The organism is Mesorhizobium sp. M0139 (genome assembly GCF_040322455.1).
Classification (GTDB): domain Bacteria; phylum Pseudomonadota; class Alphaproteobacteria; order Rhizobiales; family Rhizobiaceae; genus Mesorhizobium.
In genome coordinates, this window is record NZ_JAMYTN010000021.1 from 1 (window position 1) to 57,671 (window position 57,671).

The window sequence follows — 57,671 nt, forward strand, 5'->3', positions numbered from 1 at the left end:
CGACACGCCCTGGACATACATCTCCGCCAGCGTCGCACCAAGGCCCGCTCGGAACGCTGGTAGCGCTCGAACAGCGCGGTGGAGAAGCGCCCGGCACGGTCCTGCGGAACCCGCAGCTCGAGCTTGCCGACCCGCGTCACAAGGGTGCGGCCGTAATAGCCCGAGCGATAGCCAAGCCGTTCGGGCGTGCGCTCGCTCTTCGAGGCACCCAGCGCCTCGTCCATCTCGGCCTCAAGCACCTCCTGCATCACCGCACGGAGCACTTCGTGAAGGCCGTCCGGGTTCGAAAGCAAGATGTCTTTGACGGCAGCGCTGGGGGTCTTAACTTCAGTCTTGGTCATGGTGGCTTCCTTCGCGGGAATCAGGTGACGTGAACAATCACCAGCCTGCCATGACCGCCCCCTCTCAGCGAATTTGCAGAACTCTCAGCACACTACCGAGCCAACACCGAGGCTGCGGAAGGTGTGCGGGATGAGCCCAACCGATTTCGCGGTGCGGTAGGCGTCACGAGTCATTGGCGTCTCTTGCCTAAGCCGGTTCGTTGGATTCTGCGCTCTCGACGAATCCACAATTCGAAGGCAGCAGGCAAGGAATCACTGTGTCTGTTGACGGGCTACCCAATGCGTATGTTCTCTCGAAAAGGCTTGTTCGGCTTCGTTCACAAAGTCCGAGAAAGCAGCCTCTGATGCGACTTCCATAACGCGTCCCTGTATGATCCCAATCTCGTGGGCCGTTAAAGTGTATGAAGACGAAAGCTCGTTGAATTTTTTTACTTGGGTCCAACCCACCATACTCGAAGCTAAGACGATTAACGGCTCTATAGGCCAAATCGCCAGGACAGGGTTGGCTATCCGTAGCAAAACAAGTCCGATGGCAATGACGTATGCAGTTATACCAGCGAACATCCAAGCTCGACTCGCTTTTTTGTTTTTGCTCGCCTTAACTGCATACCAAGAGCGTTGCTCACGAATCCGATGGGTATCGTAGTACGATTTTCGATCATCCAGCGACAGAGCACGCGTCGCCTCCATCGAGACCGTAATCTGGTCGTTGGCGGCTTCGTCTGGCGGGATTCGACTTCCAATATGGTGGTTGGCATCAAGGATCGCGAGCAAATAATTTCGGAACTCCGCCCTTCGAACCGCAACTTTGTCGGCATCGCCGAACGGTTCCGCCCGCATGCAGTAGCGCCAGCATGAGGTCTTAATGGACTCTGCAAGTGCTCGGCCTTTGTACCAGTCTTGCTCAGGCTTCTTTAAACTGCGAGTGATTAAAACTCCCAGCGAAATCAAGAAAACAAAGGCGTATCCAGCAAAGTAAAGGGGCGTTTGACTCAAGTCGAGAGAAAGGATTGCCGCGACCAGGAGCAACATGTACTCAGCTCGAATGAGCCATAGGAACTCACTTTGCGAGCCAGCGGAGAGCTGGCTCGCAGCACGATATAGCGCAGGGTAATCGAACTTTATTGTCAAGGTACAAGACGACGAATTGCTGCGACAATGGAGGCCGAATTCCAAGCGACCATCTCATCAGCATAGTCAATTACGGACTGCGGCGTTCTCTGCTCCCCCCACCGTTTGATTCCTAAAATCGGCTTGCCGAGGCACCTTGCAAACTCCATCTCGAACTGAATCCAGTCACTGTGGTTAACATACATCCCGGAGACAATCACCACGCACTGCACGGGTCGGATTTGGCGCCTCATCGCTTCGGCGAGTTCGGCTTTGCTCATACGTGGGAACGCGTCGTCCACGGGAACGGAGTAATTTGTCCACTCGAAGTTCGACGCATCGTTCAAAAACCTTACCGCACGTTCGTACCGCTCGCTGTAGCTCCACGCGTGGCTGATAAAGAGCCGATGGTTGTGTAGATATGGCACGACAGCATCCTTTGAAAAGCGCAAGAAATATTAGGTATCGGTCAAATAGCCGCATAAGTCCCGTTTAGCACGTGCCGCGCAGCGGTCAATGCTCCTGGCCTTTTCTTGCCCCCTGAAGTATCTTTTGCGGTGGAAATCGATCCCTAGCAGCCGCACCTGACGCCGAGGCGGTTTTGAAAATGGTTCGAGCGCTCCTAAAGACGTGCTACGAAAAAACCGGAACCATGAAGGACGTGGTCAACACTGGGGACTTTTTGTTGACAGCCTACGGTGCCGCATCTCTGTTATTACGGCGCGGGAATTGCCGGGCTGTTGACGTATGCCGGAATCACTCGATAGCGATCAGGGGTATCATTGCGCGTGCGGAGTGACGGTGTCGCCCTTAACTGCGGTTTGCAAAATCAACTTAGTTCCCGCCACTCGACCCTCTGCAGCGACTTGAAGAACGGGTTAGCCCTTGGATTCTTTCGGGACGGCCGTAACAACTACCGGCGGGGTACTATCAACCACCCTAGCGTGTTCAGTTTCTCACGCACACCTTCATCGAAAAAACAGGTCTCAAGCCCTTTGGTCCCGCTAAAATTCACAAATTCGAGACCCTTGGCATATCTGAAATCGGCATTTAGTAAATTGGCGTTGCGGAAGCTTGCACCTGCTAGCTCGGCATCTTCGAATGGCGGAGCGTACACCTGGGCCCGGTTCTGCGGATCGTCATCTATCACCTCAAACCAATCATCCTCATTCGGCTTGAAGTCCGTCCATTCAAGCGTAGCGCCGTCGAAAGTCGCGTTAACGAGATTTGTTTGAAGAAATCGCAAGTTGGTACCCTTTATCCCGAATAAGGTGCCACCCAGCATGCCTTTTGAGAAAACCACTCCAACGCAATCAGTTGCAGAGAAGTCTACATTGTCGAGTACGGTTCCGAAGTTTGCTAGTCCGCTGATCGAATTCGTATTGAACACCGTGCCGCGCAACTTCGTGATTCTGTTCTGGAAAAACGAGAAGTCACGAAGGGTTATCCCGCGCAGATCAAAGGCGGTCACTCCCAGCTTGGAGAGCCGCCGCAGATTTCCAGCAATTCGCACACGTGCCTCTTCAGTGTCCCAGCGTTTGTAGTCGTCTATCTCCTCGCTGTAGCGCTCTATGTGCTGCTTTCGTTCGCGCCGAAGCTCAAACCAGCCGATCAGCAGGACGACAAAGATGATGTCGAATAGCGTTCCCCAAGCTTCGACGTAGACCCCTTGTTCGATGTCACCGACGGAGCCCCCGATAGGACGCAGGTACAGAAGCAGTGCCACCCATGCGACCGCGATACCGATAGGAGGCGCATATGGCCCAATTGCATTTCGGAACGAAATCCATCTGCGCCTCCACTTGTTGCGGCGCAGTCGCCAACGGAACTTCTGTCGGTCCCACCAACTCACAGCTTAACCCCGTCGTCGTGCCCCAGACACCATATCGATCAACAATACGCCAGGATAGTCACAGGGTCGGTATCTTGGCACCCATATAATCGGGGGACACTAAAAGGAACCTTGACGGGCCGCACTCCACCGGATCTCCGCCATCGGCGACAACCATCTGGTCGAGTTATAATCCGCAGATGATGCCGTTGCTTCATTTCGTACCTTTTGGTACCTTCGACAACAAGACCGGCGCAATAACATCAATAGCTTAGAACACGGCGGTGCGTTTCCGAGAGGGCGGGGTAGTCCCTTTCCGCCCGTCAGGGATCGTTTTTGTCGCACTCCCTTCCTCGTTGCCCTCGACGATCCCAAAATCGTGGAAGCCAGACCGCGATGCGGATGTGTGAAATACCAGCTAGGCGAGCACTTCCTAATATCCGCGAATGCCGGGTTTCACATCCGGCGCCTCGTCGAGATTGACGAAGATGAAGCCCTGCTGCCAATTCCGCTGGTCCAGACCAATGGCGAACCAGTCTGCCCGCATTCGGCATCGTGGGACGTGATCGCAAGTCAAGTGCTCCGACGGACGCCGCGAGTTCTCCGTTACCTCAGGAACGTTACTGGCCTTCCCCAAGCTGAGCTTCTGGAAAATGCCGGTGGCGATCTCGATGACGGTGAATGCCGTCAAGGCAAGCCCGCCTTGCACCGCTCTTCCAGCGAGCTTCACGGCAGCAGAATCGGTCAGTTCTCCGAAGCGAATGGCTGTCGCTATCAGCGAGCTTTGACACAGTTCCGCCACTGCGATGATCGCGTCAGTAGGGCGGCTGGTTAGTTGCCCGCGCATCTACAGCAACCCAGCCCGTTCCGCCTCGCGGCGCAAATTCTGCCTTGGCCTTGGGCCGATCTGCTGGATCACCAGGCCGGCCGCCAGCGAGCCAAGGTCGCCGCAGGTCTTGAGGTCGCGGCCCTGCGTGTAGCCATGCAGGAAACCGGCGGCGTAGAGATCGCCGGCGCCCGTCGTGTCGACCAGCTCCTTGATGGCGGTCGCATGGATGACCACGGTCTCGTCGCCGCGCACGATAACCGAGCCTTTTTCCGAGCGTGTGACGGCGGCGATCTTGCAGTCCTTGCGGATCTGCGCCACCGCTTCGTCGAAGGACGAGGTCTGGTAGAGCGACTTGATCTCGTCGCTGTTGGCAAAGACGATGTCGACCGTGCCCGAGCGCATCAGATCGAGGAACTCGTCGCGGTAGCGGTCAACGCAAAACGAATCCGACAGTGTCATCGAGACTTCGCGCCCGGCCTCGTGCGCGAGCTTCGCCGTCTGCCGGATCGCCTCCTTGGCGCGCGGCGGGTCCCACAGATAGCCCTCGAAATAGGTGACCTTGGCGCCAGACGCCTTGTCGGCCTCGACATCCTCCGGCCCAAGCTCGACGCAGGCGCCGAGATAGGTGTTCATCGAGCGCTCGCCGTCCGGGGTGACGAAGATCATCGAGCGCGCCGTCGGCGGCTCGCCCTCGAGCGGCCTGGTGTCGAAGGCAACGCCCTGCGCATGGATGTCGTGCGCATAGATTTCGCCCAGCGCATCGTTGGACACCTTGCCGAAGAAGGCGGCGCGGCCGCCGAAGCTGGCGACGCCGGCCGCCGTGTTGCCGGCGCTGCCACCGGAGGCCTCGATCGCCGGCCCCATGTGGCTGTAGAGCAGCTCGGCGCGCTTGGTATCGATGAGGTTCATGGCACCCTTGATGATGCCGTTGGTCACCAGAAAAGCGTCGTCGCACTGGGCGATGATGTCGACAATGGCATTGCCGATGCAAAGCACGTCATAATCCGGCATCAATGTCTCCGCTTGGGCTTTCCGCTTGCCAATTCGCTCGCCGGCGGCTTCACGGGGCGGCTAGTCCTGCCTCGCGACGCAATTCGTCCGCCCTGTCTGTCTTCTCCCAGGTGAAATCAGGCTCTTCACGGCCGAAATGGCCATAGGTGGCTGTATTGCGGTATATAGGGCGCAAGAGATCAAGCATCTTGATAATGCCTTTCGGTCTGAGATCGAACAACTCAAGAATGAGGCGCTCGATCCTGCTTTCCTCAACCCTGGCTGTCCCGAACGTGTTGACCATGACGGAAACCGGACTGGCCACGCCGATTGCGTAAGCAAGCTGCACCTCGCACACGTCCGCAAGTCCGCTGGCGACGATGTTCTTTGCGACATAGCGGGCCGCATAGGCAGCCGAGCGGTCAACCTTGGACGGGTCCTTGCCCGAGAAGGCGCCGCCGCCATGACGACCCATCCCGCCATAGGAATCGACGATGATCTTGCGTCCAGTGAGACCGCAGTCGCCGCGCGGCCCGCCGACTACGAACCGCCCCGTCGGGTTGACCAGAATTCTGATGCCTTCCGTCTCCAGGTGGGTCGGCAGGACAGGCTTTATGATTTCCTCAATGACGCCCTCGCGGACAGTCTCTTGCGAGACCTGCTCGTCATGTTGCGTCGACACGACGATGGTATCCAGGGCGACCGGGCGCAACCCCTCATAGCGCACTGAGACTTGGGATTTCATGTCAGGACGCAACCAGCCAAGCTGTGCCTTCCGGACATACGCCTGCCGTTTCGTCAAGCGATGAGCGAGCTGGATCGGCAAAGGCATCAGGGTATCGGTTTCGCGGCATGCGTAGCCGAACATGAGGCCCTGATCTCCCGCTCCCTGCTGGAGGTCTTGCCCTCTTCCCTCGTCAACGCCTTGGCTGATGTCGGGCGACTGCTCGGTGAGGGCATGGACGACGGAGCAACGCCGGCCGTCGAAGCCGACGGCCTCGTCGTCGTACCCAATGTCGAGAATCGTATCGCGCGCAACTTGGCTGTAATCCACCTGGGCATCGCTGGTAATCTCGCCAGCCAGAACGACTATCCCTGATTTTACCAACGCTTCACAGGCGACGCGCGCCTTGGGATCTGTGCGGAGGACGGCATCGAGGATGGCATCCGAGATGTTGTCGGCCAACTTATCCGGGTGCCCCGCGCCAACCGATTCGGAAGAGAACACGAACTGCCTAGCCATGAATACCTCGCTTCGGGTGTTGGATGGGGTATGGGCATTTTGCTTGGCCCACCTTACTTGTCGGAGATGCCCGGGACCTCGAACGCAGCGCACAAGTCGGCAACGTCTCTTCGCACGCAGGCATGGAGATCTTCGTCGTCTGGCCGCTGGAGGACGGAGTCAATGAAGCCAGCAATTTGCTCCATTTCCAAATCGCGCATGCCCATTGACGTCACTGCTGGTGCCCCCAGGCGAATTCCGCTTGTGACCGCCGGATCCCGCGGGTCGCCAGGCACCATATTAAAGTTTGTGATGATTCCTGCCTTTGCTAGTCGCTCGGCATAGGCCTTGCCCGATAGTGGCCGATTGCGAAGATCAAGGATCAGCATGTGATTGTCCGTCCCCCCGGTCACCAGGTCATGACCTCGCTCAAGCAGTGCATGTGCCAGAGCCTTGGCATTCTTGACCGTCTGTTGGCCGTAGCTTCGGAAGGACGGGTTCGCGGCTTCGTGCAAGGCAACCGCTAGCGCAGCGATGGCATTCATGTGGGGCCCGCCTTGCAGGTGAGGGAAGACCGCCCGGTCTATTCGTCTGGCGAGATTGTATTTGCTCTTTGTATGATACAGGGCCTGATAGCGATCTTCGTTCCTTGACAAAATGAAGCCACCGCGGGGACCGCGGATCGACTTGTGGGACGTGCTGCTGACCACGTCGCAATGGCCCACCGGATTCGGGTGCGCTCCCGCGGCAATCAGGCCGCTGATGTGCGCAATGTCGGCTACGAGATAGGAGTTCGCTTCCAGGGCGATTTCTGCCATTGCCGCGTAGTCAAAGACACGCGGGTAAGCAGTTCCGCCGACCCAAATGAGCCGCGGCCGTTCCCGCTTGGCTGTCTCGCGTAAGCGGTCATAGTCAATCTGCTGTGTCTTTTCATCTAGTCCATAGGGCACGCGTTGATAGTCAGTTCCGGAAAAGTTGATGGCCCAACCATGAGTCAGATGGCCCCCTTCCGGAAGGGGCAAGCCCATGACTTTGTCACCGGGACTCAAAAGCGCACGATAGACAGCCTGGTTGGCCGGCGAGCCGGAATAAGGCTGGACGTTGGCATGCTCGCTGCCAAATAGTGTTTTCAGGCGCTCAATGGCCAGATTCTCAAGCTCATCAACGATCTCGTTTCCAGCGTAGTAGCGCGCACCGGGGTACCCCTCGGCGTACTTGTTCGTGAAAATCGAGCCGTTCGCTTCCAGCACGGCCGAGGACGCAAAGTTCTCTGAGGCGATGAGCTTGAGGGTCGTCCGCTCCTGCCGCTCCTGTCTCAGAAGCAGCTCGTGAACGCGGCAATCAACCGCGGCCAAGGAAGACCGCCCGTGGGTGTCGGGCTGTGCGATCGCGCCGTCTGCGGAGTTGTCCATGGTAGCTTCGCGCTCCAATTGAATTGACCTATTTCACGATCAAGCACGCGGTCCCCTTCGGCCGCGTGTCTCGCACCGCTTCGAGCCGCTGCAGGTCCTGTTTATGATAGCCGTCGCGATGGGGCAGGAGATCGACCAATAATTGAACCAGCCCGCCGTCGTTGGATCCTGCGTTGAGATGGTACGAGCGCCACGGAGGCTGTTCGTTGCAGCAGAGAAAGTCGGCTCTGGCGAGCAGCCGGACGTGTCGCGCAACCCGCTCTCGACACACGCCCAGAATCTCCGCTAGCTCGCAGACAGTTAGGTCCGCATGCGCACAAAGGCCCAGGATTCGAAGGCGGTCAGGATGCGCTGCCATGCGTAGGCGACTAACCAGTGTCATCATGGCTCAGGACCAAGTCCTGCCGAATTTCTCATTTCGCGTTCTCCACAGAAGTTGCAGATTTCGAAGGATGTCCAACGAGCGGGCAAATCTCGGTGGCCGTGACGACCGTCGATATCCTGTGTCGAACAAACAAATGTGCGCTCTTCTTGCCTTTAGCCGAAATTGCAGGCAGGTCGGCGAGTCGAAGACAAGCGGGGCCACGGTTTGGAACCACTGACCTCAGACGTTGCAATAAGCCTACCATTCACAGCGAGCCGGAGTTGCTAAGAGTCTATGAATTTCCTTGAAGGATCTGTTGCAACGTTTGCCCAGCCGGGCCTGCTCCCGGTTTGCAGCGGTCATGGTCAGGCGATCCATCGCCTCTGCGAGCACGATCAGGAATTTGCCCTGCATCGCATCGCTGATCAGCTCCTGAAGGCCGGGACGCAACAGCGACGCGCCGCAGATCGCGCGGTGGGTATTGCTGTGGACGACTGTCCAGCCTTGCTTTTTCAGCACGCAAGCAGCAGAGCCGCAACTGATGCTCGATCGAGGCGTCTCGGTGATTGTCAGTTGAGTAGCGAGCGCCAAGCGCGACCTTCATGAGGCGGCCCCTTACTCCGGGACGCGGTCTCGCGTCTGGCTAGCCGTTTCGGCTTGAACGAAATCCCGTGCGGCCTGTCGCGCCAGCGGCCGGACCAGATTGACGAAGCGTCGATCGGGCTTCGGCGACGCAGGCACAGCCGATTCGCGGGCCGCGCCGGCGACCACACGAAGCTTTTCGGCTGTTGCACGTTTCGGCGCGCTATGATCGCGTTCCTGTCCTGACGCGAAATACTCCTTTTCGCGACAAGGATGCCAAGTCACAGTGCTTCGACAAGATGGAAATTCTTTGTGATCAATAACGCGCGTCGCGCAGGAGCCAGTGCTGGCCGATGACGGGGCACCTTGTGCTCCGAAAAAGCCATGGCTATATATCCGGATAGAGAACGGAGGCACGCGATGGGCAACACTGCACAGAAGAGAGCCATCGAGAATTATCGCTCTCGCCTGGCTGAGCGCGGCATCGCGCGGTTCGAGATCCAGGCGTTCGACGCAGACCGCGATCTACTGCGAACTCTTGCCCGAAAATTAACGGAGAGCGGGCCGGATGCCCGACAGCTTCGTCGGACCATACAGCAAGCCGTGGCGGGTGAGCCACCGAAAGTGGGCAGCATTCTCGCCGCGTTGCGTCGCTCGCCTCTGGTTGGCTCCAATCTCGACCTCCGCCGGCCGCGCGAAGAGGGGCGCAAGATCGACCTGTGACGCGCTACCTTCTTGATACCAATATCATCAGCAACGTCATAAAGCCGGAGCCTACGGGCTGGTTGCTGGCCTGGATGGGCGCGCAGAAGGACGAAGACCTCTTCATTGCTTCGCTTACTGTCGCCGAAATTCGCCGAGGCATCCTAGAGAAGCCGAAGGGGAAAAAGCGCCGCAGCCTTGAAACTTGGTTCGAGGGCTCCGAAGGCCCGCAAGCGCTGTTCGCTGGCCGAGTGCTATCGTTCGACGAGAAAGCCGGCCTCGTGTGGGCGCGGCTGATGGCCAACGGCAAAGCCAGAGGCCGTTCGCGGAGCGCCCTAGACACAATCATTGCCGCTATAGCTGAAGCCAACGAGTGTGTCGTAGTGACCGACAATGAAAAGGACTTCGAGGACGTTCAGATAATCAACCCGCTCCGTAGCTCTGGAAGCCAAGCGGGTGATGATAGCTCCAACGGTCCGGCCGATTTAATTTGAGGATTTCAGCGGCACGGAGTCCGAACGTCTCGTGTTCGCCTACCTCTAGCGATGGCTGGATTGATCTTGCTTAGTTCGGCCAGGACGTCTCTTCCAGTTCCGCTTTAATGCCATCCCGGTTCATCTAGTCAGCTCGATCTACCAACAGTTCGCACGCACGAGCGCCGCGGACAAGGCGCGATCGCAGGGACTGCGCGATACGCGTGTCGAGCTCGTCCATCTTACACTCGATCTCGTCTTCGAAGGCTCCTCGCCAAACGCCACTGTAGTCGATCCCGCGTGCGGCTCGGGGGCCTTCTATCGAGGCTTTCTCGCGACTGGTCTGGCGCGCTACCAATGGCAAGTTCGCCCGCCGGGAACTCGTCGGTCTGTACTTCCAGCTCTGGGCGTCCACATCAACTGCGGAGCTCTTGGCATCGCCGTGTTCTGCCTTTAGCTGGCAGCTCTCGAGCTCGACGAGCAGCCGATCAGCGACACCCGCGACCTCAAGTTCGACCCGGTTGACTCGATAACACCCTATTGGCAGATTCAGTCGGGGAGGATCTGCCCACTCCGATCACAAGCCGATCTTTCGACCCGTGGTCGGGAATTCTCCATGGACCTTCGTGAAAAAGGAATGCAGCGCCGAAAGCCGAAGCGCTTCCGATACATCGACGCCCCTTCCGAGAAGGAGCCCCGATTAGGCATTCCTGCCACTCTATCTAGCCGACCCCCGTGGCAGCGTTGCCGATCGGTGCGCACTGGTCGCCTACATCGCCCCGGCACGTGAAGATCGTCTCTGCTGACGCTCGTTGAGCAATTCAGGCCGCCTCCGGCTGGCGTTTGATCAGCGTCAGCGTCAACCAGCGCGCGGTCAGCGCCGGCTTTTTCGAGCCCTCGATCTCAATCGTCACGCCCAGCGCCGTCTGCACCCAGCCCGACGGCCTGACCTTGACGTCGGCCAGTACGAAACGGGTGCGGATGCGCGATCCGGTTTTCACCGGCGCCAGGAAGCGCAGCGATTCGAAGCCATAGTTGACACCCATCTTGCAGTTTTCGAGCGGCCGCATGGTCTCGAAAGTCATCGCCGACAAAAGCGAAAGCGACAGGAAGCCATGTGCGATGGTGCCGCCGAACGGCGTCTCGCGCTTGGCGCGCTCCGGATCGCAGTGGATGAACTGGTGGTCATCGGTGGCCTCGGCGAACTGGTCGATCATCCGCTGCGAGACCACCCGCCACGGCGACACGCCGACTTCCTTGCCGACGCTGGCCAGAAGTTCGTCGAGACTGATCGGTTCCACGCATGTCCTCCATTTCAACCGTCCGAAGCGCGAGCGGCTTCATTCCGTGAACAGTGTCAGCCCATGCTGCACCGACTGCCGGCCCATCGGCAGGATGGCGCCGGTGAGATAGCTGCCTGCACGGCTGCACGAATAGAACGTTCCGCCGGCAGTCTCATTCGGCGCACCGATGCGGCCGATCCGAACATGGCCGCAGACGGGCTGGCTTGTACCTCGGTCGCGGTGCGCGTCCTGCAGGCCACTGAAAACAGCTCGTCTTGCTACCGGTGATCATTCCGCCGGCGCCGCTATGCGGTATTGTCGCAGATTGATAAAATCAATTGTCTGGATAGGAACCATCCGTGTCTCGAATTTGGAGGAGTCCAGCAGACGGCGTGGCTTGTGGTCCTTGTTGAAGCGCGCCGACCTCATTGGCCGCTAGCTCTGAGCCGGCAAGAAGCGCCAGTTCAATGACATTGGGTGTCGACACGGCAAAGCGGCATCAGATGCTAATTTATTATGCGGGATAGCGCTTGCTTCAAGAAGCGCTCGGCCTGACGTGGAAGCAGCACTGGATCTGGATTGTCGGTATGCGCGGATATTCGCGCAGCACAGCGGCAACCGCAGCGACGATCGATCTCAGCCGTTGCGAGCATGCCGATGTTGGTGGCGGCCACTCTGTTAGGCTGAAGCGTAGCGCGCATCTGATCCGCCACCAGACCGGGTTGCGTAACTTGGATTTCCAAGGCGTCTTCATGGGTTTGCACCGTCAGCGCGCTGACAGCAAGGCAGGTGCGCACGCCAAGGCAAGCGATCGTCTCGATCTCGCGGGCAATTCCAGCCCCACCGCGGGAATCTGACCCGACAACGACGAGCAGATGCGGTTCTCGCCCCAGCGCCATTGCTCTGTCTTTCGATCCATTCTCGCGTGCGCGCTTCTGGGGCGTCGTTCAGCGCAAAGTCGGTGACCACGGCTGCGCTTCCCGCGCCAGCTTCGAAAAACGCCTTCGAGCCGGTCAGGTTGAGGCTGCCGATGGAGACCAATGGGATCGGCGCGACCTGGTGCTTCCACTCGCTGATCCGCTCGAGCCCTTGCGGCGCCGATTTCATCTGCTTCAGGCTAGTTGGATAGATGGGCCGAGCGCCACATACTCCGGCTCGGCCACTGGCGCCGTTTCCAGTTCGGTGTGATCGTGGATCGAAAGGCCGAGCTTCAATCCGGCGTATTTAATCGTCAGCATCGGCGGCAGCCAAATCCTTTTGACCAAGATGGACGAAGTCGCAGCCTTCCTCGATTGCCGTGCGCCAATTGTCGTTGACGCTCACTTGGCAACCATGGACCGCGCAGGCGTCGTTCGCGCGGCGGATTTCCGTCTGCAGTCCTTTCTCGTCCATATCCTTTATCCGGAGCTGCAGCAGACTCACGCCGAGCGGCGCCAGCCGGTCAACCCAGCCGGCACGTCGAAATTCAGATAGAAGGGATCGAGCTTCATGAGAAGACAGCCCTGCCGACCGTCGGTGAGTAGCGCGGTTCGAGCATTCCCGAGTTGAAAGCTTCACGACCGGCATCGACCGCTTTGCCGAACGCACGCGCCATGCCGACCGGATCGGCCGCCCTCGGGACCGCCGTGTTCAGGAGCACGGCGTCAAACCTGAGCTCCATGACGGTCGCCGCGCACGACGGCCGTCCGAGCCGTGCATCCACAATCAACGGAATGTAGGGGAAATGTCCGCGCATCAACTGGACCTCGGAGCTCAACGCTTCATCGCATTAGAATGAGCGTTCGAAACGCAGGATACCGCCGACACTGCTCTTCTTGTTGGCATTGGTCCAGTTCACTTCGGAAGCTTTCACCTTTCCGACGGCGGAGCCTCCGTAGCGGTCAAAGTCGAGTTCAGCCGTAACTGTGAAATCTGGAAGAAGCGCGTAGGCGACGTTCGCAGCGACACCATAGTTCTTGAGCTGATCACCCGAGAGCTGAAGGTTCAACGAAGTTGTCTCGTTGAGCTCGTAAGCGGCGCCAGCCCAGAAAGCCCAGTTCCCGCCCCAAATCTTATAGAAGCCGCGACCATGAGCGTCGATCGCGTTCATGGGGTCGTCGTTGAGCTTGCCATTGGAACCGTAGCCGAACATTCCGAACAGCAACAGTTCGTTGGTGACATTGATGTCGACACGGACCTTGGCGGCCACCGATTCGTAGTTGCTATCATAACCAGCAACGCCGGTGATCGCTCCCCAGCCATGTGTGTATTTCAAGCCGCCGACTATCTGCGGAGCGTAGTTGTCGATTGTGCCGACCACGCCTGAGCCTTCTTCGAGCGAAACCACGGCCGAAAAGCCGTTCCCGGCGTCGAAGTAGTACTGGACCACATTGGTATCCAAAGCGCCGTACGGAACCGGCGTCTGGTTGAGTACGTCACCCGCGCCGCCAATAAACATGTCGAAGGCCGACCAGTCCTTACCAACTCGGAGGCCACCAAGCTGAATCCAGGCGAAAGTCAAGATGCTGTCTCCGTTGAAGGCATAGGACCGAGAACTGTCCGAAACCGAAGTGTGGCGGTTACCGAAATTCACGCGGGTTTCGGTGTAGGTCTTCAACGTGCCGAGTTCGGTCTCCTGGCCGGTCCAAGCTTTCAGTGTGAAGCGCGTGTTGTTTTGCCATGTACCCTGATCCTCACCAGTCCTCACATCTGAGGTTCTTGCGTGGTAAAACAATCCGACATCGCCCAAGCCCACGTAGTAGCTAAGATAGCCGCCGATGCGCAGGCAGGTCTCGGTGCCTGAAATATAGACGTAGCTGGAGCCGTAGACGTCGCAGATCTTGAGGTACTCAGTGGGATCAGGCTCGGGGACGATGATCACGGCGCGAGCGTCGGAAGCGGCGATCAGTGCCGCAGTTGAGCCGAGGAGGAGGCTCCCAATGGTCATTGTTGATCTCCGTCTAAATAGTAAAAGGAATCGAGACCGATGAATGATTTTTGCTAAGCGAACGATTGACAGCGAACCAAGCTTAATTCTAGGAGTGTTGCTGCATCGACCGTGCTAATGCTTAGGAGAATTTAGAATGTGACTGAGACTTGTTGTCACATATATTAAGCAGTTATCACTCCCGGACGGTCATACAACATTTTTATACAATCACCCCTTTTCACCTCCGCGGTGGGCCTTACAAAGGGTACTACTGCAAATAACGTACCATCCTGACGACCCAGCTGCGGCTTGAAGCTCAAATGTGCGGGCGGACCTTGGTTCCCGCTTCCGTTCTTTTTGCCTTGCGGATCCACCCAAGCAGGAACGGCAAATCTTTCGGCTACGGCTCGTCTGTTCGCTTCGCGACAGTTTGGCTTAATGGCGACGGCATTGTTTGCTGTGAGCCCCGCCGTTGAGGCATCATGCGGCGGCCACCGCCCGGTACGACGCCGTCACTTTGGCGAGCTGATGGTCGATAACCACGCGCCGCAGCCTTGCACCACTGAATCAGTAGGCGCTAGCCTTGGCAGTGCGGCGGACCTGACGGTCGCGTCGAGCAGGTTCTCGTCCTGAAAGCGGCGCGCCACAGCTAATGCTTCTTGCCAGCAATTCACACAACGAGCTCATCGAGATGGCAGAGATCACTATGGGGCGGCGCTAGCTGGCGAGCAAAGTCTGGTCCCAACACCGTATTGTCTCATCGGATGCGGCATCTGCGCTCAGAAGAATCTCCCACGCGCAGATGAAGGGAAGGTACGGTGGAACAAAACGGTGCGCGTGAGGGTTGCGGCGGGAACACCACGCTGACCGAGTGCGCTCAGACCATCGCTGTCCAGCCAAGACTGAACGGCGCCCATTGCTAAAAAATTTCGAGCCCAAAGCGGAACGGACTGACATAGCGCAAAGACGCAGGCGAGCGCAGCGGTAAGGTTGGATGTTATCAGCATGGGACGGTGACCGTTGCAGACCACGAAATTTCGAGAGGCCCGGCTGCCTTGGTACACTATCTATCCGGCTGTGTCGGAGTTCTCTGGGGCGGTCGGCGCCGAGGCTTATGAGGAATGGCTCAGGAACCTGCCGGCTGATGATCCGGTGTCACTCTATCTGCACGTTCCGTTCTGCCGATCAGCCTGCTGGTATTGCGGCTTCCCAACCACCATCACCCGCCGTGATGCGCCCATCCTCAACTATCTGGCGGCGCTGCGTGACGAGATCCGTCTGGTTTCGGTGCGAGTGCCGAAGACGTTGCCCGTGAGCGACATACATTTCGGCGGCGGAACGCCGTCTCTCATCGGACCAGCCGAGTTCCTCGCTCTGATGGAGTTCCTGCGATGCCGCTTCGCCATCTCGAAAACAGCTACGGTCGCCATCGAGATCGATCCACGCACACTCACGCCCGAGATGGCGGAAGGCTTGGGAGCGGCCGGCGTGAACCGCGCGAGCCTGGGCGTACAGAGCTTCGATCCCATTGTTCAAAAAGCGATCAACCGAATCCAGAGCGAGGCCCAGACGTCGGCTGCCGTGGAAGTGCTGCGCCGGCATGGAGTAAGCCGCATCAACTTCGACCTCATCTACGGCCTGCCGCGTCAAACGGTGGAGTCGTGCGTCGAAACAGTGAGGGCGGCGGTCGCCATGCGCCCCGACCGGCTTGCCTTGTTCGGCTACTCGCATATCCCATCCCAAATAAAGAATCAGCGCCTCATCGAGGCGGAATTTCTTCCCGACAGCGCTGCCCGCGCTGAACAGCATGCGGCTGTCGCCGTGACGCTGGTTGCCGCCGGCTACCGGGAGATCGGGCTCGACCATTTCGCCTTGCCGCACGACGAGCTCGCGCTGGCACAGGAAACAGGTCGCCTGCGACGTAACTCGTTGGGCTACTCTGCCGATACCTGCAGAACCCTGATCGGTTTCGGCGCGTCGGCTATCGGCCGCATCGGCCAGGGATACGTTCAAAACGAAGTTACACGGGATTCCTACATCCAGCACATCGCAGCTGGCCGACTGGCGACATCGAAGGGCCATCGCCTCACAGACGACGACCGCGTGCGAGCCGCAATTATCGAGCGATTAATGTGCGATTTCGAGGCTGACGTGCCGGCAATCTGTGTCGCCCACGGATCTGATCCGATCCGTCTTCGCGATTCGGCTGAGCGCTTGGCGATGCTGGCCAAGGACGGGATAGTGGACTTCGAAAACGGCTTTGTTCGGGTACGGCGGGAGCATCGCTTTGGGATTCGCGCTGTCGCTGCCGCATTCGATGTTTTTAGGGATGGCGTTACGTATATCCCGCAGCAGCTTAATGCGATGCAAAGCACGACATAGTCCGGCATCAATGTCTCCGCTTGGAACCGCCGGCCTACTTGCCACGCCGGCCGGGCGCTGGTCTGGCAAGTGGGCTTTCCGTTTGCCAATGCGTTCGTTCCCGGCCCTCACGGGGCGGCGAGTCCCTGCCGTGAGCGCCTCACCCGCGAGGCTACATGGCGGCCGTGGAGATTACCTCAGCAGCGGCGCCCGATCGGAAACCTTAGCACCTCAGCGCTTTGGCGTGGCTGCTTGAACTCTTCGACGGCAACGGCCTCAATTAGCAGGTCCAAGGCTTCGCGGCCCCTTTGACTCATCGGGTCATCCCCACAAAGGTAGTCATACGCTCGATCTAAATGCACTCGGGCGGCGGAAAAATCGCTTATCATATCATAGAACCCTCTCTACCCGCCCGCATTGCCGTCTACGAGGTGAAGGTAGTGCAATCGTCAATATATACAGACAAATTTGAATTAAATCGGAGATGATCATGGAGGTCGAGTTCCCTGACCTGATGCCGCCATTGAGCCCGCCGACGACCACTCGCTGGCGCTCGGTCGGTTCATAAATGCCGAGCACCCCGTCCCGAGACCACCTCTGACCTCCCTCCTTCGATGCTATACGCGTGGAAGACATGGCTGCGCCGCCGCTGCGAGAAAGGCGTGTCCCATCGCGCGGCGGCTGCTTAGTGGGTAGCCAGCGCCGGGAGCTAATCGGCAAAGCCGCGTGTGGCGATTTTGCATAGCGGGCGCAGGCGAATCGCCACGCCCGTCCAGCATGTCCGATGTCGCGTAGGCCGCCAGGATCCCTGAGCGGAGTGCATGCACGATCCCGCGTGATGACAGTGGATCGGCACAGAACAGGCAGTCGCCCGCCGCGACCCAGCGGTCACCGGCGGCGGGATCGATCGTTGCGGTTCCCGCCGCCTTGATCATGCTGGCGGTCTCGATTGCGTTGGGCGGCACGAGCGGCGCGATGGACTGCGTTGCGGCTAAAGCGCGGTACCAATGTCCGGCTTTGCGCAGTTCGCTGCCCAGATCCGGATCGGTGAGGCACGCGCAAGTCGGCGCTGTACCACCAGCCTTCGGGACGCGCCTCGACGACCATGCTGCAATCGCCCGGTGCGCGGTCGAAAAAGCGTGTGTAGGCGGCAAGATGTCCGTGCATGGTGAGCTTGGCGCCGAAACATCGCGCCGGCCTCCAACTGCGACCGGTCGCCCAAACCACGTGCGCGGGCAACGATAGCTTCATCGGCCAGCTTGAGCAGCCAGCCTTGATCGTCGCGCACTGCCGAACCCACGGCCGAGCCAAACCGCGTGTCCACACCTGCCGCCTTAGCCGCCTGCACCATCAGCCGGTCGAATCGCGTCCGGTCGAGCTGCCAGCCGGCACCTTGAGCGGAAAACATGCCGTGCCGCTCGCTGGGAACTACATTGGCCCACACCGAAACAAGCGCACGATTTTCAACGAAGCCGGCCTCGGCGAACGGCGTCCAGACACCAAGCTGACGCAGCAGCCCATTCGCTACTGCCGGCAGCACCTCTCCCGGCTTTGGCCGATCATGCCTTCCTGCTTCCAGCAACAGCACGCTGCGCGCGGGTGCATCGTTGCCAACGCCAGTCCGGATGTGGTCGCCGCCGAACGTGATCGTCTCAGCGAGCTGGCGGGACAAAATGCCAACCTCAAGATAGCGTTGGCCCGGATCAGCGAGGCGGACTGAGGAAGACTTTAAATTCAAAAGGTGACACGCGGCAATAGTCGCGTGCCGCTGTAGCCCCAGGCTCCGCTTCACCGTGGGGACCGATCGGTCGCACTCTCAGCCTGGGGTTCTTCTCTGCCACCCATCATCGAATTTTGGTGGATTGTCCGTCTCCCGCACCGGTTTGAGCGCGATAGACAAGAATCGCGTTTTCTGTGCCGGCCGGGCTTCAATGACGGGGATGGCGAAAAGCTGAGTGCTCGGGCTTGCGGGCCGAGCTTGTCGGTCGCTCGATGGAAAGTGTCATCTGAGGCGCTTCCTCTCCCGCGTGCAACTGGAAGACACGCTCGTCCAGTTCCTTGTCCACTTCCGTCAGACGATGATTGAGGCGAAGGTAGTCCGTCCAGGTCGGCGTGCGGAACGTTTCCGTCCAATGCATAGGCTTCTGCAAGTTCCGCTGGAGCGTCCAATTCCGAGCACCGACCCGGCTGTGTACATGACGCCGCTGCCGCATGAGGTCGAGGAAAGCCTCGAGATTTCTCTCGGCTATCAGATATTCGATCTTGACCACGATCGGGCCGCTTCTCGGCTTCAGATTGAGAGCGACAGCCGGGGCATCGAATTCCTCCAGAGGATCGGGCTCGGAGTCGCGGCGCTCGCGAAGAGGAAACAGAACCCAGCTGCCGAGCGCGATGCCACCATCTATCAAAGCATAGTAGATCGAGATGGTGCGCCCCACGACCCAGCGCGGGCTTGCCAGCTGCACGCTCACACCGACCCCTGACCAGGCGGTGACCCAACCCGCGCCGCCCAAAGCGAGTGCAATTGCCGCCACCCCGATCGAAGTTGTCAGTGCCAGGGAAAGTGAGCACGCCGCGCAGGCGACGCAGGAGAGCCTCATCAGCCGCTCCTGCGACAAGCTCCGTCTGAACAGGCTGTTGGAGAGGCCAGCGAAGACGGCTCCGGTCCCGAAGCCGGCCATGAGCGCGCCATAGGCGAGCGGGCCTCCTCCCAGTTGATCGCGGACAACCACCGGCAGCAGCGCGAGTATGGCGATGCTCGCCAAGCCAAAGAGGGTTCCGCGCGCGATCGCGGCCTTGATTTCCGATGACATCGCCGTGAAGCGCAGCCCGTCATAGATCGCCGTCCTCATCGACTCGCGTGGAAGAGGGGAAGAACGAACCTTCCACTTGCAGCGCCAAATAGTGGCCAGGGGTACGAAATAGGTGAGCGTGGTCACCGCGAATGCCGCCATAAGGCCAAACGAGGCAACTACAATGCCGCCGAGCGCCGGGCCCACAGTCCGGACGGTATTGAATCCAACAGAAAGCAGGGTGACGGCAGCGGGAACATCTCGTCGATCCACAATATCGCCAACCGACGCTTGCCAGGCCGGATCATTGAGAGCACCGCCGCTTGCGATCAAGAAGCTGAAGCCGAGGATCATCCACGGACTGACAAAGCCCAGCGCCACCGATGCGGTCAGCATCGCGGAGGCAGTCACCATAAGGCACCGACCGGCGAACATGACCCGGCGCCGGCTGAAATTGTCAGCGAGAGCCCCGGCGAAGACAGACAAGACGAAGGCGGGCAGGTTCGATGAAGCCTGAACCAACGCAACCATCAGATCGGAAGTCGAGATCGTTGCCATCAGCCAGCTGATGGCGACAGTCTGCATCAACCAGCCGAGGCTTGAAACCTGCGTGGCGAGCCAGATCGAGCGAAAGGTGGGCTGCAGAAGTGGCCCAAAGGTCGTTGGTGCAGCCAAATCTTCGTTTGATCCAGCCACCCTACTCATTTTGCGATCCTTTGCTTTCCGTTATTGTCGCTTCCCATGTAATCTAGGCTGAACCGTGGCGGCTGGAAGAATAGATGGACCCATTTGTCTCCGACGATGTGGCCACAGTTCCTCCTGACCAGTGGTCTGGCGGCCGAGACGCAGAAATGGGCCGGCTCACTCGCCTTCGGCGACATGTTGCTGAGCCGGAATTCACATGTCATTTGAGGCATCATGCTCGTTCGACGCGCTGCCGAGCGATTTTTCGCCAAACGTTACCCTGTTCTTTTGTTGGAAACTCACTCATCAGCGGCGTTCGATGCTGAGTGTGGCTTCCGAAAAGTGAGGACGCTTGCAGATCTTTGACAGGATCAATTCCCTGCTTGACGCAGACGATTGCCACGCCGCGATCGAAGACGCCCGCGCCCTGCTCCTTCAGTTCGGACAAAAGTCTGATGCGCTCACACATGCGATTGACGAGTTTCTGCTCGACCTGATGACATTGGCTTTCATTGTCGAATGTTACGGACGCGGCTTTGAACTCCTGGCGCGAACGCTTGCCCGTAGAAGGCTGGTGAAGATCAGACTTTTGTCGGGAGGGATTGGCCGGGCAGAAATGGTTCCAAAGTCTGATGGCTGAACCGGCGATCGCGCCGCGTTGCAATTGACGACGTGGCGACCGCCAAAAAAAAGGGCCATCGGAAAACCGAGGCCCTTTAGGTTAAAGTCAAAACCTTCAGAGGGGAACAGCTGGTACGATGGAACGGGAGGAAACCATCGCGTGCATCAGCTGTAAGCTTAATCGTTAAAATTTGCGCAATGCGCAAACACATATTGTGCAATGCAGCTATGCAGTAACGCAAAGCCTCAAGTTATAAGATCGAGTTTGGAAATGTTTGCTGCTCGTACGGTGATGGGCGAGATCCTTAAGCATGTACGGCGGCATGATGGACGCTTGCAAGCATCCAGACAAGATTACCGCGAAGCTAAAATAAGAGGTTCGGTCCAATCGGCGATGCTCAATAGCCGCGCCATTCTGGTTCCGCCGGGCGTTACATCGCCTCGCCAAGTTGAGGATGTATTGGTCGCGAGCAGCCGCGCGCCAATTTGGAACCCACGACCATATGCAACGATTGGGCACTGTCCGAAGAAGGCCGAGAACTGTTGAAAGTGCGCTAGATGGAGATATTCTGAATTGGAACGGGGGCCTGGTTCATCGCCAAAGCGAGACATGGATGAAAAGCAGATCGCGCCCAACGCCTGATCCAACCATTGCAACGGAAGTCCCCTGGTCGGAAAGCCTAACCGCATATGATGACAAGCATTTCGAGCTCTATTTGAAGCTCATGGACGCTTGCGCCGACAGTGCCAGCGAAGAGGAGATGGCGCTGGATGTACTGGGTATCGATCCGGTCAAAGAGCCCATCCGCGCCCGTAAGGCCCTTCGCAGTCATCTCAAACGGGTGCTCTGGTTTATGCATGAGGGCCATAAGGAACTGCTTCCAAGCCGGCCGCCTCAATAACTGCGGCGCCGAACAAGGTTGCCCGAGAGATCAGGTGGCGCCCTCGGGGGATGCGAGGACACTTGAGCCGCAATCGGGTTATCATCTCCATACTGCGTGTGTTCGGCTCCGCTCGGCAAGTGCCCTTGAGTCGAGGAGGAATGCACATGAAGAAAGTTCATCTGGAAGCCTGCTGACCGATCCCTTGGGGCCCATAATCGGGTCCCAAGTTGTTCCCGACGAGCGTTGCGAGGGGCGGATGCAGGACCAGCCGGAAATCGAGCCCGGGCGTGAAACGAAGGCAACAGGTGCGAGGTTCGGCCTGCTGGGTGTGGCTGTGTTGGCCGTAGGCGCCTTCATCTGGACCGGCTTCGGCGAAGGCATCCAGCAGGGCACGTCCAACGTCGTTCGGACTGTCATCGACAAGAGCATGCAGCGCCTTGGGCTCGGGCAAGCCCCCAACGCTCTTACAGAGGGCGAGTGGTATCTCTCGGTGTACTACGGTCCCGACTTTACGGATGTCACCCCCGTCGGCCTGGGGCACCCCTTCAAGGTGACATTCACGTCGGCCCCGGATTTGTCTGGCACCTACGAGAACGTTGCAGGGAGCGGCTCGGTAAGCGGCTTTGAACGACCCGGTCAACTCGTAATGACCTACTCCGGAGCAGATGGGATGTCCCATGGAGTTGCCATTCTCCAAGACATTCAGACCCACCTGTCTTCCAACAACGTCGAGCATGATTACGTGGGAGCCGTTTTGGTCCACGCTTGCTATAAGGCGGACACCCAGCAGTGCGATGCCGCCAAATCGCAATATAAATTCTGCAGGGCGATTTTGTCGAAAAACAGGGAACCCGACAAGGATCCTTCCCTCAAGGGTTACCTCGACGAACCAGGTTTGGCTTTTCAGAACGATCTGAAGCTGAAGCTTAGCCCGACGGCACAGCTTTAGGCACGAAGGCGCTCACCAGGGTCGCAGCTCAAAGAGAACGGCGCCCTTCGCCGGGGGCCATCCGTTCCGCATCCCGCCTGACGGCGGCGCGTTGCTGATGCTCCTACGGCCGCCCTGTTGAGCCGGTCTCAGGGCCACGGTCTTTCTCCTGCACCGATCTGACTTGGTCCCGCTGGCGGGCATTTCGGTGCTTCCGTTTTGTACGCTCTTCTTTCTTGGGCCGCTTCGCGGCACGGCTGCGCCGACATGGATGTGCCTAGCGGCACCTTTCCTATGTAGCGGGAGAGAGGCGCGCGGCCCTCTCTCCCCACCAAGCCGCCGCGGGCGGGTTCCCCCATCTTCCTCCGCTTCGCTAGGTGCAGACCGGGGAGACCCCTCCGCCCCCGGGACTTGCCCCCCCTCGCTCCCCGCTACTCGCCGCGAGGCAGGGGTTCAGGGGACCTGAACCCTTCAGGTCAATCCCTGAAATCAACACGAGCAAGTCCATGAATACCGCTGAAATCACTATCCCGCTCGCAGGTAGGGCCGAACTGGCCGCCAGCATCGAGGCCCATGGCCTCATCCATAACCTTTTGACCCGCAAGGCCCCGAAGGGAGCCAAGTTCGAAGTCGTCGCCGGAGGGCGGCGACTGGGGGCGTTGCGGTTGCTGCTAGACGAGGGCCGCACCGTACAGGGCTGTGACCAAGGATTATCCGGTCAGGCGCCCAATGATGAAGCGAGGGAAAGCGAAAAAGATATCTGACGCGATAAGGTCGCGAGCGGGGACTGGTCGGTGCTCTAAAATGGGTTCATGTGAAATGTGATCAGGTAGCAAAATAGCCAATTGACCCGAATTCGTTATTTTTCAGTGGCTAAGAGGTGTCAGGATTCACGTTGAAAAATTATAGTCTGTATGCTATAACGCAAATCGAATGAAAGTCAAAAGCCCGCGGTATGGATAGGATCGTCGAAGGATGATCTGCGCGAGTTTCCGGTCGATGTTCGCCGCGTGATGGGTGTTGCAATCAACGATGCCCAGAATGGCGAGGAGCATCCAGCAGTCAAAGCTCTCAAGGGACTTGGCGGTCGCAGCATCCTTGAGGTGGTCGACGACTTCGACGGAGATACCTACCGCGCCGTCTACACCGTCCGCTTCGCTGGTATGATCTACGTCCTTCATTGCTTCCAGAAAAAGTCGAAGAAGGGCAGGGAGACGCCCAAGCACGAAATCGATCTCGTGACAGTGCGATTGAAGGCGGCCGAGGCGCACTATCGCGAAAACTATGAGAAAGGAACAAAGTCATGACAGAAGATATTACCGCCGAAGTGAGCAGCGGCAACGTGTTTGCGGACCTCGGCTTTGACAATCCCGAAGAGGAATTGCTCAAGGCCAAGCTGGCCCGCGAGATCCGCGCCATTATCAAGCGCCGGCGCCTGACCCAGGCGAAGTCGGCTGAACTGCTCGGAATGAAGCAGCCCGACGTCTCGGCGATCGTCACCGGGCGAACCGGTAAGTTTTCGATAGACCGCTTGGTGCGCTGCCTCGATCGGCTCGACTACAAGGTTGACGTCGTGGTGCGCCACAAGCCGCGTAAATCTGGACGCGCGGCAGCGGAAGCGGCCTAAACTCTCCGAAGGCAGAGGTCACAGGTTCGAATCCTGTCGGGTGCGCCACTTTTATACTGTGAAAACAGGTGGTTAGCAAGGCCTCTTTTCTGCGAGAAGAGGGCGGGAAACACGTCGCGGAAGCACCACGGAAGCAGTCGGACGTCTGTTCGGGGTACCCTTAAGACCGATCACTGTGAAGTCATCGCCCGTTCCCCGCCAACTTACCAGTGTTTGCGGCCGGTTCAGCCTGGGGATTAGGCGTTTGGGCCATGGGTCAGAGTGGCGGCCTGGCTGCTGTCGCGTTTATTTCGCGCGGGCTGAGGTATAGATAAGATTGCTATAGCTCATCTTTTTCGCTATCATGAGTTATAGAAAGGCGTTCTATAGCTCATGGCATGGAATTGGGAGCAGGTCGACTGGCCGCATTTTACCTACGACAAGATGGCATTGAACTCGCTGGAAAGCGAGTTCCTATTGCGATCTGGCGAGTTCCTCGGCGTCTTTCGTCACGTCGATTCCGAGGACCGCGATCAGATCCGCATCGAGCTTATCAGCGAAGAGGCCTTGAAAACATCTGCCATCGAAGGGGAATACCTCAACCGCGAGAGCCTGCAATCGTCCTTACGGCAGCAACTTGGGCTTGGAGATGAAAACAGGCGCATTCCTCCAGCGGAGCGAGGCGTCTCCGAAATGATGGCCGACGTGTACCTGCATTTTGCAGAGCCGCTTTCGCATCGCACCCTCTACGCCTGGCACAAGATGGTGATGTCGGGTGAACGGCGCATCGAGACTATCGGCAGTTATCGCCAGCATGCCGATGCGATGCAGATCGTCTCCAATCGGCTGGACAAGCCCAAAGTGCATTTCGAAGCGCCGCCCTCATCGCGCGTGAAGGCCGAAATGGATGCCTTCACGATCTGGTTCGATGACACCGCCCCCAAAGGCAAGACGCCGCTTCCCGCACTGACGCGCGCCGGCATCGCGCACCTCTATTTTGAAAGCATCCACCCGTTCGAAGACGGTAACGGCCGCATAGGACGTGCCCTTTGCGAAAAGGCGCTGGCGCAAAATCTTGGCGAGCCTAGCCTGATCGCACTGGCCTATACGATCGAACGTCATCGTAAGGCCTACTACGACAGCTTGGAAGCCAGTAACAAGAGCAATGCGATTACCGGCTGGCTGCTCTACTTCGCCGCCACGATCCTCGAAGCGCAGCGCGTAACGCTCGCCCGCGTCGAGTTCTCCGTCGCCAAGGCCAAGTTTTACGAGCACCATCGAGGTCAGTTCAACGAGCGCCAGGAAAAAGTCGTCGCCCGAATGTTCCGGGAAGGTGTCGACGGCTTCAAAGGTGGCCTCAGCGCGGAAAACTACATCGCTATCACTCAGACATCGCGCGCGACGGCAACTAGGGACTTACAGGACTTAGTCGCCAAGGGTGCGCTAGCAAAAACCGGTGAACTCCGACACACACGTTACACGCTGAATATTCGTGACGATCGCGCGTAAATCCCATCAGCGAAAGAAGAGGCAGGCTGTCAAAGAGCCTGCTTGCCTCAACATCGGTGAATGGCGGGCAGCTACCCGGCAGGAAGTGGTGGAATGGGTTACGCGCGACAGGAAACCTAAGAAGAAGAAAGGTGGCGCCATTCTCGCGGTCAGGTCACGGCTTAGGCCGGTGGACATCTACTGTTATCTGAAAGCTCGCTTTGGCGAACCGAACGGTTTTCAAAACTTCCTGCGCAAGGATGACAGCGATAACTGGATACACTGGGACTACAGCCTCAAGGCCGGCGAGACCGACGTGTATATCTTGGGCATGTCGCGCGAGATTCATATCATGGTCGGCGAAGCGCTAACGCACCAGCAGTGGCGGGACCTAATTGTCGGTATCAGAACGGACTATGCGAGGATTGGTCCGCAGAAATCTGCCGTACTACAGAGCCTGGAAAAATTCGTTGTCTTCCAGAACAAGTTTGTCAGTATCGCGGGTCTGTGCGCCGACTTGCACGCAGCTATTATCGATGCCCCGGCAAAGACGGCTTTTCCAAAAAGATCGCAAGCATCGCGGCTGAAAACCTTAGAAAAAGCCATGCAAGGAGTATCCACACGTGCGAACGATCTCTTCGGCAACTGTCTAAAGCTTCACCTTCTGATGCCGGTTATGGCCGAGGCCTTCATCAATATGGTGATCCTCATGTTCACCCGCGATGAAATCCGAAATGCCCCTGAGGCCTATCAGGCCTTCATCCGGGCCAAGATTCCCGACCGCCTCGCGCTGCTCAGCCAGCATTGCGATGGCTTTGCACGCGATATCGACAAAAGCACCAACGCCTATGGGCATTTCATGCGAGTCATCGATAAGAGAAATTTCGCATTGCACGGCAATGTCGACCCTATCCGAGAGCAGATCGAGGTGGTTTATTTCGATGGCAGACGCCCGCTCTTCAATACGCCTGGAAACCATGTCGAACGGTTCTTCGAGCATCTCGAAGCGATTCATCGACCCGAAGAGGTCGTGTCCGATTACGAAGCCGTCCATGCATTTCTGTGGGAAATTACGGAATGCCTGAAGCCTCGCACGCAGGCGTTCTTCAAGCAGGTCATTGGGGATGCATATCCCGGATTCGAAGTCCATAAGAAACGGGCTACCCGCATCCTGCCCGACCATGTGATGATGGGTATGTTGCCAAGCATGCTCTACGACGACGACCTAGATGTTAAGTGGTGAGCGAGAGAGTCGTTCTTTGGCCCAATAGCTCTACCCGACATAAGAATTAGCGCGACATGACAAACATGGAATTGGAACACCCAGGGCGACCTGAGGCGCGTTCTCTCGAAGAAATATTCCACGACTTGCGTGTTCTTGCGCAGAGCGCCGGTGCCTTGCATGATATTTCTGCCATCATGTATCGCGATTGGATCGTTGCTATCGATTTGCGAGAAGGTAAGGTCGCCGACGATCCAGAAAAGCGCTGGTCTACCACAAAGCTAAACAGCAATGAGTTCATGCTCTTGCTCGGGCTGATGGTTCAGTCCGCGTCTGATTGCACTTACTCCATCGTCAATCCTGAGAGCGATTTTGCAGACAAAGCTGACAGACTTCTCAGGGAATTCCACGACCGGCTCACACTGGATTCGATGCCGGATTTCGGCGATCTTGCAAAGGTCGAGAGGACACTCGGTGCCGCGGCTCGGGAAGCCATCTATTATGGTGCCGACAGCTTCTTTCTCCATCAGCTAGAGCGTTTTTCCCGAGACCGGTATCGCGGTGATTTTGAATGGCTGATCCGCAATGCCGGACTTTCAGCGCGTCCAATGGTCGAAATCGCGCGGTTCATCATGGAATATACATCGCGCCAGATGTCGGCGATCAACGCGATGAAAGAGGACGGAGCTATTCCGACCAAGGCAGACCTAACGGACAGCCTCTTGATCGCCAAGGCCGAATTGATCAAGAAATTCGGCGCTAGGAAAGCGAACGCCTTTATCGGCAAATTCGCAACGCCTGCCACAAACGCCAATGCGAACTTCACGTCCGCGTTTGTCGCGAACCAGGCCAATCTTGCGCCGCTGATCGACATTGGGGAGCATTTCTATGCACCAAACGCATATAGGCTAGCTGAGAGCGTCTACGAAAGTCCGACTTATTGGATGATCACCGATAAGACATATGTCGATAAAGCAGCCAAGCATCGGGGCGCCTTTCTGGAGAAAGCAGCAGCTGACCTCTTTCGATCGGTGTTCGGCGCGGCGAACGTCTATGAGAACGTCACGATCCAACCAAGCAAAAAGAAGACAGCCGGTGAAGCCGACGCGCTTATAGTTTTCGGCGAGTTCGTAATCGTCGTGCAAGCGAAATCCAAGCGTGTGACGCTATTGGCAAGAGCCGGTGACGAAGAGGCTTTGACGAAAGACTTCGAAGGCGCCATTCAAGCCCCATACCGTCAAGCCTACGAGTTTGCCGAGCTGATCCAGGCAGGAGCGGAATGCAAAACGAAAGAGGGCAAAACACTGACGTTCCCGCCAACAGTGCGGACGTTCCCGGCCGTCATACTGAGCGACGCTTTTCCTGCCGCGACGCTTCTTTCAAACATTATGCTGAAGCGAAGCGACAGGATCGCGCCTGTCATTTGGGACCTCGGCGTTCTCGATTGTGTGGCGCGCATGCTGCCGACGCCCATCGAGTTTCTTTACTACCTGAAGTGCCGCTCGGACGTGTTCGATAAGGTGCATTCGGATAGTGAATACAATTTTCTCGGCTATCATTTGAAATACAAGCTGGCGATGGATCCTGAATATGACTTCATGAATCTTGAGAAGGATTTTGCCGAAATCGTCGAGGATTTCATGATGCCGCAGGATGTAGGGGTGAAGACGGTTCGACCAGTTAGCATCCTTGAGCGGTTGGACATTCCGGTTATCTCCGAATTGTTCAAGAGCCTGAAGACGGCACCTCCCGAACTGATATCGGTAGTCATCGATCTCTACGATTTTTCCTATGGCTCACTGACGGACTTATCTAAGACCGTGCTGGCAATCCGAGAAGAAGTTGCGGCGGGCAAGGAGATGAAATCGTTCTCGATTTTAACAGAAACGGGTGGCCTTACCTATTTGGTTTGCCGGAATCTGAACGACAAAATATGGCTGGCCGCTGAGGCAATCGGGCAAAAACACAAGTATGATTCGAAGCGCGATCGATGGTACGTCATCGTGGACGATATCAGCACATCAGCGCCTATCGATGCGGCCCTCCCGCTGGTGGAGAAGTGGCATGAGGATGCTAATCTAGCCGAAAATTCCCGCAAGGTAGACGAACTATTCAAGACCAAATGGCAGCCACGTACCATTCCCCCTAGGCATCAGAAGAATGGGCCGAAGTTGACATGACTTGGCATTCATTTGGAGATTGAATGACGCGGGAGGGGTGCACGGAAAACCCCAAATAAGGTGGCGGCCCGGTTTTCCCAGACCGACCAGGTTGGCCGCGATCGCTTGATATTGCCTGCAGTCCGCCTGAACGACGGATCGCTCAGGCCGTCCACGCGGTAGGCTCCCGACGATTTTCTTCAAGTCGTCAAGGATCGAAGCAATATGCGGCCAGGGAAAGTCTGTCGGATCGTCGATATCGCGATCTGCACCAGCGATAATTTCGAGCTTGGCGACGATGCCAAGAAGCGAGCGCGCCTGTATGTGGGGGAGTTTGTCCTGAAGCTTTAAAACCGCAGTTGTGGCCTCGACCTCTGCTTGGCAGGCTATCGAATACGGCCGCACCTTCTCGAAAGCGCTACGGGCATCCCTCAATTCGCGCATCTGCTCGGGACTGCCCTGTCCGTCCGCATTTCCAGTGCTCAGGATCGCGTCGAGTGCACGGGCGTGACGCACGAGCGCCTTGGTGCGAGCGCTGCGCAATGCCGCTTCCGGGTCCGCCGGAACATCCGTGTGGCGCGACACTCCGGTGGCGGGAGTTTTTCTTCCAGGCGTAGGGCCGCCATCTCCGGTCTGCGCTCCGCCATTTTCTCTTCCCGGACTGCGCTCACGGTCCTGACCGGGCTCGGCGTCCGCGGGTGAAGGCGAGCAAGTGCGCAACCTATGGCATGCGAAGGGGAAGCAGGCGTTCGATGCGGAACGGCATGAAGAGCAGATGGGCGGGTGGACGTAGCGAGGGTTGGTGCGAGTGGCGGGCGGGGCGAAGCCGCAAACAGCGTAGCCCCGCCCTCGGTGCGCCAGGGGCCGACGCTGCGTGTAAAGATGTGGAATGTCTCTATTGGGGCCCGACACCGGTGTGACAGGTTTCGAAAGGCAGAGTGATAAACTGCCCCTTGAGGCCGCGAACGGCATCCTTGGTCGGCTCCGTTATTGCGGTAACACTCATTGTACGTGATACTTGCCGCAAGGGGAAATCGGGCAACGTTTCTAACTCAATGTTCGACAGCAACAGGGGTCCGCTCTTTGGGGTAGTGACAGCGATATGTTTCGCTGTCCTTTGCTGCCTGATTTTTGCCATGGGCTGTTCAATTGGATCGCTAGACACCAATTACTCCCAGCGTGCCGATCAGAACTCCCAGCAATATATTGCCGACACCAAGCAGCGCATAGAACATGAATGCGTCAAAGTCGAGCCAGCCCGCGTTCTTGAATGCGTACAGGAAATAGTAGAGGCCTCCCGCGAGTCACAACGCGGCGAGTATGACCTTTCCTCGCAACAGGAAATGGCCACTTGGGCTCGGTGGACTTTCATAACCACCCTAGCCGGCCTGTTCGTAAGCATCGCGGCTCTTGCCGGTCTCTTTTGGTCCCTCGCTCAAACGCGTACCGCGATTTGGGACAATCGGCATTTCGGGGAGGCCCAAGTGCGCACGGTCGCATCAAATACGACATTGTCGTCGGAAGCATGGAACGCTTCGTGGACATCAATATCTCCTCACGCCCGGCGATGGCGGCGGACCCGCCCCAGGTGCACATTGAGCGCAGCAAGACAGGCAACGCATCCGACTAGCAGAGAGATCGCCATGAAGGCTCCAATCTTGGCACTGTTCATAGTGCTAACCACTCACGCAAGCGCGCAAGAAACCCAAGGAGTGACCGGTGAAGGCCCATCCGTAGCAAAGCAACAGGCCCAGCAATCCAATGACGGAAGCAGCGGCATTGCCAAGACGGGGCTGCCGGTGACCATTGTGGAGACCCCAGGACAGTCCTCCCACGCAACTGAACGCGAAGAAAAGGCCGATCAGCACGATGCTGCCGATCTGGACGCCCAGGTACGCGCTGCCAATGCTGCCGAGAGAGGAGCTGCAACCGCTGAAAGGCAGGAAGTACCGGCATGGGCCCAAATCATCGTCGGGGCCGCTAGCACGCTCATTGCCGTGATCGCTTTGATTATCAGCGTTTGGACGGCTATCACCAGTATTCGAACCACGAGAGCGCAGTTGCGTGCTTATGTCTGCTTGGAGGGTGTCACGGCCCCAACCGGGTTCGAGGCCGAACAGATCACCGCCGTAGCCCACGTCAAGAATTTCGGCGCGACCCCGGCTTCTAAAATGTCCCAGTGGACGCTCATCAAACTTCGCGAGTATCCGTTGGTCGGGGACTTGGAACCCTTTGACTCCGCCGGCCATCCCAACCAACTGGTTTTGCCGCCCAGCGCTATTACACTTTCAATGCCGACACACCGCGCTTTGGAAGCGTGGGAGATCACTGCCATAAAAAAAGAAGAACTGGCGCTCTACGTCTACGGGCAAATTGACTACTTGGACGCTTTTGGCTCGAAGCGGTCGACCAAGTTCCGCATGAGAAGCACCGGGGAGCAAGCCTTTAAGCTCGGTGTGTTCAAGGCCACTAAGGAGGACAATAGCTACACCTAGGATTGCCGCAACCGCGAGGGCGCAGACGCAAGCAGCCGAATAGCCGGCGCATCGTTCAACCTCTTTTGATTCGGATTAGGCTATGGGCGCGGAAATGGCGCTTCGGCTGCTACATGTTCAACGGGGATACATCCCAAAAAAGCAATCCTCACCGTCTGACGCCAGTGGTTGCCTGTTCGGTTTCGATCCGCATTTCAATTTCATGCGCCTCGACACTCCCAGGCTGACTAGTCGGCCGAGCGTGACGTCGATCCGTGCCCGTTCTGGATGATCGCGGCCGAGCAGAGATGGATCTGCCACCGCCACCATCTCAAACCATTCCGCAACCTTTCGTCCGATGCCGAGGGAGTGCCACATCGAAGGGTCGTCTCGTGTGGCATGGAGCCATGTCTCGACCGCGAACAGGAGGAAATCCAGGTGCCGCGCCGTGGGTGCGACCGACAGGCTGTTCATCGTGCAAAGCGCAACGAACGCAGTCGGGCCACCGGGCAGCAGCGGTCGTAGCGTGTCGAGAATTGGATCTACCCGATCGAATACTGCTGGGACCAGATAGCTCTGGGTGCCGGCGAATGGGTTGTAGAGATTCATTAGCAACTTCGCGATAACCGGCCCTGTGTTGTGATCGATCCGTAAATCTCCAGGCCGGTTGTCCCATGACCAGCGTACAAGTGCCTTCGTGCGCGTAACCAGGCGACCGCGAAGCTGGCGTGCGCGATCGGCATGGCGGCTCCTGTCGTTAAAATAGCAGACGTCGGCGGCGTGGATGAGCGTGTCGGCAACATCGCAGAACGACCGGTCGGGAAGCTCAAGAAGAGGCAGCAGAAGCTGCTCGAAACGGTCATGATCCGCATCCAGCAGCGCAGATGCGACCAGGATATAGAATTGGCGATTCCAACCGTCCGGCGCCCGGTTCAAATCCGCGTCCGCCGGATAGCCATGGGCATTCGCGCGTGCAGACCAAGGTGCATAAGCGTCGATCACCTCATCGTACCAATCCGGCGTCGCACTCCCCTCGGCGTTCAGGAGGCCCAGCCATTCAGCGATGCCCTGTGTGTCGACGTGGATCGACGCCTTCTTCGACTGCGGCTCGACACCATCCTCATTGCATTCAAGCTTGTGCGCTGGGTTGGCGGAGACCCTCACCCGCGGCCTGTTTCGCAAAGACGGCTTCTCTTCCGGAAGGACAGGCCAAGACGGTTCGGGTCCGCCGTCGAGCCAGGCGATCTCCGCTGCGACCGCGTCTCGATCAAGGCGCGTCTTCTCGACATCATAAATTTCGCGGTCCGCTGGATCCTCATCATAAGGTTGCCAACGCCAGCGGCGGCACTCGAAAGCGATCCGGATGGTCGATTTGAGAAGTCGCGGATCAGTCTCATTGATGCGCACCAGCGCGGCGATGAAGGCTGGCACGGCGGCGCGATCGCAGCGGGCAGCTGCTTTCATAAGAAGATTGCGATCTGCTGGGAGCCTGCGCCGATGCCAGAGGTGGATCAGCGCGCAGATTCCCATCCCAGGCCGGTTGAACTGCAGCATCTCTCTGGAGCCATAGGGATCTTTCTCTTCTTCGAGCGCCTTGGCAATGACAGCCCGGACCCACCCTTCATTCTGGTCCAGAAGGGTATCATCACCATCGCGTGCGACTAGCATGGCCGTCGCGATCAGACGTGTCGATCGCGACTTGAGATGGTCGGTGTCGCTGTCGTCGGGCAGATCGCCGGCGGCATAGTCCACCGCCTCGCGCGCGACCTCCGCCGAACCCTTGGCGGGATCATTCGTCGCCAGGTGAACCTTCGCTTCGACCGTACTCGAATGGACGAGCTTCAGCCGGCTCTCTTCGAGCTTCGCCAGATGTTCGGCTTCAGATGGCGGGGACTGGTATCCGCGTCCGCCATCGACCTCGACCCAATTGGCCTGGTCGAGCATGTTGAGGGCATAGGCCCCCATGAACGCGGCGTCTCCAAAGCTGGCATGATCGGCATAGGGTCCGATCTCGTCGACAGCCCTCCCAAGCAATGCACGAAGGCCGCGTCCAGCATCGTCATCGGCCAGATAGTACGGAACGAGTTGTTCGAGCATCAACCGGCGCGATGGACGCTTCGCGAGATCGGCCAGCTTCACCCGGCCGTTCGGCTCCTTCTGTCTCAACATCATATGTCCGAACGCCTCATGGGTGGCCCGCGCGCGATCGTTGGCGAGCAAATCCGGGTTGGCCATGAAAGGGACGAGCGCGTCCCTCGTGCCAGGCCAATGGGATACGAGTGCATCAATCGCGATCAGAAGATAAGCCGCACAGCTGCCCTCCGGCCCGAGGATATCGCTGAGAACGGCCCGAACGTCTTCGCCCTTGTCGAGCCGCTCTTGCGACCATGCTTCAAGCGCCATGAGTCCCGAGGCCGCGGAATATTCCTGTGCTTGATCGCGGGCCCAGAAATAGGTCTGAACCCAGGGAAAGAAGCGCGGCTTGCCGTCGACGACGACCGTGTAGCCGTTCGTTTCCCTTGTCTTCCCGTCGGCATGGAAGGCCACGGCCGCCTCGACGAGCTTTCGAATGAGCGCCAGCCCGATGTCCGGCGCCACATCGAGCAGATCGAGGAAAGGTGGCTGTGCCGGCGAGGGCGGCATATAGTCGGTATCGGCGAAACTCAGCGCGCGGTCCATGGAATCGCGTCTCGATTTGCCGCGGCGCGGCGGTTCGATCAGGCTGGCCTCGACGAGCGCGGCAAGCTCAGCGGGCGCGACGCTCGCCAGCGTTCGGCTGAATGGCCGGATCTCCTTGACCTTGTAGCGATCGTTTTCGGCCGCCACCGCCGTGAGATAGGCTCTTGCCTCGTCCGGCGCGTTCGCCGCCAGCAATAGCGCCATGGTGCGAAGATCCTCGATCATCCGCTGGCGTGCTTGCCCTTCAAGTTCCACGCCATCTGATGGAGATGGGATACTGATCTGGGTCATGTACAAGTCGAGCTGCATCAGCCATTTGAACAGCATCTTAGCCGCTGCCTGCCCGTATTCGGAGACACTCAGCGCGAGGAAGAACTGAATCTCGATGAGTTTGACGACGACCCCGATCGCCTGGATCGGTATCTCGGCGGCATGGGCGAAGCACCACATCAGCACGGTCGGTGCCGATGGGGTCGCTGCCGCTCGCAACGAACTTGGCGGCATGGCCGGAAGCTCGGCGCCCTTTGCGGCGGCTCGCGAAAATAGCTCGGCGGCCGAGACCGTCTCCACTGCGGTGATCGCCGTGCAAAGCTCGATCAGCAGGGCGCCGCCCTGAGCAAGCAACGCCGCGCTGCAGCGGTTCAGAAGCTCCGGGGAAAGCTCGGATCTAACGATCGCCATGAGCGCCTGGCGCCGCCACGCACCGTGCGCGCCTGGAGGCGACAGTGCGGCCAGGAGAGCCTGCCAGGCCGAGCCGTCTTGCTCCTTTTCGAGCGCGAACCGGCCCGCGAACTCGATACCTCGCGCCAAGCGCGGCGAGGGCGGAACCGTGAGGTCCAGACCGGCAAGGAGCGCCAAGTCTTCGTGCAAGCGTGCGCCGATCGCCCAGTCGCGTAGCACGTCATGATAGAAGCCGAGGCGGTCGCGCTTCGGTTCGCTCATCGTCAGGCTGCGTAGCAAATAGTCACGGGCCGGTGAATCGATGGACGCCTCGATCGTATCGAGGCCGGCAAGCGTTGCCGCAGCAAGCTCGGTGCGAATCTCAACTGTGCTCGGCACCTTGAGCAACTGGGTCAGGCGATAGAGATTGCGGGCAATGCTGGCGGCTGGATGGCCCCGTGAGAGGAGCGCGCTTAGTTCCGGTGCGGCCGCGCTCAGAGCCGCAACCTCCTCGTCGTCGAGTTCGCCCACGAACACCAGATGTGGCGCGCCCAGCACAGCGAGCGCGTCTTCGGCGAGCCAGTTACTCCCCTCGACACCGAGAGTGGGCCGGGTAGACACTACGATCGAGAAACCGTCTATCCCGGCGATCTCGCGAAGGACGTCATTGACAGTGCGGCGCCGCTCCTCCGAGGCGAACATTTCGAGCCCGTCGATGAAAAGGGTTCCGCCGCCGCCGGCGGCAAGGTCGCCGAGGAAATCCTTGGCAGTTCCTGGGACGTCGAGCCGTTGCGCGAGCGCCGCCCAGCCGCCATCGGGCGTTCCGATCGGATCAAGGACAATGACATGCGCCTCCCGTCCTTGCCGCTCGGCAAGATGGCGCAGCACATAGGATTTGCCGGCACCAGGTTTGCCCGTGATCTCGACGAAGCGGTGCTTGTCACGGGCCGCTTCGAATGCCGCCAGCGCGCTCAGGCGCGGCAGATTTATGCCGCCGACCGACGTGCCGATGTCCATCAGCGCGAAGCGGGACATTTCCGCCAGCCGGGCGCGCGCCAAGGTATAGTTGCGTGCGCCGGCCAGGCGGAAACCACGCGCCGCCAGCGCTGCGGGCAGTTCATCGCGGGTGATTGAACCTCCGGTCTTGCCGGTCAGGATGACCAATTCGATGAGATTGCTCCAAAGCGCCTTGGCTCGCGACGCGTCCTCAGGCGCGAGCACCTGCCCCGCGACCGTGAGCGCATGCGTCCGGGCCTGCGGGGCGCCGGACTCGAAGTCGAACTCCAGGATTAGAAATCGCCGGATAACGTTCCAAACGCCTTCGGCGTCGTCCGGCACGCCTTGGGCGACAAGATTGATGCGAAAGGTCTGCGCGAAGCCGCGCATTGCATCGCTGCCGACGCCCTTGAGGGCTAGCCGCGCGAAGAACTGTGCCCCCGTCTTTGCCGTGCGCGCCATTCGAGCACGTCCTGATAAGGACCGGAAATTGCAAAGCTGGTGCGCTGGGTTGCGACTGCGAATAGATGGCGGTCGGCCGGCTGGCTTTCGGGAGCGCTCCGCGCGATCTGGCCGCAGACGCTCTGGAAAACGCTGTCCTTCGGCGCAAAACTGATCGTGCGCTTCGACTGGATCTCAAGCAGCGAGTCGCCTTTACCCGATGCCCCATGAACGATCAGATCGTCCAGTGCGTAACCTTCGTCGACCCCCTGGAACTGCACCCGTTCGATCCGGGCGTCCGGCAGTCCGCGCGCTTCGCTGCCGGCCAGCATTTGAAGGAGATAATAGGCGCCCAGTTCGCCCTCAATATAGGTTCCGGCACCCCCGCGCCCGACCGGACTGGAGCCGCTTTCCTCCTCCTTCGCTGGTTCCGCCGGCACCTGGTCCATCGTGCTCAATTGTTTAGTCCCGGCCCACATGCCGCTCCGTTGCCATATAGCGCGCGCATGATCTCAATTCGACTGGTTTCGGATAGCAATTCGAGGATCGCGTGCCAGCGGGCCTTGATTTTTGTGTGCGGGATCATACGGAATGAAACTCGATTGGAAAGCATCTTCGGCCACGTCCGGACCCATTTCTCACCGACGATCCAGACCCGCGCCACGAAAAGGTGGAAACCAATCGCTTGTTAGGATTCGCCAATGCCGAACAGCGTCCACCTCATTCCCCGCAACCGTCTCTGTTGGATACCAAACGACTTGCGATTGGCCCACGAGTATTGCTTCTTCCTTCATGACGAGAGTGCCCGCCTCATGGTGGAGTATGAAGGCGCGGAGGCACATGTCGTAAGCTTCAAGTTCCGCAACAAAGCGGAAGCGAAAGCATTCAAGAAACACGCAGCTAAAGCCGACGCTATCGCAGCGATGCGAGCGGGCGGATATGAGGCCGAAGCGCGAAAAGCCGTGTTAAATCAGATCACAATCGCGATGGTGTCTGATTGCCTGCATCATATCTATGAGTCGCTTCGATGCCTTGAAAAGCGAAAGATAATAGTGGCACTCAACCTGCTACGAAAGCCGCTTACCGATAATCTTCTTTATCTCTCGTGGATGCTTGGCGACGAGAACGGTTTCTACCATGCCTTCACAACAAACAGTCCCAGAGGAATTACATCGAGTATATTGAAAGGAAAACGAGTTGAAATTCTGTCGAGCGCACTAGCTATGACTGAGGTGGCTGAGGTTCTCGATTCCGAGTTTATTGATCGGGCACTCTTCACACAAGCGAACCCATCAGGCTTTCAGAAGCTGTTCCAGCACGCAGTGCATCTCGTCACTGTGCAGCGAATTGAGCTTGAGACCACGCCCGAAAACTTCAATTTTATCTTCAAACGCCACACCGACGACGATTGTACGAGCTGATCTATGACGTGCTCCCGCAAGTCCTTCTTTACCTCTCACATGTCATCTTCGGTCTGTTTGAGCGGATAGCCCTTCCCGATGACGGTGGCAAGAATGCCTCCCACTCGTGGAACATCCCTGCGGTGACACTCAGCCGGGTTTGGTCGCGCATGCCGCTCAGGAGCTGGTAGAACTCAATGCCGGCGTCGCGAGCAGCCTCGTAGAAATCCCCGGAATCGTCCGGTCGGGATCAAACCGGCCTTTGCTTTGCTCCAGCACTGCAGGGCCAGATCCGGCGGCCCCCGCCGCGCTGAAATGCCTCCCTCCTGCGGCCTCACACTCGCCAGGAGGTACGGGTGCATCCCCATGCCTGACCGGCAGTGCGCTTCGCCGCAGGAAGAGTCCCGTTACTTTCCCGGCCTGGCAGGGCAGCTTGTCTCGGCGCTGCTGAATTCCGATCTGCAAAGCGGCCTCATCCGTCACTCCCTGGGAAAAAAGGGCAGGAGGGCTACGGCTTCCATTTCAGCGTCAGCTACGGCTATTCGGCTGGGGTTTTCCGAAGCTTTTCTAACACAAAGAGCTTGCCCTGGCGCACGGCGTACTCGATTGATTGCGCCTTCGCCAGATGTGCCGCAATCGAGCTGGCCAGCATGCAGCCCGTCCCGCGCATCGATGCGGCAAGACGCGGCGTGTCAAAGCGGACTGATTCGTGATCGGGGCGCAACAGAATATCGGTTGATTGCGGTCCCGATGCATGGCCGCCCTTGATCAGCAGAGCCCGCGCGCCGGCTGCCAGCAATTCCTGGCCTTGCCACACTACGCCGTCCTCATCCACTGCCCGCTCCGAGCCAACAAGGAGTGCCAGCTCGAAGAGATTGGGGGTGACCAGACGGCAAAATGGCATCAGATCGCATTTCAGGGCGGCGATGGCGCCGGCCTCTAGGAGCGTCCGGCCTGACGTCGACGCCAGCACCGGGTCGAGCACTGCCGGCACCTGCGGATTTTCGCGCAGCACTTCGGCAACCGCAATGACGATCTCCACCGTGGCGAGCATCCCGATCTTGATGGCCGCCACCTTGTTGGCCTGCAACGCCGCACGCATCTGACCGGCCACCAGACCGGGTTGCATAGAGTGGATTTCCATGACCGCATCGTGCGTCTGCACGGTCAGCGCTGTGACAGCCAGGCAGGTGCGCACGCCAATGGAAGAGATCGTCTCGATATCGCGTGCTATTCCGCCTCCACCGCTGGAGTCAGATCCGCCGACCACGAGCACATGCGGTTCTCGCCTCAGCGCCATGGCTTTGTCTTTTCGATCCATTCTCGCGTGCGCGCTTCGGGATCGGCATTCAACGTGATGTCGGTGACCACCGCCGCGCTGTCCGCACCAGCCGCGAGAACACCGTCGAGCCGGTCGGGGTTGAGGCCGCCAATGGCGACCAATGGGATCGGCGCCACCCGATGCTTCCACTCGCTGATCCGCTTGAGCCCTTGCGGCGCCCATTTCATCTGCTTCAGGATGGTGGGATAGATGGGGCCGAGCGCGATATAGTCGGGCTCGGCAGCGATGGCCGTTTCCAGTTCTAGATGATCGTGCGTGGAAAGCCCGAGCTTCAATCCAGCGTACTTAATCGCCAGCAGGTCGGCCGCAGCCAAATCCGCTTGGCCGAGATGGACGAAGTCGCAGCCTTCCTCGATTGCCGTGCGCCAATAGTCGTTGACGATCAGTTGGCAGCCTTGGACCGCGCAGACGCCGTTCGCGCGGCGGATTTCCGTCCGCAGCGTGGCCTCGTCCCTGTCCTTGATGCGCAACTGAACCAGCTTGACGCCAAGCGGCACCAGCCGTTCGATCCAGGCGGCGCTGTCGACGATCAGGTAGAACGGATCGAGCTTCATGAAAAAACTGCCCTGCCAATTGTCGGCGTCGACGGCACGGCGACGTCGCGCGGTTCGAGCATTCCCGAGCTGAAAGCTTCACGACCGGCCTCGACCGCCTTGCCGAACGCACGCGCCATGCCGACCGGATCGGCCGCCTTGGCAACTGCGGTGTTCAGGAGTACGGCGTCAAAGCCGAGCTCCATGACGGTTGCCGCGTGCGACGGCCGTCCGAGCCCCGCATCCACGATCAGCGGAACATCAGGGAAATGTCCGCGCATCGAGCGCAGCGCCGTGATGTTGATCGGTCCGAGAGCGGAACCGATCGGCGCGCACCACGGCATCAAGACCTTGCAGCCCGCCGCAAGCAGCCGCTCGGCAACGACAAGGTCGTCGGTGGTATAGGGGAATACAGCAAAACCGTCCTCGCACAGGATGCGGGCGGCTTCGACCAGACCGAAAACATCCGGCTGCAGCGTGTCATGGTTGCCGATCACTTCAAGCTTGACCCAGTTCGTACCGAAGACTTCGCGCGCCATTTGTGCGGTCGTGACCGCTTCCTTGACTGAGTGGCAGCCAGCAGTGTTGGGCAGGATTCTGACACCAAGCGAGCGGATCAACGACCAGAATTCTTCGCCAGCCCTGCCGCCTGCCATTTCACGGCGCAACGAGACGGTCACCACCGCCGTGCCCGAAGCCCTGACTGCATAGGCAAGGATGGCCGGCGAAGGATATTGAGCCGTGCCAAGAAGCAGGCGCGACGGAAGCTCGGCTCCATAAAGCTCGATCATGGCCTAGCCGCCCTGCATGGGCGAGAGGATTTCAATCCGGTCGCCGTCGTTCAACTGGAATTCCGCCCGGTTGGATTTGTGCACGAGGTCGTTGTTGACGGCCGTCGCCAGCCAATCGCCCTCATAGTCAAGCGCGGCAAGCAGCGCCTCCAGCGTTGTGGCGGCAACCTCATGCGCTTCGCCGTTGACCATCAGTTTCATGAGCAAGCTCCTTGGTTCTGTCTTGAGTGAAAACCAGGTCGGCAGCCTGGCGCGCCATGGCGGGAGCCAGGAGAAAACCGTGACGATAGAGCCCGTTGATCGCGATGATTTCCTCCTTGGTTTCGACGCGCGGCAAATTGTCGGGAAAGGCTGGGCGGACGCCGACACCGGTTTCAACGATCTCGGCCTCGCCAAAGACCGGATGGAGGGCATAGGCGGTACCCAGAAGCTCCATCATGGAGCGCGCCGTAACCGGTCCGGCGGACTGGCTTTCAATCATCGTCGCACCAATCATGAAACGGTGGTCGGTGCGCGGCACGGCATAGAGTGGAAAGCGCGGATGCAGCAGCCTGACCGGGCGCGACAGCGAGAAGTCTGGGGTGCGCAGGATCAGCATTTCGCCGCGAACGCCGCGCAGCCGGCCATTTTGCGCCGCCATTCCCGTACAGTCGATCTGACGATCGAAACCAAAAACATGCTGGGCGTCGGCGCCGAAGCGGAACTCGACCCCCGTGGCCGCGAGCTTGTCATGAAGTGCTGCCATCGCCTGGCGCGGATCGAGATGGCCCTCATCGGGAAAGAGCAATCCGCGGCGGAAGCGGCCGGCTAAGTCGGGCTCCAGCAAGGCAATTTCATCTTCCTCGACGCGCCGATAGCCCGTCGTGCGGCTGGCGAACCGGTCGAGCTCGCCCGCATCGCGCGGCGCGGCCACGACGAGTGTTCCCCGTCGTGCTACCAAGCCGGACGTTGCGGCGTCCCACCAGTCGGCAGCGTCACGTCCGAGATCCAGCACCGCCTGCTCGGCGCTTTCACGCTCGCACCACGGCGCCAACATGCCACCGGCGAACCACGACGCATTGCCCCCAAGGGCAGGCCTTGTCTCGGCAACGGTAACCGCCGCGCCGCGTGCGGCGAACTCGAAGGCGGCGGTGAGGCCGGCAACGCCCGCCCCTTTGACCAAGACCTTCATGATGGCTCACGTGGCTGAGGTATGAGCGGTGCGCCGGTCTCGTCCGCCGGCAGGTAGAGATCGCCGCCCTCGCGGTATTTCGCCGCCATCGCCGCCATGCCCTCTTTCTGTGCCTCGGCGCGGATGTCGTGGGAGATACGCATCGAGCAGAATTTCGGTCCGCACATCGAGCAGAAATGCGCCAGCTTGTGCGCCTCCTTGGGCAAGGTCTGGTCGTGGAAGGACCGCGCGGTTTCGGGATCGAGCGACAGATTGAACTGGTCCTCCCAGCGGAACTCGAAGCGCGCGCGCGAAAGCGCATCATCCCTGACCTTCGCTGCCGGATGGCCCTTCGCCAGGTCGGCGGCGTGCGCGGCTATCTTGTAGGTGATCACGCCGATCTTGACGTCGTTGCGATCGGGAAGGCCGAGATGCTCCTTGGGCGTGACGTAGCAGAGCATGGCGGTGCCGAACCAGCCGATCATCGCGGCGCCGATGCCTGAGGTGATGTGGTCGTAGCCCGGCGCGATGTCGGTCGTCAGCGGTCCGAGCGTATAGAACGGCGCCTCGCCGCAGACGGCGAGTTGCTTGTCCATGTTCGCCTTGATCTTGTGCATCGGCACGTGGCCGGGCCCTTCGATCATCACCTGGCAATCCTTCGCCCAGGCGATCTTCGTCAGCTCGCCGAGCGTCTCCAGCTCGGCGAACTGCGCCGCGTCATTGGCATCGGCGATCGAGCCTGGACGAAGACCGTCGCCGAGCGAGAAGGAGACGTCGTAGGCTCTGGCGATGTCGCAGATTTCGGCGAAGTGCTCGTAGAGGAAGCTTTCCCGGTGATGGTGCAGGCACCATTTGGCCATGATCGAGCCGCCGCGCGAGACGATACCCGTGACCCGGTCAACGGTCAGCGGGATATAATGCAGCCGCACGCCGGCGTGGATGGTGAAATAGTCGACGCCTTGCTCGGCCTGTTCGATCAGCGTGTCGCGGTACACCTCCCAGGTCAGATCCTCGGCTATGCCGCCAACCTTCTCGAGCGCCTGGTAGAGGGGCACCGTGCCGATCGGCACCGGCGCGTTGCGCACGATCCAGTCGCGGATGTTGTGGATGTTGCGGCCGGTCGACAAGTCCATCACCGTATCGGCGCCCCAGCGGATCGCCCACACCATCTTTTCAACCTCTTCAGCCATCGACGATGTGACGGCGGAGTTACCGATATTGGCGTTGATCTTGACCAGGAAATTGCGGCCGATGATCATTGGCTCGCTCTCGGGATGGTTGATGTTGGCGGGAATGATCGCCCGTCCGCGCGCCACCTCGTCACGCACAAATTCGGGCGTGACGAAATCGGGCAGCGTCGCGCCGAAAGCCTCGCCGTCGCGCTCAAGCTTGCCGTGCAGGATCTCGCGACCAAGGTTCTCGCGAATGGCGACGAACTCCATTTCGGGTGTGATGATGCCGGCGCGCGCGTAGGCAAGCTGCGTCACCGCCTTGCCTGCTTTGGCCCTGAGCGGTCGGTGGCGGATGGGAAATTCTGGCGTCAGGCGTTCGCCCGTCGCGAATCCGTTGTCCTCCGGCCGGACATGGCGGCCGTCACAGCCCTCGACATCGCCGCGCGCCAAGATCCATTCGTGGCGAAGCCGGGCCAGGCCTTTTTCGATGCTGGTTTCGACAGCCGGATCGGTATAGGGGCCCGACGGATCGTAGACGGTAACGGGCGGTTCGCCGGCTGTCGGATGGACGGCGATTTCGCGCATCGGCACTTTGATCTGCAAGTGGATGGTGCCGGGCTTGTGGATCTTCCGCGAGGCGGGCAGCGGTCCCGTCGACACGGCGGGGGTAAGGGCATTCATCTTGAGGCTCCTTTGCTCATGCATTGGAGACCCAGTTCTGTGCCGGAAGGATGAAAAGACGCTTCTGTCGACCTGCCGAAACAGGACCTCGGGCGTAAACTCCCGCAAAGCGCTTGCACCGTCCCTACGCCAGTATGAACTGGATCAGGTTCAACGGGTCACTGCGCCGCGAAAGCCAGCAGTATCTCAGCCCCTTGCCGGGACTCCCCTGGTGAATGCCTCAGGTTGAACGGGCCGGGGTTATCTTGTCAAGCGCATGTTCGTCCTGCGGCGGCGGTGGGCGGCAATCAAATTGGGCCCAAATTGGGCCGACGGCCTCGCCACGGGTCGCGGAGAAGTTCCGCGGGAGATAGGGCAGGTGTGGCCAAAGCTGCATTTGCCTCGTCAAACTTGATGTGACATTGACGTAGACGGAACTGCTGCGTTTCAAGGATCTTAAGCCGTCAATGCCTGATCGGAACAGAACTGGTGGGCCGCCCGAACGCCCCACAAACATCGTGCTCTCGATCACCTCCTATTGTCGCCGGAAAAGGGGTGATCGACCAATCGATCAAGTCGACCGCTCGCTGAAGGGCGCCCTCGGTTTCAGCACGGCTGGGCGAAGTGGCAATGACATGTCCAATCCAGTCTCGGAAATCCCCCTTCCTGACGATCGGTGTCTTGGGTTCAACATTCAATTTGACCTCGGCCACACCTGATATAGCAGCTGCCTGAGTGTCGCCACCAATCCAGTCCAGGGTGCCATCTTGATCAGGAAGCAGGAATCGCGCGGCCGCAGTATGCGAATGCTTTTTGCGCAGATCCCATTCCTCGCCAATGACAAGCTTGATGTGCTCGGTGACGAGGTCGACACCGTAAGCTAACTGGACCAGTTGAGGGTCGGGCGCGCCACTAAGACGCGGATTGACTTCAATGACAACTGGACCGCGTTTCGTGCACCGGAGTTCAATGTTAGTTGGCCCCCAGCCAAGGCCGAGAGCCCGCAAACAGCTCAGCGAAACATCGGCGATGCGCTCACGCTCCTGATCGGTTAGCAGGGCCGGATACGTCACCTCACGTATGACGAAATGGGGGAGGGGACCAAAGTCATTGGCGCAAATCGCAACGACCTCATTCCCCATAACATTAATGCTATAGAACGGGCCCTGTGCGAATTCTTCGACGAGTATTTTCGGTGTAGACCGCCATATGTGCTTTCCGCCCAATAGATAGGTCGTATGTTCGGCTACGTCTTCGAGGCTGCGGCACAATCGGACACCCATGCTGCCGCTGCCTACTGCCGGCTTAAGAATCACGGGCAGGCCGATCTCTGCAGCCGAGCTTTCTACCTCCGCCGCATTCGTTGCCAACCGATAAGCCGGTATTGGAACGCCGGCCTGCGCGAGGAGTTGGCGTTGCTTGAATTTGTCGCAGCTTCGTTCAATCGATTCAGGGTTCGGTCCCGGTAGATCGAAATGCCGGCAAAGCTTGCCAACTGTCGCATAGATCGATTCATGGTCCCCGGCAAAGCCAGTAATGCCAGCAATGTCGTGGGTAGCACGCAGCCGCGAACTTTCGCGGACCAACGCTTCGAGATTGCCAGTGTCGACACGGATTGCCTCAACGTTTTCCGCCGAAAGATAGTCGTACCGAGGTGGATCAGCCGTCAGAGTAATTGGATGAAGACCAAGACACTGAGCCGCTTGGACGTATAGCTGACCAGTACCCCTATGGCCTTCGACCAATATGAGCGCTCTTCTTCTTACCATTGCTGTTAATCCCGATGTTGCGTGCTGGCGGCGGTCCGAGGGTACCGGCGTCACTTTTGTGGCCGTGCCGGACCTCAGACTCGCGGTGCCGTACCATTGTCAACGACTGACGGTTGTAAAAATCTTGTAAATTGATTTGAAGGATCTGTTGCAGCGTTTTTGATTAGGACGGCGTCGGAGGCTTGCTCCGTTCAAACCAGGTTAGCTGGGGTTGGTGTGTGATCCCGTGGGCCTGGGCGTGACCTACCCCTCGGGTAGGGCACGCCAAGCCACATCAAACTCGCAGCACAAGAACATGCGCTCTGGTCATACCGGCTCATGGTGAGCCCTGAATCTGAAACCGGCCCGATGTGTAAGCAGCAAGTCGTCAAACGGCCCCATTCAATCATGGAGTCACATCATTTAAGATCGCGAAAGCTGTCATTGCGGGTTACGGAACTGCTTTCCGATGACATTCGAAGATGCGATCGGGCGTCAGAACCGGATCGCTGACCGCCGCTTCCACCTCGGCGAGCCCGGCTGATATAATCAGGTCTGAGGCTGCGCGCCCTGTCGTCCCCAGCATTTACATTAGGCAGCCTTGCCAAGATTGTCCCGCAGCAGAACCTGCCTGAGCGCATCGACGAACGTCCGAATATCTGTCGTACTATGGGCAGGCGTAACCGTCACCCTGAACCGCTCGGTTCCCACCGGAACACTCGGCGCCAGAATTGGCTGAACGTATATTCCATGCTGATTCAGAAGCTGGCGGGACGCTTCCTTGCAACGGAATGGATCACCAATAAGCACAGGAATGATGTGGCTTCGGGTCGGCATGACGGGGATGCCCGCCTCTTTCAGCAATCCGATTAAAAGTTTCGTTTTCCGGTGCAGATCAATTCGTTCTGAATCTGAATCGCGAAGATGGCGCAGCGCTGCCAGCGCACCAGCCGCCAGCGCTGGCGCAAGCGCCGTGGTGAAAATGAAACCGATCGAGAAGCTTCGTATGCTGTCAACAATGGAGGCAGGTCCGGTCACATAACCCCCCATCGAGCCGAACGCCTTACCTAGCGTCCCTTCGATGATGGTTGGACGATCCATGATGCCAAGTTCCGCGGCAATGCCGGCGCCTTTCGGACCGTACATTCCCGATGCATGAACTTCATCCAGAAACGTCATTGCGCCAAATTCGTCCGCCATGTCACAGATATCTTTGATCGGTGAAATGTCACCGTCCATTGAATATACCGATTCAAAAACAATGATCTTGGGTCTTGCAGGATTTACACTGCGCAGAAGCTCCCGCAAATGCGCAACGTCGTTATGCCGGAAGACGCGCTTTTCGGCCCGGCTGTTGCGGCATCCACTAATAATTGAAGCGTGGTTGTGCTCGTCAGAAAAAATAATTGTGTCCGGCATCAAAGATGCCAATGTACTCAATGATGAATCGTTTGAGCTGAAGCCGGAAACAAAAATCAATCCTGCTTCCTTATTGTGGAAACCTGCAAGCTCCCGCTCGAGCAACACGTGATAATGGTTGGTGCCACCAATGTTGCGGGATCCTCCCGATCCTGCGCCGTTGGCATCGATGGCGCGCTTCATTGCCGATAGCACTTTGGGGTGCTGCCCCATACCGAGATAATCATTAGTGCACCAAATGGTTATCTCTTTTCGGCCGTCGGGCCTATTGAGCCAGGCCTTTGGGAAGTTGCCAGACTGACGCTCCAGATCGGCAAATTCACGATACCCGCCACGGCCTTTGAGTTGCTCGATTCTTCCGGCGAAATACTGCACATAATCCAAATCAATCTCCTGTTGGGAAGCCGTTTTTCGGCGCGCTCAGTGCTGCTTCACAGCGCACCTGCGCCGGCCCATCGCGTCGCATCCCTCGACAAGCACCAGCAAGATTGGATTTCGACTACGCGCTTGATCTTGCGGGGGTTTCGGCCGCTCCAGCTAATTCGGGTAACGCGCCCCAAAGTGCAAGTGAAGAGAATGTTAAATCTATTTGTTACTGAAATGTTTGAAATTGCATAGTGTCGCAAGGGATTTCATAATTCTGGCCAGTCGTCGTTCGATTCCTGTCGCGGCCTTGTCAGAGCTGCGCTCGGCGGGCTTTCGGGCCCGAGAGCCGCAATGCGCGAGGGCCGCGTCTTGTCGCGCAACAGCCCTTGAAGCCCTTCGGCGGCGAAACGCTCTGCCAACGCCATACGCAGCTTTTGGACTTGCTGGCCTGCCGGATCATCTCGACGGTGCCGACGTCATCGTCGGTCCAGCCGGTTCGGAGTCGCCTCAGAATCGGAATTTTCTGCCCATCAGACTGGAAATTGACATGTAAGCTTCCCGGCTCCTTCAGATGTCATCATCTCTCGCACACCATCTCATGCCACGCAGATGAGATCGCGCCTTCTTCTTTGGTCACATTCCATTATCAGGATCGGAAAAGAAGGGGTTCCTTGTTTTTTTATATGGCTGAAACAATAATTTCACAAATAATTATGAAAACGGACATGTTTGCTGCAGACAATTAACGTGCACGTACTTGTCTGCTGCTGAATAACAAAATATAGACAGCGATTATAACTTATAAACGTAGTGAAACGCGTCAATCGGACATTTCCGTACATCTGCAGCAGAGGCGAGGGGAGTCCCATGGGCCCTATGAAGATGCAGCCTGAGGAGATGGGCAGCCTGTCCGCGCGGATTTACAGCAAGGTGCGGGATGGCTTGATCATCGGCAATTTCGCGCCGGGCGATCGTCTCCTTATGCAGGATCTTGCCGAGCAGCTCGGAACCAGCATTACGCCGGTGCGCGAAGCCTGTCTGCGGCTCGTCAGCGAGCAGGCGCTCGAGTTGCGCTCCGGCAGGTTCGCCGCGGTGCCAGACCTCAGCCGCGCCCGCTACATTCAGATCAAGCTGATCCGCGTGGCACTTGAAGGGCTTGCGGCAGAACACGCTGCCGACCATTTTGCCCCCGCCGATCTCGAACAGCTTGAGACCTTCCGCGCCTCATTTGTAGAGAGCCATAAGGCCGGTAATATCAAGGAAGCGCGATCCTCCAATCGCGCTTTCCACTTCGGCGTCTACCGCCTGTCGCGTATGCCGATGCTGATCGGACAGATCGAAAGCATGTGGGCCTCGATGGGTCCAATCCTTAACGTTTACGATCGGGAAATTCCGCGCGGGTACACCGGCGCGGAAGAACATGACCATCTCATCGAGGCCTTGAGGGCTGGCGACAGGAAGAGGGCCCGCGAGGCGATCGAGAACGACATCCAGCGAGGCTCACATGGTCTTCTGCGCTATTTCGACGAGCGCGGCTCCGGCTGAGCTGAATTGCCCTAAGCACCATCGATTTGCGCGACGCGCGGTGTGCGCAGGCCGGCTGTTTCCCCGCCGTCTACAGTCACCACCGTGCCGTTGACATAGCTCGATTGACTCGAAAGTAACCAAGCGACGACATCAGCGATCTCTTCAGGGGCACCGAAGCGGTTGGCAGGGATCCGCAGTTCGAGCTGCTTCTTGCGCAGTGCATCGCTTATGATGTTGCCCATCATGCGTGTTTCGATCTGGCCGGGGCAGACGGCGTTGAAGCGGATCTCCTCGCCGAACTCCAGCGCGAGTGCCTGCGTCAGCCCGATGACCGCGGCCTTCGAGGCGCAGTAGGCAGCGAGCCCTTCTTCGCCCGTCTTTCCGGCGATGCTGGCCATGTTGACAACTGAACCCCTCCCATGCCGCAAGCCGTCCAGCGCATGACGGATGAAGAAAAAGACGCTGCGTGCATTAACCGCAAGGACCTCATCCCAATCGTCCTGGGTGGCGGTGGCGAAGGCAATGCGCTTCGACATGCCGGCATTGTTCACGAGCCCCGCGAGCCGGCCGTTGCCAAGTTCAAGCGCACGGTCGACGACACGGCGGCAATCGTCTTCACGGATGATGTCACCGGCAACGAACGTGACACCGTGATTGGCGCGTTCGAGCGCCGCGCCCGCTTCTGCATCTCGGCCGGTCGCCACCACTCTGGAACCGGCAGACGCAAGTTTCTCCACGCAGGCCCGCCCAATCCCGTGCGTGGCGCCTGTTACGATGATCATTCCAATTCACTCCATTACGCATTTGGCAACCGCACAGTTTGTGGGGCTCGCTTTTGGGCCAATCCCCGCCCCATCAAATCATGACGAACAACGTTGTCGTCTCCTAGGATCAGTGGATCAAGTTGTGACGCAGGTTAAAGCCGGTGGACTGGCCCAAGCGCCGGGCCGTCGGTCCAACGGCTAGATTGGCGACACTGCGCATGTGGCCATGTCTTTCCTCGCGTGATGGGGTGTTCCCTAGAAGCGGAGCGATATGCGGGTGTGACGACCGATAAGGCGGACCGGCTATTCCGATGGGGACATCCATACTGTCGCATGACCGACTCGTCATCCCCGCAAGGCCAGTAATGCCAGAAGTGCTGCACAACGCCAAGAACGCACACCGACCAATCAGTGTTTCGACTGTTCGCGGCACACGGGATCGGCCTCTCAGCTGACAAAACCATGTCGCAATGGCTGGACGTGCATCGCGATTTGCGAGCCTGGTGACGCGGGACCTTGCGCCGGCACGCTATCAAGGGAACCGGCCGCGACGGCTTGCCGGCGGAGGCTGTGCTGCCCTGCCCCTGCTCAAGCAGCACCACCCACTAAGCATCGGGAACCCGCGTTCCATTTAGAAGCCTCCACGTTGCGGGCCTTTGCCCGGCTGCCGGGAGAATGAAGTCTCAAGACAACACCCGCAATCCGGGCGCCGACCTCTAGGAAGAACTCAGGCTGGCAAGCGCCAGACGAGAGAAGTTGGAAAGCGGCACGGTCGTGCGCGGGGAACCGTCATTTCAACAATCATCCGACCGCAGCGTGTTATGGCACGCTGCCGTGCGGTTCAGCGCGGCTGTTGCAGCACGCGAATGCACTGGGCACATCTCCTCCCTAAAGACCCTATGACGATTTGGTCGATAGCGAAGTGCGGCTGCTGACCAATGGCTCTGTATTCGAAGGCCACGCTGATCGCTTTGACTTATTCGCCGGCGCTTGATGTCAGGCAACTCGATCGACAAGCCGCATACCGGTCGGTCGCGAGGAAGCCCACATCGCCGCGGCCAGTTGCATGGCTGCCGTCTCCGACCTCGTCTTTCGTCAAATGGATTGTGATCCCGGTCGAGGCAGCGAAACCGCGATTGAAGACACCTTCCCGGCTGAGCATCGGCTAATGAAAACCCTATTGACTTATAACTTATAAGTAGTACGGTAGCACTGTGAAAATGAACAACGGCGCGGATGGCCCAGAAGGCGAACTCGCCTAGACGGTACTACGATCCGCCAGCAAGCCTCTGCTCCCAAGGCAGACCGCGGAGCCGGCGAAATCGCCGGCTCCGGACCCGGGAACACACGAAAATGGGGAATCACATGACCAAGAATCACGCTTTCCGATCCATCCTCGCGGCGGCTTTCGTCACCGGCGTGGCCGTCCTGCCCAACGCCGCCCAGGCCAAGGATTGGTGGCCCTTCAAGATCAACGCGGCCAAAGGCGGCGATCTGAAAAAAGTCGAGGCACTCGACTATGTGCCGCTGGAAAAGGCCGAGAAGCCCTGGAACCTGTGCGTCTTGTTTCCGCACCTCAAGGACAGCTACTGGGTCTCGGTCGACTACGGTATCGTTGAGGAAGCAAAGCGCCTGGGTGTCAAAGTGACGGTCCTGCAGGCTGGCGGCTATGACGCGCTGCCCAAGCAGCTGTCGCAATACGACGATTGCGTCGCATCCGGTGCCCAGGGTATCCTCGTCGCCGCCATCTCGGAAGCCGGTCTGGCGGCCAAGCTGAAGGAGGGCGACGCCAAAGGCCTTGTCCAGATCGCCGTCGCCAATCCCATTCTGGAAACTCCGATCACCGCGCGCATCACTCCCGATACCTACCAGAAGGGTTTTCAGGAGGGTGAGTACCTCAAGAAGTACCTCGGCGACAAAAAGACGACCGCGATCGGCCTGCCGGGTCCGCAGGGATCGGGCTGGGCGGAGAGCTATATGGCGGGCTTCCGCGACAGCACCAAAACCGGCAACATCAAGCTCGCGGCCGAGCTCTATGGTGAGCCCGGCGTTCCGCAAAGCCTGCGCCTCGTCGAGGACGCCCTGCAGACCTATCCCGATCTCAATGTCGTCTGGGGCGGGGCTGCTGCGGCGGAAGCGGCCGTCAGTGCCGTCGCCGACGCCGGCCGCGACGATGTCGTGATCATGTCGTCCTACGAGAACCAGACGATGCTGAAGCTGGTCAAGGAAGGCAAGGTGCTTGGCTTTGCCGCCGAGTATCCGGTCATGATGGGCCGCATCAGCGTCGACCTCGCGGTGCGCGCCTTGGAAAAGAAGGACTATGAAAAGGTTCTGCTGGTCGCGCCGGGTATCGTGACCAAGGACAACGTCGACAAAATCGACCCGACGCAGATTTTCGCGCCCGATGGGTGGAAGCCTGAATTTTCGGTACAATAGTCGCATCTTCGATGGGCGGTAGACCTCGGCCTTGGCCTGCCGCCCGTTTCGCTTCGAGTTCGGTGGTATCAGCGATGCTTGAACTTACGGGTATGACGAAGCGTTTCGGGGGTGTGGTGGCGCTTGACGGCGTCGACTTCACGCTGCTGAGCGGTGAGGTCCATGCCCTTCTCGGCGAAAACGGCGCCGGCAAGTCGACGCTCATCAATCTGATAGCGGGAACCTATGGCTGGACCGAAGGCTCGTGCCGTATCGACGGCCAAGCCGTTTCCGCGCTGACCCCACAGAAATCCCGCGATGCCGGGGTGGCGGCTGTGTTCCAGGAATTTAGTCTCGTCCCCGACCTCACGGTCGAGGAGAACCTGTTTCTTGGACGCGAGATCAAAGGACGGCTTTTCCTGAACCGGGGCGCGATGCGTGCCCGCGCGGAAGAACGCTTCCGCGACATTGGCTTTCACGTCGAGCTGGACAGCAAGATCGAAACGCTGACCCGGGCGCAAAAGCAGATGGTCGAGATTGCCAAGGGCATGCTTTCGGATGCCAAGATACTCATCCTCGACGAACCGACCGCGTCGCTTACCGACGGTGAAGCGGAAAAACTCTTCGCCGCCATCGCAGGCCTCAAGGCGCGGGGCGTCGGTATCATCTATGTGTCGCACCGCATGGCGGAGATCCGTCGGCTCGCGGACCGCGTCACGGTGCTGCGAGGAGGGCGCAAGATCGACACCTTGGCCATCGCCGCGGCATCCGACGCGACGCTCATCGAGATGATGGTCGGCCAGCCGGTCGAACGACTTTATCCGTCAATCAGCCAGCGCCCCGCCGAAATCGTGCTGGCGACCAGGGGGATCAGTGTCTCCGGCACCCTATCCGATGCCTCCATCGTGGTCAGAGCTGGCGAAATCGTCGGCCTGGCGGGCCTGGTTGGCTGCGGTCGTAGCGAACTTTGCCGAGCCGTATTCGGCCTGGAGCGTGTGACGTCCGGTGAGATCGAACTCCATGGCGAGGTGGTCAGAGCGCCAGTGCCGCACAGCATGTTGCGTGCTGGACTTTGTTACTACCCGGCCGATCGCGGCGCCGAGGGACTGGCGCTTGGCCGGCCAGGCCGCGAGAATGTGACCATGGCCGCGCTCGACGACCCGCGACTGTCCCAGGCCGGACTGCTCAAGTCCTGGCGCGAGCGCCGGGCGATAGCCGCGCCGTTGAAGACACTGGGTCTACGACCGATGGCGCCGGAACGCGCGGCGTCGTCGTTTTCGGGAGGAAACCAGCAGAAACTCGTGCTGGCGCGCGGTCTGATGCGTCCTGTCTCGGTCCATATTTTCGATGAACCGACGGTCGGCATCGACGTCGGCGCCAAAAGCGAGGTCTACCGGCTTATGAAGACCCTGGTGGAGAACGGCGCGGCCATTCTGCTGTCATCGTCCGAACTGCCAGAACTCGTTCACCTGGCCAACCGCGTCTACGTCATGCGCGAAGGGCGCATAGTCGCCGAACTCAAAGACGACGGCATCACCGAGGCCGCGGTGCTGCGTCACTATTTCGACGCCGAAACCGGCGCGACGGAGGCAGCATGAGCCCTGACACGCTGCGGCGACGTTTTGTGGAAACCGGCGGGATCGTCATCCTGCTTCTGGTCGCGGTTGCGGCCGCGGCCGCGATCATCGAACCGCGTTTTCTGAACCGCCTGAACATCCTCAACGTCCTGCGCAATTTCTCCTTCCTGGCGGTTCCGGCGATCGGCCAGATGATCGTCATGACCACCGGCGGTTTTGATCTGTCGGTCGGCGCCACGATGGCCTTGGCGTCCGTGGTCACGGCCGCGGCGATGGCCGCGATGCCCGACGCGCATGGGCTCCAGCTGCTGGTGCCGGTAGCGCTGGCCTTGGCCAGCGGCGCCTGTGTTGGCCTGGTAAACGGCACGCTGGTGGCGCGCCTTTCCCTATCACCTTTCATGGTGACATTGGCATCGTTGTCGATCGTCGCGGGACTTACGCTCTATTACACGCAGGGTATCCCGATCTATGGCGTTTCCGACGCCTTCGTCTATGCCATCGGGCGAGGGCAGGTGCTTGGCCTGCCGCCGGTCTTGCTGCTGGCGATCGTGGTGATCGCCATCGCCATCATTCTGCAGCGTCGGACCGCGCTCGGGCGCCACTTCTACGCCGTCGGCGGCAACGTCGGCGCCGCCCGACTGTCGGGAGTGCGCACACACCGCGTGTTGATTACCGCCTATGTGCTCTCCGGTCTCCTGGCCGCACTCACCGGCGTCCTGATCACCGCCCGTATCGGTTCCGGCCAGTCGACGATCGGCGGGACGCTCGGACTGGAGACGATCGCAGCGGCGGTGATCGGCGGCGTTTCATTGAGCGGCGGCTCAGGCCGCGCCGAGAACGTCGCCATGGCCGCGCTGTGCCTGGCGATCATCGCCAATGCGATGAACCTCACGCAGATCGACAGCAAATTCCAGACGCTGGTGCTGGGTTCCGTGCTCATCGGCGCACTGGCTTTCGACCGAATTGTTCAGGGGAGGCGGGCCAATGTCTGATCGTCCAGACATGGCGGCTCCGGTTATTCTTGACCGCGCTCGCCCGGACATCCGCCAGTTCGCGTCGCAGGCCAAGCTGCCGGGGCTCGTATTCCTGGCCCTGCTGGGTCTCGGTCTGCTCGACCCGCGCATTGTTTCAAGCGGCAATCTCTGGAACATCGCGATCCAGACCAGTTATCTCGCACTGTTTGCCATGGCGCAGACCATGGTGCTGCTGACGCGCGGCTTCGACCTGTCGCTTGGTTTCACCGTCTCGCTCGTCAGCGTCATATCGGCGATGGTGATGACCGGAAGCGGCGATATGCCGATCCTGTGGGGAATCGCCGCCGGCCTCGGCGTCGGGCTGCTGATCGGCGGGCTGAACGGCTTCCTCATCGCCGGTATCGGCATCAACCCGTTGGTGACGACGCTCGGCATGGCCAACATCGTCATGGCGCTGGCTTCAACCGTCAGCGGCGGCTTTCCCGTGCCGGGCGTTCCCGAGGCCTTCACGGACGCCTTGGCGGAGGGACGGCTGATCGGCATTCCGGTGCCCATCGTGTTCGCCGCGCTGTGTTTCGCACTGCTCTTCCTGGTCCTGCGCTTCACCGTGTTCGGCCGCGGCCTGTATCTCATCGGCGCCAACCCTCGCGCGGCGACGGCGGCGGGCGTTCGAACCGGACGCGTCGTTGCGATCGACTACGTGGTCTGCTCGCTGCTGGCCGCGATTGGCGCCATGCTGCTCACCGCGCGCACCGGATCGGGCGAGCCCAATCTTGGCGGCAACCTGACCCTGGAATCGATAGCGGCGGCGGTGGTCGGTGGCGTGCGCCTGACCGGCGGCGAAGGAGGCGTCACCGCGGCTCTGCTGGGTGCCCTGTTCATCACGGTCATTTCCAACGCCATGAACCTCATGCAGGTCGACGGGTATCTGCAGCAGGTTCTTTTGGGCCTCATCATTCTGGCCAGCCTGATACTGGGCCGCGATTACAAGAAACGCTAACAGCTTCGGACCTTAAATGGCTTATCAAGTCTGCATCGATATCGGCGGAACCTTCACCGATTGCCTGATTTCCGAGCCCGGTGGGAAAATCTCGATCTTCAAATCGCCCACCACGCCCGGCGAATTCGAGAAGGGATTCATCAACGTGCTGCACGTGGCGGCGGCCGGATACGGGCTCGATCCCGCGACGTTCATGACCAAGATCGACTTGATCGTACACGGCTCGACCGTCTCGACCAACGCGCTGGTCGAGCGCAAGACCGTCAAGGTCGGATTGATCCTCAACGAAGGACATCAGGACATCCTCGTCCTGCGCGAGGGGCCGCGCAAGGGCGCCTTCCAGTGGCGGCTCGACTATCCCGAGCCCTACGTCCCGCGCCACCTGACGAAGACGGCCCGGGGCCGCGTCGATGCGCGCGGGCGGGAGCTCACGCCTCTGTCGAGATCCGATGTCGAGGCGGCGATAGCCGACTTCCGGCGCTATGGGGTCGAAGCGATAGCGGTCGGTCTGCTTTGGTCGGTCGTCAATCCCATCCATGAAACAACGGTGCGCGAAATCATCGCGCAGGCATGGCCGGAGATGCCGGTGACGCTTAGCCATGAAGTCAATCCGATGTCGCGCGAGTATAAGCGCATCATCGCGGCCGCTATCGACGCGTCGATCAATCCGATCGTGCGCACCTATATCGAGGACTTGCGGCAAGCACTGTCGCAGGCTGGTTTCCAGGGCGAGCTGCTGCTGGCCAACTGCGTCGGTGGAATGATGCCTCCCGCTGAGATGCTGCGGCGGCCAATCTACAGCGTCATGTCGGGGCCGACGCTGGCGCCGATGGCCGCGCTGGCGCTGAGCGACGAAGCCAATGTCATCGTCGGTGACATGGGCGGCACCACATTCGACGTCTCGGCTTTGCGCGACCACCAGATCATCGTCACCCCGGACAGCATGATCCACGACGACTCGCTGGGGATCGCGAAGGTGGATGTGAGATCGGTCGGCGCCGGCGGCGGGTCGATTGCCTGGGTCGATGATGGCGGCCTGCTGCGGGTCGGCCCACAGAGCGCTGGCGCGCGGCCGGGGCCGGCATGCTACGGAGCGGGCGGCACCGCGCCGACGGTCACCGATGCCAATGTCGTGCTCGGCATCATTGACCCCGATTATTTTCTCGGCGGCCGGATCAAGATCAGCCGCGAACTGGCCGAGAAAGCGGTCGCGAGCATCGCGACGCGGCTCGGCATCCCGCTGCTCGACGCGGCTTACGCCATCCAGACCACCAGCAACCACAACATGGTCGGGGCCATCGAGGAAATCACCATTCGCGAGGGCATAAACCCACGCGACAGTTTCTTTGTCTGCGGCGGCGGCGCGACCGCCATCCACATCGCCGAGATGGCCGACATATTGGGCTTGAAACGCTACATGATCCCGCGCTTCATGGCTGGGTTGAGCGCGTTCGGCGGGTTGATCTCTGATATCACGCGGGAGGAAAGCGCGGTTTTCCTGACCTCGACCCGGCGCTTCGACGCCGCCGGCGTCTCCGACATCCTGGCGCGGTTGAAGGTGTCGGGCGAGGCATTCCTCGAACAGGCCGGCGTTGAGCCCGAGCTGCGGCGTTTCGAGTTCTCCTTTCTTGGTCGCTACGAGTACCAGTCCTGGGAAATCGAGGTCCATTTCGAGGCCAATGAGCCGCGCCTCGAAGCGGAAAAACTCCCAAGTCTCGTCGAAGCGTTTCATCAGATGCACGAACGCATTTATTCGATCAGATCCGACCGCGACATTGTCGAATTCACCAACTGGAAGCTGCGCGCGGTGGGCAAGCGGGCTAACCAGGATGCCTGGAAGGATTTCAGGCTGGCCGACCAGGCGACGGCGCCGGTCGCCAAGACCCATCGGTCAGCTTATTTGCATGAAACCCGGCGGACGAGCTCTCTGCCTGTTTACGACATGGACCAGCTGGGCGCGGGGGCGGCGCTTGATGGGCCATGCCTGGTGGAGGCGACGACGTTCACCGCCTTCCTCAAGGACGGACATCGCGGGCGCGTCGACCCACAAGGCAACATCGTCGTGACCGTCGATTGACACCAACCTTCCCGAGCAAGGCATCATAAAATGAATTCACCTGTCATTCGCCTGGAGACGCCAACGCGCCGCGTCGATCCGTTCCTGATGTCGGTTCTCAAAAGCCGGTTCGAGGCCGTCGTGCGGGAAATGACGCTGGTCGTGATGCGGGCCAGCCGCTCGGCGGTGATCAAGAACGCCCGCGACCTGAGCTGTGCGATCCTGACCTATGATCACCGCCTCGTTTCCACCGAGGACGCGCTGCCGATCCACGTCATGTCGATGGATCTGGCGACCCGTCCGATAACGGAGTTGTTCGACGATATCGCCGACGGCGACATCTTCCTCAACAACTGCCCATACACGGGCGGCACCCATCATGCCGACCTGATCATGGCGATGCCGATCTTTTTCGATGGCAAGCCGCTGTTCTGGGCCGTGGCGCTTTCCCATCACGCCGATACTGGCGCGCCGACGCCTTCGACATATCTGCCATTCGCCAAGAACGTTTATGAGGAAGGCATCCACTTTCCCTGCGTGCGCGTGGTCGAACAGCACAGGGAGAAGCAGGACATCCTGCGCATCGGCATGATGCGCAACCGTGTTCCAGACATCTGGCTGGGCGACGTGCGCGCCCAGATCGGCGCCTGCAGGACCGGTCGACGCCGTCTATTGGAATTGCTTGAAAAATACGGCCGCGACACGCTGCTGGATTTTGTCGAGGACTGGTTCGAC

General features: G+C 59.3%; 48 protein-coding genes, 5 pseudogenes and 1 riboswitch (1 of these 54 running past the window's edge). Of the genes and pseudogenes, 21 read left to right on the forward strand and 32 right to left on the reverse strand.

What is annotated here, in order from left to right; genetic code table 11:
* The 10 genes and pseudogenes from NKJ58_RS27440 to NKJ58_RS27485 all read right to left on the reverse strand — a co-directional run.
* Positions 1–341 (reverse strand): annotated as a pseudogene (locus NKJ58_RS27440) (transposase); the annotation flags it as partial.
* A gap of 252 nt (positions 342–593) precedes the next feature.
* Positions 594–1,517 carry a DUF4231 domain-containing protein gene (locus tag NKJ58_RS27445; protein WP_352850762.1) on the reverse strand — a complete coding sequence of 308 codons (924 nt, stop codon included), beginning with the start codon at positions 1,515–1,517 and terminating at the stop codon, positions 594–596.
* The gene (locus NKJ58_RS27450; RefSeq protein WP_352854234.1) at positions 1,469–1,879 is read right to left on the reverse strand and encodes a TIR domain-containing protein; all 411 of its coding nucleotides are present in this window, start codon (positions 1,877–1,879) and stop codon (positions 1,469–1,471) included. The genes NKJ58_RS27445 and NKJ58_RS27450 overlap by 49 nt, the downstream gene beginning before the upstream one ends.
* A 485-nt stretch (positions 1,880–2,364) precedes the next feature.
* Positions 2,365–3,177: a pentapeptide repeat-containing protein gene (locus NKJ58_RS27455; protein ID WP_352854237.1), complete on the reverse strand. Its 813-nt coding sequence runs from the start codon at positions 3,175–3,177 to the stop codon at positions 2,365–2,367.
* 538 nt (positions 3,178–3,715) lie between these two features.
* Positions 3,716–4,129: a hypothetical protein gene (locus NKJ58_RS27460; protein WP_352854240.1), complete on the reverse strand. Its 414-nt coding sequence runs from the start codon at positions 4,127–4,129 to the stop codon at positions 3,716–3,718.
* The gene (locus NKJ58_RS27465) at positions 4,130–5,122 is read right to left on the reverse strand and encodes an adenosine kinase (RefSeq protein ID WP_023812682.1); all 993 of its coding nucleotides are present in this window, start codon (positions 5,120–5,122) and stop codon (positions 4,130–4,132) included.
* 49 nt (positions 5,123–5,171) lie between these two features.
* Complete coding sequence (metK, locus tag NKJ58_RS27470; RefSeq protein ID WP_352854242.1) at positions 5,172–6,344, reverse strand: methionine adenosyltransferase; 1,173 nt, start codon at positions 6,342–6,344, stop codon at positions 5,172–5,174.
* A 53-nt stretch (positions 6,345–6,397) separates the two neighbouring features.
* A complete protein-coding gene (glyA, locus tag NKJ58_RS27475) occupies positions 6,398–7,735 on the reverse strand; it encodes a serine hydroxymethyltransferase (RefSeq protein ID WP_352854245.1) in 1,338 nt (445 codons plus the stop codon).
* A 28-nt stretch (positions 7,736–7,763) separates the two neighbouring features.
* Entirely contained in the window at positions 7,764–8,120 is a 357-nt protein-coding gene (locus tag NKJ58_RS27480) for an ArsR/SmtB family transcription factor (protein WP_084026290.1), read from the reverse strand.
* Positions 8,121–8,357: 237 nt separating this feature from the next.
* Positions 8,358–8,690 (reverse strand): recombinase family protein, encoded by a 333-nt coding sequence (locus NKJ58_RS27485; RefSeq protein ID WP_352854247.1) that lies wholly within the window; start codon positions 8,688–8,690, stop codon positions 8,358–8,360.
* Between the two features lie 411 nt (positions 8,691–9,101).
* On the opposite strand from NKJ58_RS27485, the gene NKJ58_RS27490 reads away from it, so the two are divergent.
* The gene (locus NKJ58_RS27490; protein WP_352854249.1) at positions 9,102–9,404 is read left to right on the forward strand and encodes a hypothetical protein; all 303 of its coding nucleotides are present in this window, start codon (positions 9,102–9,104) and stop codon (positions 9,402–9,404) included.
* Positions 9,401–9,877 carry a type II toxin-antitoxin system VapC family toxin gene (locus NKJ58_RS27495; RefSeq protein ID WP_352854250.1) on the forward strand — a complete coding sequence of 159 codons (477 nt, stop codon included), beginning with the start codon at positions 9,401–9,403 and terminating at the stop codon, positions 9,875–9,877. The genes NKJ58_RS27490 and NKJ58_RS27495 overlap by 4 nt, the downstream gene beginning before the upstream one ends.
* A gap of 800 nt (positions 9,878–10,677) precedes the next feature.
* Here the strand turns inward: NKJ58_RS27495 and NKJ58_RS27500 are convergent.
* From NKJ58_RS27500 to NKJ58_RS27525, 5 genes and pseudogenes are all read right to left on the reverse strand, one after another.
* Complete coding sequence (locus NKJ58_RS27500) at positions 10,678–11,157, reverse strand: MaoC family dehydratase (protein ID WP_032902741.1); 480 nt, start codon at positions 11,155–11,157, stop codon at positions 10,678–10,680.
* Between the two features lie 488 nt (positions 11,158–11,645).
* Complete coding sequence (locus tag NKJ58_RS27510) at positions 11,646–11,936, reverse strand: bifunctional hydroxymethylpyrimidine kinase/phosphomethylpyrimidine kinase (RefSeq protein ID WP_352657479.1); 291 nt, start codon at positions 11,934–11,936, stop codon at positions 11,646–11,648.
* Positions 11,890–12,705 (reverse strand): annotated as a pseudogene (locus NKJ58_RS27515) (thiamine phosphate synthase). Before NKJ58_RS27515 ends, NKJ58_RS27510 begins: the two are co-directional and overlap by 47 nt.
* A pseudogene (locus NKJ58_RS27520) lies at positions 12,626–12,889 on the reverse strand (thiazole synthase); the annotation flags it as partial. The pseudogenes NKJ58_RS27515 and NKJ58_RS27520, both read right to left, overlap by 80 nt.
* Before the next feature lie 18 nt (positions 12,890–12,907).
* Positions 12,908–14,065: a porin gene (locus NKJ58_RS27525; protein ID WP_352854251.1), complete on the reverse strand. Its 1,158-nt coding sequence runs from the start codon at positions 14,063–14,065 to the stop codon at positions 12,908–12,910.
* Between the two features lie 1,002 nt (positions 14,066–15,067).
* Here NKJ58_RS27525 and hemN point away from each other — a divergent pair.
* A complete protein-coding gene (gene hemN, locus NKJ58_RS27530) occupies positions 15,068–16,429 on the forward strand; it encodes an oxygen-independent coproporphyrinogen III oxidase (RefSeq protein ID WP_352854254.1) in 1,362 nt (453 codons plus the stop codon).
* Positions 16,430–16,605: 176 nt separating this feature from the next.
* On the opposite strand, the gene NKJ58_RS27535 is transcribed toward hemN, so the two are convergent.
* From NKJ58_RS27535 to NKJ58_RS27550, 4 genes are all read right to left on the reverse strand, one after another.
* Positions 16,606–16,797 carry a hypothetical protein gene (locus NKJ58_RS27535; protein WP_023685615.1) on the reverse strand — a complete coding sequence of 64 codons (192 nt, stop codon included), beginning with the start codon at positions 16,795–16,797 and terminating at the stop codon, positions 16,606–16,608.
* A 602-nt stretch (positions 16,798–17,399) separates the two neighbouring features.
* Entirely contained in the window at positions 17,400–18,080 is a 681-nt protein-coding gene (locus tag NKJ58_RS27540) for an NAD(P)/FAD-dependent oxidoreductase (RefSeq protein WP_352854257.1), read from the reverse strand.
* A gap of 256 nt (positions 18,081–18,336) precedes the next feature.
* On the reverse strand, positions 18,337–19,905 hold the full coding sequence (locus NKJ58_RS27545; RefSeq protein WP_352854259.1) for an MFS transporter: 1,569 nt from the start codon (positions 19,903–19,905) through the stop codon (positions 18,337–18,339).
* A 211-nt stretch (positions 19,906–20,116) separates the two neighbouring features.
* On the reverse strand, positions 20,117–20,548 hold the full coding sequence (locus NKJ58_RS27550; protein WP_352854261.1) for a hypothetical protein: 432 nt from the start codon (positions 20,546–20,548) through the stop codon (positions 20,117–20,119).
* 571 nt (positions 20,549–21,119) lie between these two features.
* Between NKJ58_RS27550 and NKJ58_RS27555 the strand changes: the two genes are divergently transcribed.
* The 8 genes from NKJ58_RS27555 to NKJ58_RS27590 all read left to right on the forward strand — a co-directional run bounded on the left by NKJ58_RS27555 (position 21,120) and on the right by NKJ58_RS27590 (position 28,813).
* Entirely contained in the window at positions 21,120–21,407 is a 288-nt protein-coding gene (locus NKJ58_RS27555) for a hypothetical protein (protein ID WP_081726247.1), read from the forward strand.
* 238 nt (positions 21,408–21,645) lie between these two features.
* Positions 21,646–22,338 carry a hypothetical protein gene (locus tag NKJ58_RS27560; RefSeq protein ID WP_352854262.1) on the forward strand — a complete coding sequence of 231 codons (693 nt, stop codon included), beginning with the start codon at positions 21,646–21,648 and terminating at the stop codon, positions 22,336–22,338.
* A 485-nt stretch (positions 22,339–22,823) separates the two neighbouring features.
* The gene (locus NKJ58_RS27565; protein ID WP_352854263.1) at positions 22,824–23,081 is read left to right on the forward strand and encodes a ParB N-terminal domain-containing protein; all 258 of its coding nucleotides are present in this window, start codon (positions 22,824–22,826) and stop codon (positions 23,079–23,081) included.
* Between the two features lie 216 nt (positions 23,082–23,297).
* Entirely contained in the window at positions 23,298–23,624 is a 327-nt protein-coding gene (locus NKJ58_RS27570; protein WP_502902347.1) for a type II toxin-antitoxin system RelE/ParE family toxin, read from the forward strand.
* Entirely contained in the window at positions 23,621–23,944 is a 324-nt protein-coding gene (locus NKJ58_RS27575; protein ID WP_352854266.1) for a helix-turn-helix domain-containing protein, read from the forward strand. Before NKJ58_RS27570 ends, NKJ58_RS27575 begins: the two co-directional genes overlap by 4 nt.
* A 372-nt stretch (positions 23,945–24,316) precedes the next feature.
* A complete protein-coding gene (locus tag NKJ58_RS27580) occupies positions 24,317–25,432 on the forward strand; it encodes a Fic family protein (RefSeq protein ID WP_352612016.1) in 1,116 nt (371 codons plus the stop codon).
* Positions 25,416–26,654 (forward strand): hypothetical protein, encoded by a 1,239-nt coding sequence (locus NKJ58_RS27585; protein WP_352612015.1) that lies wholly within the window; start codon positions 25,416–25,418, stop codon positions 26,652–26,654. The genes NKJ58_RS27580 and NKJ58_RS27585 overlap by 17 nt, the downstream gene beginning before the upstream one ends.
* Positions 26,655–26,710: 56 nt before the next feature.
* Positions 26,711–28,813, forward strand: coding sequence for a nuclease-related domain-containing protein (locus tag NKJ58_RS27590; protein ID WP_352854268.1), 2,103 nt, complete (start codon positions 26,711–26,713; stop codon positions 28,811–28,813).
* Here the strand turns inward: NKJ58_RS27590 and NKJ58_RS27595 are convergent.
* Positions 28,742–29,335: a hypothetical protein gene (locus NKJ58_RS27595; protein ID WP_352854269.1), complete on the reverse strand. Its 594-nt coding sequence runs from the start codon at positions 29,333–29,335 to the stop codon at positions 28,742–28,744. The genes NKJ58_RS27590 and NKJ58_RS27595 overlap by 72 nt on opposite strands.
* Before the next feature lie 1,100 nt (positions 29,336–30,435).
* On the opposite strand from NKJ58_RS27595, the gene NKJ58_RS27600 reads away from it, so the two are divergent.
* Positions 30,436–31,287 (forward strand): hypothetical protein, encoded by an 852-nt coding sequence (locus NKJ58_RS27600; protein ID WP_352854271.1) that lies wholly within the window; start codon positions 30,436–30,438, stop codon positions 31,285–31,287.
* A 117-nt stretch (positions 31,288–31,404) separates the two neighbouring features.
* Here NKJ58_RS27600 and NKJ58_RS27605 read toward each other — a convergent pair whose 3' ends face one another.
* Positions 31,405–36,063 carry a hypothetical protein gene (locus tag NKJ58_RS27605; RefSeq protein WP_352854273.1) on the reverse strand — a complete coding sequence of 1,553 codons (4,659 nt, stop codon included), beginning with the start codon at positions 36,061–36,063 and terminating at the stop codon, positions 31,405–31,407.
* Positions 36,018–36,500: a hypothetical protein gene (locus tag NKJ58_RS27610; protein ID WP_352854275.1), complete on the reverse strand. Its 483-nt coding sequence runs from the start codon at positions 36,498–36,500 to the stop codon at positions 36,018–36,020. Before NKJ58_RS27610 ends, NKJ58_RS27605 begins: the two co-directional genes overlap by 46 nt.
* A 243-nt stretch (positions 36,501–36,743) precedes the next feature.
* On the opposite strand from NKJ58_RS27610, the gene NKJ58_RS27615 reads away from it, so the two are divergent.
* A complete protein-coding gene (locus tag NKJ58_RS27615) occupies positions 36,744–37,463 on the forward strand; it encodes a hypothetical protein (RefSeq protein ID WP_352854277.1) in 720 nt (239 codons plus the stop codon).
* A gap of 517 nt (positions 37,464–37,980) precedes the next feature.
* Here NKJ58_RS27615 and NKJ58_RS27620 read toward each other — a convergent pair.
* From NKJ58_RS27620 to NKJ58_RS27660, 9 genes and pseudogenes are all read right to left on the reverse strand, one after another.
* Positions 37,981–38,742, reverse strand: coding sequence for a hydroxymethylpyrimidine/phosphomethylpyrimidine kinase (locus NKJ58_RS27620; RefSeq protein WP_352854319.1), 762 nt, complete (start codon positions 38,740–38,742; stop codon positions 37,981–37,983).
* Positions 38,733–39,338 (reverse strand): thiamine phosphate synthase, encoded by a 606-nt coding sequence (locus NKJ58_RS27625; protein WP_352854279.1) that lies wholly within the window; start codon positions 39,336–39,338, stop codon positions 38,733–38,735. Before NKJ58_RS27625 ends, NKJ58_RS27620 begins: the two co-directional genes overlap by 10 nt.
* Positions 39,335–40,108 carry a thiazole synthase gene (locus tag NKJ58_RS27630; RefSeq protein ID WP_023685607.1) on the reverse strand — a complete coding sequence of 258 codons (774 nt, stop codon included), beginning with the start codon at positions 40,106–40,108 and terminating at the stop codon, positions 39,335–39,337. Before NKJ58_RS27630 ends, NKJ58_RS27625 begins: the two co-directional genes overlap by 4 nt.
* Before the next feature lie 3 nt (positions 40,109–40,111).
* Positions 40,112–40,309 (reverse strand): sulfur carrier protein ThiS, encoded by a 198-nt coding sequence (gene thiS, locus NKJ58_RS27635; protein ID WP_023768632.1) that lies wholly within the window; start codon positions 40,307–40,309, stop codon positions 40,112–40,114.
* A complete protein-coding gene (gene thiO, locus NKJ58_RS27640; RefSeq protein ID WP_352854281.1) occupies positions 40,278–41,279 on the reverse strand; it encodes a glycine oxidase ThiO in 1,002 nt (333 codons plus the stop codon). The genes thiS and thiO overlap by 32 nt, the downstream gene beginning before the upstream one ends.
* Positions 41,276–43,111, reverse strand: a complete 1,836-nt coding sequence (thiC, locus tag NKJ58_RS27645) for a phosphomethylpyrimidine synthase ThiC (RefSeq protein WP_352854283.1) — start codon at positions 43,109–43,111, stop codon at positions 41,276–41,278. Before thiC ends, thiO begins: the two co-directional genes overlap by 4 nt.
* Positions 43,112–43,214: 103 nt before the next feature.
* Positions 43,215–43,331, reverse strand: a riboswitch (TPP riboswitch).
* Positions 43,332–43,554: 223 nt separating this feature from the next.
* Entirely contained in the window at positions 43,555–44,859 is a 1,305-nt protein-coding gene (locus NKJ58_RS27650; RefSeq protein ID WP_352854285.1) for an ATP-grasp domain-containing protein, read from the reverse strand.
* A 570-nt stretch (positions 44,860–45,429) separates the two neighbouring features.
* Positions 45,430–46,641 carry a 5-aminolevulinate synthase gene (gene hemA, locus NKJ58_RS27655; RefSeq protein ID WP_352854287.1) on the reverse strand — a complete coding sequence of 404 codons (1,212 nt, stop codon included), beginning with the start codon at positions 46,639–46,641 and terminating at the stop codon, positions 45,430–45,432.
* A gap of 314 nt (positions 46,642–46,955) precedes the next feature.
* A pseudogene (locus tag NKJ58_RS27660) lies at positions 46,956–47,104 on the reverse strand (IS630 family transposase); the annotation flags it as partial.
* A gap of 386 nt (positions 47,105–47,490) precedes the next feature.
* Between NKJ58_RS27660 and NKJ58_RS27665 the strand changes: the two are divergent.
* A complete protein-coding gene (locus NKJ58_RS27665; RefSeq protein WP_352854289.1) occupies positions 47,491–48,168 on the forward strand; it encodes a GntR family transcriptional regulator in 678 nt (225 codons plus the stop codon).
* An 11-nt stretch (positions 48,169–48,179) separates the two neighbouring features.
* On the opposite strand, the gene NKJ58_RS27670 is transcribed toward NKJ58_RS27665, so the two are convergent.
* Positions 48,180–48,932: an SDR family NAD(P)-dependent oxidoreductase gene (locus NKJ58_RS27670; RefSeq protein WP_352693054.1), complete on the reverse strand. Its 753-nt coding sequence runs from the start codon at positions 48,930–48,932 to the stop codon at positions 48,180–48,182.
* A gap of 367 nt (positions 48,933–49,299) precedes the next feature.
* Here NKJ58_RS27670 and NKJ58_RS27675 point away from each other — a divergent pair.
* From NKJ58_RS27675 to NKJ58_RS27705, 7 genes and pseudogenes are all read left to right on the forward strand, one after another.
* Positions 49,300–49,803, forward strand: a pseudogene (locus NKJ58_RS27675) (ISNCY family transposase); the annotation flags it as partial.
* 476 nt (positions 49,804–50,279) lie between these two features.
* A complete protein-coding gene (torT, locus tag NKJ58_RS27680; protein WP_352854291.1) occupies positions 50,280–51,350 on the forward strand; it encodes a TMAO reductase system periplasmic protein TorT in 1,071 nt (356 codons plus the stop codon).
* A 92-nt stretch (positions 51,351–51,442) separates the two neighbouring features.
* The gene (locus NKJ58_RS27685) at positions 51,443–52,927 is read left to right on the forward strand and encodes a sugar ABC transporter ATP-binding protein (protein WP_352854293.1); all 1,485 of its coding nucleotides are present in this window, start codon (positions 51,443–51,445) and stop codon (positions 52,925–52,927) included.
* Entirely contained in the window at positions 52,924–53,898 is a 975-nt protein-coding gene (locus NKJ58_RS27690; RefSeq protein WP_352854295.1) for an ABC transporter permease, read from the forward strand. Before NKJ58_RS27685 ends, NKJ58_RS27690 begins: the two co-directional genes overlap by 4 nt.
* Positions 53,891–54,880 carry an ABC transporter permease gene (locus NKJ58_RS27695; protein ID WP_352854297.1) on the forward strand — a complete coding sequence of 330 codons (990 nt, stop codon included), beginning with the start codon at positions 53,891–53,893 and terminating at the stop codon, positions 54,878–54,880. Before NKJ58_RS27690 ends, NKJ58_RS27695 begins: the two co-directional genes overlap by 8 nt.
* Before the next feature lie 16 nt (positions 54,881–54,896).
* Positions 54,897–56,957: a hydantoinase/oxoprolinase family protein gene (locus NKJ58_RS27700; RefSeq protein ID WP_023749428.1), complete on the forward strand. Its 2,061-nt coding sequence runs from the start codon at positions 54,897–54,899 to the stop codon at positions 56,955–56,957.
* Between the two features lie 30 nt (positions 56,958–56,987).
* On the forward strand, positions 56,988–57,671 hold the 5' portion of the coding sequence (locus NKJ58_RS27705; protein WP_352487241.1) for a hydantoinase B/oxoprolinase family protein. Its footprint extends 1,110 nt past the window's final position; only the first 684 of its 1,794 coding nucleotides appear in the window; its start codon is at positions 56,988–56,990; its stop codon lies beyond the right edge, outside the window.

What these genes read in the sequence shown, in the direction of transcription:
- NKJ58_RS27480 (WP_084026290.1), bottom strand. Translation starts at nt 8,120, where the DNA reads ATGATGACACTGGTTAGTCGCCTACGCATGGCAGCGCATCCTGACCGC.
- NKJ58_RS27625 (WP_352854279.1), bottom strand. Translation starts at nt 39,338, where the DNA reads ATGAAGCTCGATCCGTTCTACCTGATCGTCGACAGCGCCGCCTGGATC.
- NKJ58_RS27590 (WP_352854268.1), top strand. Translation starts at nt 26,711, where the DNA reads ATGACAAACATGGAATTGGAACACCCAGGGCGACCTGAGGCGCGTTCT.
- NKJ58_RS27600 (WP_352854271.1), top strand. Translation starts at nt 30,436, where the DNA reads ATGAAGGCTCCAATCTTGGCACTGTTCATAGTGCTAACCACTCACGCA.
- NKJ58_RS27465 (WP_023812682.1), bottom strand. Translation starts at nt 5,122, where the DNA reads ATGCCGGATTATGACGTGCTTTGCATCGGCAATGCCATTGTCGACATC.
- NKJ58_RS27700 (WP_023749428.1), top strand. Translation starts at nt 54,897, where the DNA reads ATGGCTTATCAAGTCTGCATCGATATCGGCGGAACCTTCACCGATTGC.
- NKJ58_RS27565 (WP_352854263.1), top strand. Translation starts at nt 22,824, where the DNA reads ATGAATACCGCTGAAATCACTATCCCGCTCGCAGGTAGGGCCGAACTG.
- thiS (WP_023768632.1), bottom strand. Translation starts at nt 40,309, where the DNA reads ATGAAACTGATGGTCAACGGCGAAGCGCATGAGGTTGCCGCCACAACG.
- NKJ58_RS27620 (WP_352854319.1), bottom strand. Translation starts at nt 38,742, where the DNA reads ATGGCGCTGAGGCGAGAACCGCATGTGCTCGTGGTCGGCGGATCTGAC.
- NKJ58_RS27630 (WP_023685607.1), bottom strand. Translation starts at nt 40,108, where the DNA reads ATGATCGAGCTTTATGGAGCCGAGCTTCCGTCGCGCCTGCTTCTTGGC.
- NKJ58_RS27670 (WP_352693054.1), bottom strand. Translation starts at nt 48,932, where the DNA reads ATGATCATCGTAACAGGCGCCACGCACGGGATTGGGCGGGCCTGCGTG.
- NKJ58_RS27650 (WP_352854285.1), bottom strand. Translation starts at nt 44,859, where the DNA reads ATGGTAAGAAGAAGAGCGCTCATATTGGTCGAAGGCCATAGGGGTACT.
- NKJ58_RS27525 (WP_352854251.1), bottom strand. Translation starts at nt 14,065, where the DNA reads ATGACCATTGGGAGCCTCCTCCTCGGCTCAACTGCGGCACTGATCGCC.
- NKJ58_RS27580 (WP_352612016.1), top strand. Translation starts at nt 24,317, where the DNA reads ATGGCATGGAATTGGGAGCAGGTCGACTGGCCGCATTTTACCTACGAC.
- NKJ58_RS27535 (WP_023685615.1), bottom strand. Translation starts at nt 16,797, where the DNA reads ATGATAAGCGATTTTTCCGCCGCCCGAGTGCATTTAGATCGAGCGTAT.
- thiC (WP_352854283.1), bottom strand. Translation starts at nt 43,111, where the DNA reads ATGAATGCCCTTACCCCCGCCGTGTCGACGGGACCGCTGCCCGCCTCG.
- NKJ58_RS27460 (WP_352854240.1), bottom strand. Translation starts at nt 4,129, where the DNA reads ATGCGCGGGCAACTAACCAGCCGCCCTACTGACGCGATCATCGCAGTG.
- NKJ58_RS27695 (WP_352854297.1), top strand. Translation starts at nt 53,891, where the DNA reads ATGTCTGATCGTCCAGACATGGCGGCTCCGGTTATTCTTGACCGCGCT.
- NKJ58_RS27665 (WP_352854289.1), top strand. Translation starts at nt 47,491, where the DNA reads ATGGGCCCTATGAAGATGCAGCCTGAGGAGATGGGCAGCCTGTCCGCG.
- metK (WP_352854242.1), bottom strand. Translation starts at nt 6,344, where the DNA reads ATGGCTAGGCAGTTCGTGTTCTCTTCCGAATCGGTTGGCGCGGGGCAC.
- NKJ58_RS27490 (WP_352854249.1), top strand. Translation starts at nt 9,102, where the DNA reads ATGGGCAACACTGCACAGAAGAGAGCCATCGAGAATTATCGCTCTCGC.
- NKJ58_RS27615 (WP_352854277.1), top strand. Translation starts at nt 36,744, where the DNA reads ATGCCGAACAGCGTCCACCTCATTCCCCGCAACCGTCTCTGTTGGATA.
- NKJ58_RS27685 (WP_352854293.1), top strand. Translation starts at nt 51,443, where the DNA reads ATGACGAAGCGTTTCGGGGGTGTGGTGGCGCTTGACGGCGTCGACTTC.
- thiO (WP_352854281.1), bottom strand. Translation starts at nt 41,279, where the DNA reads ATGAAGGTCTTGGTCAAAGGGGCGGGCGTTGCCGGCCTCACCGCCGCC.
- NKJ58_RS27545 (WP_352854259.1), bottom strand. Translation starts at nt 19,905, where the DNA reads ATGAGTAGGGTGGCTGGATCAAACGAAGATTTGGCTGCACCAACGACC.
- NKJ58_RS27605 (WP_352854273.1), bottom strand. Translation starts at nt 36,063, where the DNA reads ATGGCGCGCACGGCAAAGACGGGGGCACAGTTCTTCGCGCGGCTAGCC.
- NKJ58_RS27575 (WP_352854266.1), top strand. Translation starts at nt 23,621, where the DNA reads ATGACAGAAGATATTACCGCCGAAGTGAGCAGCGGCAACGTGTTTGCG.
- NKJ58_RS27555 (WP_081726247.1), top strand. Translation starts at nt 21,120, where the DNA reads ATGAAAAGCAGATCGCGCCCAACGCCTGATCCAACCATTGCAACGGAA.
- torT (WP_352854291.1), top strand. Translation starts at nt 50,280, where the DNA reads ATGACCAAGAATCACGCTTTCCGATCCATCCTCGCGGCGGCTTTCGTC.
- NKJ58_RS27690 (WP_352854295.1), top strand. Translation starts at nt 52,924, where the DNA reads ATGAGCCCTGACACGCTGCGGCGACGTTTTGTGGAAACCGGCGGGATC.
- glyA (WP_352854245.1), bottom strand. Translation starts at nt 7,735, where the DNA reads ATGGACAACTCCGCAGACGGCGCGATCGCACAGCCCGACACCCACGGG.
- NKJ58_RS27560 (WP_352854262.1), top strand. Translation starts at nt 21,646, where the DNA reads ATGCAGGACCAGCCGGAAATCGAGCCCGGGCGTGAAACGAAGGCAACA.